This is a genomic window from Yimella lutea (genome assembly GCF_006715095.1).
Lineage (GTDB): Bacteria > Actinomycetota > Actinomycetes > Actinomycetales > Dermatophilaceae > Yimella > Yimella lutea.
The window spans coordinates 3,375,315-3,432,103 of the sequence record NZ_VFMO01000001.1 but is presented as its reverse complement, the minus strand read 5'-3'; the positions used below and the strand labels follow the sequence as shown (position 1 = coordinate 3,432,103).

55 protein-coding genes, 1 tRNA gene, 2 pseudogenes and 1 riboswitch (2 of these 59 cut by a window edge) are annotated in these 56,789 nt (G+C 67.0%); of the genes and pseudogenes, 36 read left to right on the top strand and 22 right to left on the bottom strand.

Annotated elements, in window-relative coordinates:
* A protein-coding gene (ispD, locus tag FB459_RS16490; RefSeq protein ID WP_425472366.1) for a 2-C-methyl-D-erythritol 4-phosphate cytidylyltransferase crosses the window boundary here: on the bottom strand, positions 1 to 746 show its 5' portion. It extends 418 nt beyond the left edge of the window; the window shows 746 of its 1,164 coding nt (coding positions 1-746); the start codon lies at positions 744 to 746; its stop codon lies beyond the left edge, outside the window.
* Between the two features lie 41 nt (positions 747 to 787).
* A complete protein-coding gene (locus tag FB459_RS16485) occupies positions 788 to 1,270 on the bottom strand; it encodes a CarD family transcriptional regulator (protein WP_115923962.1) in 483 nt (160 codons plus the stop codon).
* Positions 1,271 to 1,481: 211 nt separating this feature from the next.
* On the opposite strand from FB459_RS16485, the gene FB459_RS16480 reads away from it, so the two are divergent.
* The 9 genes from FB459_RS16480 (at position 1,482) to FB459_RS17610 (ending at position 8,871) form a co-directional block, all read left to right on the top strand.
* Positions 1,482 to 2,042: a hypothetical protein gene (locus FB459_RS16480; protein WP_141929258.1), complete on the top strand. Its 561-nt coding sequence runs from the start codon at positions 1,482 to 1,484 to the stop codon at positions 2,040 to 2,042.
* Positions 2,043 to 2,177: 135 nt separating this feature from the next.
* The gene (locus tag FB459_RS16475; protein WP_141929257.1) at positions 2,178 to 3,263 is read left to right on the top strand and encodes an S-(hydroxymethyl)mycothiol dehydrogenase; all 1,086 of its coding nucleotides are present in this window, start codon (positions 2,178 to 2,180) and stop codon (positions 3,261 to 3,263) included.
* An 8-nt stretch (positions 3,264 to 3,271) separates the two neighbouring features.
* Positions 3,272 to 3,928 carry an MBL fold metallo-hydrolase gene (locus FB459_RS16470; RefSeq protein ID WP_246092502.1) on the top strand — a complete coding sequence of 219 codons (657 nt, stop codon included), beginning with the start codon at positions 3,272 to 3,274 and terminating at the stop codon, positions 3,926 to 3,928.
* A 230-nt stretch (positions 3,929 to 4,158) separates the two neighbouring features.
* On the top strand, positions 4,159 to 5,598 hold the full coding sequence (cysS, locus tag FB459_RS16465; RefSeq protein ID WP_141929256.1) for a cysteine--tRNA ligase: 1,440 nt from the start codon (positions 4,159 to 4,161) through the stop codon (positions 5,596 to 5,598).
* A 3-nt stretch (positions 5,599 to 5,601) separates the two neighbouring features.
* Positions 5,602 to 6,558, top strand: a complete 957-nt coding sequence (gene rlmB, locus FB459_RS16460) for a 23S rRNA (guanosine(2251)-2'-O)-methyltransferase RlmB (protein WP_141929255.1) — start codon at positions 5,602 to 5,604, stop codon at positions 6,556 to 6,558.
* Between the two features lie 181 nt (positions 6,559 to 6,739).
* On the top strand, positions 6,740 to 7,180 hold the full coding sequence (locus FB459_RS17970) for a CD225/dispanin family protein (protein ID WP_246092501.1): 441 nt from the start codon (positions 6,740 to 6,742) through the stop codon (positions 7,178 to 7,180).
* 152 nt (positions 7,181 to 7,332) lie between these two features.
* Complete coding sequence (locus FB459_RS16450; protein WP_170221980.1) at positions 7,333 to 7,704, top strand: DUF2752 domain-containing protein; 372 nt, start codon at positions 7,333 to 7,335, stop codon at positions 7,702 to 7,704.
* A gap of 61 nt (positions 7,705 to 7,765) precedes the next feature.
* Positions 7,766 to 8,293: a CD225/dispanin family protein gene (locus FB459_RS16445; RefSeq protein ID WP_141929253.1), complete on the top strand. Its 528-nt coding sequence runs from the start codon at positions 7,766 to 7,768 to the stop codon at positions 8,291 to 8,293.
* Positions 8,294 to 8,319: 26 nt separating this feature from the next.
* A complete protein-coding gene (locus FB459_RS17610) occupies positions 8,320 to 8,871 on the top strand; it encodes an NINE protein (protein ID WP_211345218.1) in 552 nt (183 codons plus the stop codon).
* 170 nt (positions 8,872 to 9,041) lie between these two features.
* On the opposite strand, the gene FB459_RS16435 is transcribed toward FB459_RS17610, so the two are convergent.
* The gene (locus FB459_RS16435) at positions 9,042 to 10,280 is read right to left on the bottom strand and encodes a DUF4032 domain-containing protein (RefSeq protein WP_141929252.1); all 1,239 of its coding nucleotides are present in this window, start codon (positions 10,278 to 10,280) and stop codon (positions 9,042 to 9,044) included.
* Between the two features lie 90 nt (positions 10,281 to 10,370).
* Positions 10,371 to 10,931 (bottom strand): annotated as a pseudogene (locus FB459_RS16430) (ABC transporter ATP-binding protein); the annotation flags it as partial.
* 28 nt (positions 10,932 to 10,959) lie between these two features.
* Between FB459_RS16430 and FB459_RS16425 the strand changes: the two are divergent.
* The 7 genes from FB459_RS16425 to FB459_RS18085 all read left to right on the top strand — a co-directional run bounded on the left by FB459_RS16425 (position 10,960) and on the right by FB459_RS18085 (position 19,128).
* Complete coding sequence (locus tag FB459_RS16425) at positions 10,960 to 11,913, top strand: ABC transporter permease subunit (RefSeq protein WP_342771359.1); 954 nt, start codon at positions 10,960 to 10,962, stop codon at positions 11,911 to 11,913.
* Positions 11,913 to 12,845, top strand: a complete 933-nt coding sequence (locus tag FB459_RS16420) for a sugar ABC transporter permease (RefSeq protein ID WP_129624591.1) — start codon at positions 11,913 to 11,915, stop codon at positions 12,843 to 12,845. Before FB459_RS16425 ends, FB459_RS16420 begins: the two co-directional genes overlap by 1 nt.
* Positions 12,845 to 14,692 carry a glycoside hydrolase family 13 protein gene (locus FB459_RS16415; protein ID WP_129624590.1) on the top strand — a complete coding sequence of 616 codons (1,848 nt, stop codon included), beginning with the start codon at positions 12,845 to 12,847 and terminating at the stop codon, positions 14,690 to 14,692. The genes FB459_RS16420 and FB459_RS16415 overlap by 1 nt, the downstream gene beginning before the upstream one ends.
* Positions 14,676 to 15,683, top strand: coding sequence for a LacI family DNA-binding transcriptional regulator (locus FB459_RS16410; protein WP_129624589.1), 1,008 nt, complete (start codon positions 14,676 to 14,678; stop codon positions 15,681 to 15,683). The genes FB459_RS16415 and FB459_RS16410 overlap by 17 nt, the downstream gene beginning before the upstream one ends.
* Positions 15,684 to 15,737: 54 nt before the next feature.
* The gene (locus tag FB459_RS16405; RefSeq protein WP_129624588.1) at positions 15,738 to 16,172 is read left to right on the top strand and encodes a CBS domain-containing protein; all 435 of its coding nucleotides are present in this window, start codon (positions 15,738 to 15,740) and stop codon (positions 16,170 to 16,172) included.
* 93 nt (positions 16,173 to 16,265) lie between these two features.
* On the top strand, positions 16,266 to 18,056 hold the full coding sequence (locus tag FB459_RS16400; protein WP_141929249.1) for a serine/threonine-protein kinase: 1,791 nt from the start codon (positions 16,266 to 16,268) through the stop codon (positions 18,054 to 18,056).
* 157 nt (positions 18,057 to 18,213) lie between these two features.
* Positions 18,214 to 18,361, top strand: a riboswitch (cyclic di-AMP (ydaO/yuaA leader).
* 5 nt (positions 18,362 to 18,366) lie between these two features.
* Positions 18,367 to 19,128 carry a transglycosylase family protein gene (locus tag FB459_RS18085; RefSeq protein WP_129624586.1) on the top strand — a complete coding sequence of 254 codons (762 nt, stop codon included), beginning with the start codon at positions 18,367 to 18,369 and terminating at the stop codon, positions 19,126 to 19,128.
* 69 nt (positions 19,129 to 19,197) lie between these two features.
* Here the strand turns inward: FB459_RS18085 and FB459_RS16390 are convergent, their stop codons facing one another.
* A complete protein-coding gene (locus FB459_RS16390) occupies positions 19,198 to 20,655 on the bottom strand; it encodes a threonine/serine exporter family protein (protein ID WP_168990132.1) in 1,458 nt (485 codons plus the stop codon).
* A gap of 87 nt (positions 20,656 to 20,742) precedes the next feature.
* On the opposite strand from FB459_RS16390, the gene FB459_RS16385 reads away from it, so the two are divergent.
* Positions 20,743 to 21,144, top strand: coding sequence for a secondary thiamine-phosphate synthase enzyme YjbQ (locus FB459_RS16385; protein WP_141929248.1), 402 nt, complete (start codon positions 20,743 to 20,745; stop codon positions 21,142 to 21,144).
* A gap of 115 nt (positions 21,145 to 21,259) precedes the next feature.
* Positions 21,260 to 21,332, top strand: a tRNA-Thr gene (locus tag FB459_RS16380).
* A gap of 20 nt (positions 21,333 to 21,352) precedes the next feature.
* Here the strand turns inward: FB459_RS16380 and FB459_RS16375 are convergent.
* The 5 genes from FB459_RS16375 to FB459_RS16355 form a co-directional block, all read right to left on the bottom strand.
* The gene (locus FB459_RS16375) at positions 21,353 to 22,000 is read right to left on the bottom strand and encodes a prepilin peptidase (RefSeq protein ID WP_129624583.1); all 648 of its coding nucleotides are present in this window, start codon (positions 21,998 to 22,000) and stop codon (positions 21,353 to 21,355) included.
* Positions 22,001 to 22,061: 61 nt separating this feature from the next.
* Positions 22,062 to 22,658 carry a LysE/ArgO family amino acid transporter gene (locus tag FB459_RS16370; RefSeq protein WP_239701083.1) on the bottom strand — a complete coding sequence of 199 codons (597 nt, stop codon included), beginning with the start codon at positions 22,656 to 22,658 and terminating at the stop codon, positions 22,062 to 22,064.
* A 28-nt stretch (positions 22,659 to 22,686) separates the two neighbouring features.
* Positions 22,687 to 23,403 carry a DUF998 domain-containing protein gene (locus tag FB459_RS16365; protein ID WP_141929247.1) on the bottom strand — a complete coding sequence of 239 codons (717 nt, stop codon included), beginning with the start codon at positions 23,401 to 23,403 and terminating at the stop codon, positions 22,687 to 22,689.
* A 42-nt stretch (positions 23,404 to 23,445) separates the two neighbouring features.
* On the bottom strand, positions 23,446 to 24,786 hold the full coding sequence (gene allB / locus FB459_RS16360; RefSeq protein ID WP_141929246.1) for an allantoinase AllB: 1,341 nt from the start codon (positions 24,784 to 24,786) through the stop codon (positions 23,446 to 23,448).
* 21 nt (positions 24,787 to 24,807) lie between these two features.
* A complete protein-coding gene (locus tag FB459_RS16355) occupies positions 24,808 to 26,109 on the bottom strand; it encodes a DUF6986 family protein (protein ID WP_141929245.1) in 1,302 nt (433 codons plus the stop codon).
* A 51-nt stretch (positions 26,110 to 26,160) separates the two neighbouring features.
* Between FB459_RS16355 and FB459_RS16350 the strand changes: the two genes are divergently transcribed.
* Both FB459_RS16350 and FB459_RS16345 read left to right on the top strand, forming a co-directional pair.
* On the top strand, positions 26,161 to 26,940 hold the full coding sequence (locus FB459_RS16350; protein ID WP_141929244.1) for an IclR family transcriptional regulator: 780 nt from the start codon (positions 26,161 to 26,163) through the stop codon (positions 26,938 to 26,940).
* Between the two features lie 156 nt (positions 26,941 to 27,096).
* Entirely contained in the window at positions 27,097 to 28,557 is a 1,461-nt protein-coding gene (locus FB459_RS16345; protein WP_141929243.1) for a nucleobase:cation symporter-2 family protein, read from the top strand.
* 52 nt (positions 28,558 to 28,609) lie between these two features.
* On the opposite strand, the gene FB459_RS16340 is transcribed toward FB459_RS16345, so the two are convergent.
* Entirely contained in the window at positions 28,610 to 29,509 is a 900-nt protein-coding gene (locus FB459_RS16340) for a diacylglycerol/lipid kinase family protein (protein WP_170221978.1), read from the bottom strand.
* 156 nt (positions 29,510 to 29,665) lie between these two features.
* Here FB459_RS16340 and FB459_RS16335 point away from each other — a divergent pair, with 156 nt between their 5' ends.
* Together FB459_RS16335 and FB459_RS16330 are read left to right on the top strand one after the other, a co-directional pair.
* On the top strand, positions 29,666 to 30,385 hold the full coding sequence (locus tag FB459_RS16335) for a L,D-transpeptidase family protein (protein ID WP_141929241.1): 720 nt from the start codon (positions 29,666 to 29,668) through the stop codon (positions 30,383 to 30,385).
* Positions 30,386 to 30,509: 124 nt separating this feature from the next.
* Positions 30,510 to 31,226, top strand: coding sequence for a L,D-transpeptidase family protein (locus tag FB459_RS16330; RefSeq protein ID WP_239701091.1), 717 nt, complete (start codon positions 30,510 to 30,512; stop codon positions 31,224 to 31,226).
* Positions 31,227 to 31,282: 56 nt separating this feature from the next.
* On the opposite strand, the gene FB459_RS16325 is transcribed toward FB459_RS16330, so the two are convergent.
* On the bottom strand, positions 31,283 to 31,984 hold the full coding sequence (locus FB459_RS16325) for an SDR family oxidoreductase (protein ID WP_141929240.1): 702 nt from the start codon (positions 31,982 to 31,984) through the stop codon (positions 31,283 to 31,285).
* Complete coding sequence (locus FB459_RS16320) at positions 31,981 to 34,107, bottom strand: DUF6421 family protein (protein ID WP_141929239.1); 2,127 nt, start codon at positions 34,105 to 34,107, stop codon at positions 31,981 to 31,983. The genes FB459_RS16325 and FB459_RS16320 overlap by 4 nt, the downstream gene beginning before the upstream one ends.
* 119 nt (positions 34,108 to 34,226) lie before the next feature.
* On the opposite strand from FB459_RS16320, the gene FB459_RS16315 reads away from it, so the two are divergent.
* The 6 genes from FB459_RS16315 to FB459_RS16290 all read left to right on the top strand — a co-directional run bounded on the left by FB459_RS16315 (position 34,227) and on the right by FB459_RS16290 (position 39,755).
* On the top strand, positions 34,227 to 35,375 hold the full coding sequence (locus tag FB459_RS16315; RefSeq protein WP_141929238.1) for an acyl-CoA dehydrogenase family protein: 1,149 nt from the start codon (positions 34,227 to 34,229) through the stop codon (positions 35,373 to 35,375).
* Between the two features lie 26 nt (positions 35,376 to 35,401).
* Positions 35,402 to 36,166, top strand: a complete 765-nt coding sequence (locus tag FB459_RS16310) for an SDR family NAD(P)-dependent oxidoreductase (protein ID WP_141929237.1) — start codon at positions 35,402 to 35,404, stop codon at positions 36,164 to 36,166.
* A 317-nt stretch (positions 36,167 to 36,483) separates the two neighbouring features.
* A complete protein-coding gene (locus tag FB459_RS16305; protein ID WP_141929236.1) occupies positions 36,484 to 37,539 on the top strand; it encodes a threonine aldolase family protein in 1,056 nt (351 codons plus the stop codon).
* 111 nt (positions 37,540 to 37,650) lie between these two features.
* On the top strand, positions 37,651 to 38,403 hold the full coding sequence (locus tag FB459_RS16300; RefSeq protein WP_170221977.1) for a polysaccharide deacetylase family protein: 753 nt from the start codon (positions 37,651 to 37,653) through the stop codon (positions 38,401 to 38,403).
* 42 nt (positions 38,404 to 38,445) lie between these two features.
* Entirely contained in the window at positions 38,446 to 38,931 is a 486-nt protein-coding gene (locus tag FB459_RS16295) for a hypothetical protein (protein WP_141929234.1), read from the top strand.
* Positions 38,928 to 39,755: an HTTM domain-containing protein gene (locus FB459_RS16290; RefSeq protein WP_141929233.1), complete on the top strand. Its 828-nt coding sequence runs from the start codon at positions 38,928 to 38,930 to the stop codon at positions 39,753 to 39,755. Before FB459_RS16295 ends, FB459_RS16290 begins: the two co-directional genes overlap by 4 nt.
* Here FB459_RS16290 and FB459_RS16285 read toward each other — a convergent pair.
* The 4 genes from FB459_RS16285 to FB459_RS16270 form a co-directional block, all read right to left on the bottom strand.
* Positions 39,745 to 42,297 carry a multicopper oxidase domain-containing protein gene (locus FB459_RS16285; protein WP_246092500.1) on the bottom strand — a complete coding sequence of 851 codons (2,553 nt, stop codon included), beginning with the start codon at positions 42,295 to 42,297 and terminating at the stop codon, positions 39,745 to 39,747. The two genes, FB459_RS16290 and FB459_RS16285, sit on opposite strands and share 11 nt — an antisense overlap.
* Before the next feature lie 64 nt (positions 42,298 to 42,361).
* Entirely contained in the window at positions 42,362 to 42,802 is a 441-nt protein-coding gene (locus tag FB459_RS16280) for a hemerythrin domain-containing protein (RefSeq protein WP_129624565.1), read from the bottom strand.
* 63 nt (positions 42,803 to 42,865) lie between these two features.
* Complete coding sequence (locus tag FB459_RS16275; RefSeq protein WP_246092499.1) at positions 42,866 to 43,645, bottom strand: SGNH/GDSL hydrolase family protein; 780 nt, start codon at positions 43,643 to 43,645, stop codon at positions 42,866 to 42,868.
* Positions 43,642 to 44,316, bottom strand: a complete 675-nt coding sequence (locus FB459_RS16270; RefSeq protein WP_129624564.1) for a uracil-DNA glycosylase — start codon at positions 44,314 to 44,316, stop codon at positions 43,642 to 43,644. The genes FB459_RS16275 and FB459_RS16270 overlap by 4 nt, the downstream gene beginning before the upstream one ends.
* Positions 44,317 to 44,382: 66 nt before the next feature.
* Between FB459_RS16270 and htpX the strand changes: the two genes are divergently transcribed.
* From htpX to FB459_RS16245, 6 genes and pseudogenes are all read left to right on the top strand, one after another.
* Positions 44,383 to 45,246: a zinc metalloprotease HtpX gene (gene htpX, locus FB459_RS16265; protein ID WP_141929231.1), complete on the top strand. Its 864-nt coding sequence runs from the start codon at positions 44,383 to 44,385 to the stop codon at positions 45,244 to 45,246.
* Positions 45,247 to 45,410: 164 nt separating this feature from the next.
* Complete coding sequence (locus FB459_RS16260) at positions 45,411 to 47,654, top strand: bifunctional metallophosphatase/5'-nucleotidase (RefSeq protein ID WP_141929230.1); 2,244 nt, start codon at positions 45,411 to 45,413, stop codon at positions 47,652 to 47,654.
* 71 nt (positions 47,655 to 47,725) lie between these two features.
* Positions 47,726 to 48,238, top strand: a pseudogene (locus tag FB459_RS18290) (TrmH family RNA methyltransferase); the annotation flags it as partial.
* Positions 48,239 to 48,323: 85 nt separating this feature from the next.
* Positions 48,324 to 48,590 (top strand): TrmH family RNA methyltransferase, encoded by a 267-nt coding sequence (locus FB459_RS17960; protein WP_281279579.1) that lies wholly within the window; start codon positions 48,324 to 48,326, stop codon positions 48,588 to 48,590.
* Between the two features lie 34 nt (positions 48,591 to 48,624).
* Complete coding sequence (gene pepN / locus FB459_RS16250; RefSeq protein ID WP_141929229.1) at positions 48,625 to 51,108, top strand: aminopeptidase N; 2,484 nt, start codon at positions 48,625 to 48,627, stop codon at positions 51,106 to 51,108.
* Positions 51,105 to 51,860 carry a serine hydrolase gene (locus tag FB459_RS16245; RefSeq protein ID WP_141929228.1) on the top strand — a complete coding sequence of 252 codons (756 nt, stop codon included), beginning with the start codon at positions 51,105 to 51,107 and terminating at the stop codon, positions 51,858 to 51,860. The genes pepN and FB459_RS16245 overlap by 4 nt, the downstream gene beginning before the upstream one ends.
* Positions 51,861 to 51,912: 52 nt before the next feature.
* On the opposite strand, the gene FB459_RS16240 is transcribed toward FB459_RS16245, so the two are convergent.
* The 4 genes from FB459_RS16240 to FB459_RS16225 form a co-directional block, all read right to left on the bottom strand.
* Positions 51,913 to 52,365 (bottom strand): MaoC family dehydratase, encoded by a 453-nt coding sequence (locus FB459_RS16240; RefSeq protein ID WP_129624559.1) that lies wholly within the window; start codon positions 52,363 to 52,365, stop codon positions 51,913 to 51,915.
* Between the two features lie 3 nt (positions 52,366 to 52,368).
* Positions 52,369 to 53,124 (bottom strand): 3-oxoacyl-ACP reductase FabG, encoded by a 756-nt coding sequence (gene fabG / locus FB459_RS16235; RefSeq protein ID WP_211345217.1) that lies wholly within the window; start codon positions 53,122 to 53,124, stop codon positions 52,369 to 52,371.
* 60 nt (positions 53,125 to 53,184) lie between these two features.
* Positions 53,185 to 53,382, bottom strand: coding sequence for a hypothetical protein (locus tag FB459_RS16230; protein WP_141929226.1), 198 nt, complete (start codon positions 53,380 to 53,382; stop codon positions 53,185 to 53,187).
* A gap of 83 nt (positions 53,383 to 53,465) precedes the next feature.
* Complete coding sequence (locus FB459_RS16225) at positions 53,466 to 54,611, bottom strand: acyl-CoA dehydrogenase family protein (protein ID WP_141929225.1); 1,146 nt, start codon at positions 54,609 to 54,611, stop codon at positions 53,466 to 53,468.
* 146 nt (positions 54,612 to 54,757) lie between these two features.
* On the opposite strand from FB459_RS16225, the gene FB459_RS16220 reads away from it, so the two are divergent.
* A complete protein-coding gene (locus FB459_RS16220; RefSeq protein ID WP_129624556.1) occupies positions 54,758 to 55,339 on the top strand; it encodes a TetR/AcrR family transcriptional regulator in 582 nt (193 codons plus the stop codon).
* Between the two features lie 85 nt (positions 55,340 to 55,424).
* Here FB459_RS16220 and FB459_RS16215 read toward each other — a convergent pair whose 3' ends face one another.
* Positions 55,425 to 55,922, bottom strand: a complete 498-nt coding sequence (locus tag FB459_RS16215) for a YajQ family cyclic di-GMP-binding protein (RefSeq protein ID WP_129624555.1) — start codon at positions 55,920 to 55,922, stop codon at positions 55,425 to 55,427.
* A 132-nt stretch (positions 55,923 to 56,054) separates the two neighbouring features.
* On the opposite strand from FB459_RS16215, the gene FB459_RS16210 reads away from it, so the two are divergent.
* Positions 56,055 to 56,789: the beginning of an amino acid permease gene (locus FB459_RS16210; protein ID WP_275578163.1), read on the top strand. Its footprint extends 750 nt past the window's final position; 735 of the gene's 1,485 nt are visible here — the first part of the coding sequence; it begins with the start codon at positions 56,055 to 56,057; the stop codon falls past the right edge of the window.

Genomic DNA, 56,789 nt, shown 5'->3' with positions numbered 1-56,789 from the left:
GGTCGCTCGTCATCGGCGTAGCCGTGTACATCGACACCGATCCCGGTGCGGGGCAAGGGTGCAGGATGCTGCGGCGAATCGATGAGTTGCTCCTGTGGGTCGGTTGCGATCAGACGCCGGACTGCGTCGAGGTCGGCCGGAACGGTGACCTTGAGCGCGCGGGGATCGCCGTCGACGACCACCACGTGTCCGCCGTCCGACTCCACCAGGGCCGCGTCGTCGGTCGCCTGGCCACCCCGGGAGTGCGCCCGGACGAGCGCGGACCGGCGGAAACCCTGCGGCGTCTGAACGGCACGTAGTGACGAGCGATCCGGCGTACCGACCACCACACCGCCGGCGTCCACCTGCTTCACGGTGTCGACCACGGGTAGGCCGGGGACCACCGCGTGGGCACCGCCCAGCACGGCGTCGATCACGGCGTCGAACAACGCCGGGGGAGCAAAGGCGCGAGCGGCGTCGTGCACGAGGACGACTTCGGTCCTGTCGGAGAGCGCGGCCAGTCCGGCGGCTACCGAGTCGGTGCGTTCAGCGCCGCCGTCGACGAGCACGGCGCCCTCACACAACGGTTCGAACTCGCCCCGGTGCCCGCCCGGGACGACGACGACCACGTCGGACACCCGACCGACCTGACGTACCGAACGCAGCGCGTGGACGATCAGGGCATCACCGCCAATATCGACGAGAGCCTTGGGCATACCCGCGCCGAGGCGGGTGCCCATGCCGGCGGCGACGATGACGACGCCCACGGCAGGAGTGCCGCGGGCGTGGTCGCTGTTCGTGATGGAACTCAGGACGCGAGGACCTCGTCCAGCGTGGCCTCTGCGGTGTCCTCGTTGGTGTGCTCGGCGAGCGCGAGTTCGGAGACGAGGATCTGGCGCGCCTTGGCGAGCATCCGCTTCTCACCCGCGGACAGGCCGCGGTCCTGGTCGCGGCGCCACAGGTCACGCACGACCTCGGCCACCTTGATGACGTCGCCGGATGCCAGCTTCTCGAGGTTCGCCTTGTAGCGACGCGACCAGTTGGTCGGCTCCTCGGTGTGATCGGCACGCAACACCTCGAACACACGGTCGAGGCCTTCCTTGCCGACGACATCGCGGACACCCACGAGATCGCAGTTCTCCGCCGGAACCTCGATCGTCAGGTCGCCTTGGGCAACCTTCAGGACGAGGTACTGCTTTTCCACGCCCTTGATCGTTCGGACCTTGATTTCTTCGATGAGAGCCGCCCCGTGGTGCGGGTAAACGACCGTCTCGCCGACCTTGAAAACCATATGTTGTGTGCCCCTTTCGCGAAGTCAAGGATAACACGGGTGGCCGGGGTCACAGAAACCGTTTGTGCAGGTCAGAGGCCACAAACGGACGTGCACAGATCGCGGCCGAGGGGTTGACAGGAGTCGCCGCACGTGCTTCGCGTGGGCCCGTCATGGGCCGGTGCAGGGTGGGGCCCCGGGGCGGCGGGCAGACCGGTAGCATGCACATGTGATGCGACGTGTGACTTCCCGGCCGGCCGTCCGCCGCGGTGCTCGAGCGATGCTGGTGGCCGGCGTTGCCAGCACTGCCCTGAGCGGCTGCTACTACTTCAGCGAACCCACCACCGACATGGACTACGTCGCCTCCGACGGCAACAACGCCGAGGTCGGCACGGTCAACCTGTCGAACGTGCTCATAGTCACCAAGAGCAAGGGCGACAAGGGCTCGATGCAGGGTTTGGCTACTAACAACGGCAACACTGCCGCGCAGTTGACAGTCACTCCGGCCGGCGGACAGCCGACCAAGGTCTCCATCCCGCCGATGCAGTCCGTCCGCCTCGACGGCAAGCCCAGCGGCGACGGTAAGGCCACTGTGTCCCCGATCGACATCCCCGCCACCCCGGTTCCCCCGGGTGAGTCCACCACGGTCGTGTTCGCCACCGCCGACGGCGGCAGCAAGCGGGTCTCCGTGCCGGTCGTGCTCGATCAGCCACCGTACGGCAGCGAAGAGGTCACGCACCCGGGCAGCCGTCCGGACGACTCGGCCGAGAAGGGTGACGGCGGCGGACACTGAGTCCGCAACGACCGCACCACCCGACGACGAAAGGGCTCGACCGCGAGACGGTCGGGCCCTTCGACGTACCCGAGCTCATCTAGGCTGACGGGGAAGAAGTTCGAGCAGGTGTCGAAACCGTGAGGAAGTGCGCAAATGCCCCAGACCGTCAAAGGTGTCATCGCCCGCAGCAAGGGCGCACCGGTGGAAGTGGTCGACGTTGTCGTGCCTGATCCCGGCCCGGGTGAAGCGGTCGTCGCCATCGAGGCCTGCGGGGTCTGCCACACCGATCTGCACTACCGCGAGGGTGGCATCAACGACGAGTTCCCGTTCCTGCTCGGCCACGAGGCCGCCGGACGGGTGGAGGCCGTCGGCGAAGGGGTCACCGAGGTGAAGCCTGGCGACTTCGTGGTGCTGAACTGGCGCGCGGTCTGCGGTCAGTGCCGCGCCTGCGCGAAAGGCAAGCCGTGGTACTGCTTCGACACCGCCAACGCAAAGCAGAAAATGACCTTGACCGACGGCACAGAGCTCTCGCCCGCGCTGGGCATCGGTGCGTTCATCGAGAAGACCCTGGTCGCGGCCGGTCAGTGCACGAAGGTCGACCAGGACGCGTCCGCCGCTGCCGCCGGTCTGCTCGGCTGCGGCGTGATGGCCGGCTTCGGCGCGGCGGTCAACACCGGCCAGGTCGGCCGTGGAGACTCCGTCGCGGTCATTGGTTGTGGCGGCGTCGGCAACGCTGCGATCGCCGGAGCGAAGGTCGCCGGAGCGACGACGATCATCGCGGTCGATGTCGACGACCGAAAGCTCGAGCAGGCCGAGGTCTTCGGGGCAACGCACACCGTCAACTCCAAGAACGAGGACGCCGTCGAGCGCATCCGCGAACTCACCGGCGGCTTCGGCGCCGATGTCGTGGTCGAAGCGGTCGGCCGACCCGAAACCTACGAGCAGGCGTTCTTCGCCCGCGATCTCGCCGGCACGGTCGTTCTGGTCGGTGTCCCGACGCCGGACACGAAGATCGAACTGCCACTGATCGAGGTGTTCGGTCGCGGTGGCGCGCTGAAGTCGAGCTGGTACGGCGACTGCCTGCCCTCGCGCGACTTCCCGATGCTCATCGACCTGTACCGACAGGGACGCTTCGACCTCGACGCGTTCATCACCGAGCGGATCGGGTTGAACGACGTCGAGTCCGCGTTCGACAAGATGCACGGGGGCGACGTGCTGCGCTCCGTCGTCGAGATCTGAGGAGCGTCGTGGCAGCCGAAATCGTTGCGGGACACGGCGACACCACGATCGAGCGGGTGATCACGTCCGGCACCTTCAGTCTCGACGGGGGCACCTGGGACGTCGACAACAATGTCTGGATCATCGGTGACGACAAGGAGTGCGTGATCGTCGACGCGGCACACGATGCCGCCCCTATCCTGGACGCCGTCGGTGGGCGGACGGTGAAGGCCGTCCTGTGTACCCACGCGCACGACGACCACATCACCGCGGTGGGCGAGGTATTCGATGCGACGAAAGCGCCGAGTTACCTGCACCCGTCCGACCGGATGCTCTGGGACCGCGTGTACTCCGTCGGGCCCGACCACGAACTCTCGGACGGCGATCGCATCGAGGTCGGCGAGGTCACCATCGAGGTGATCCACACGCCCGGCCACAGCCCCGGCGCCGTGTGTCTCCGGATCCCGACGCTGGGCGTGGTGCTCACCGGAGACACGCTGTTCGACGGGGGACCGGGAGCGACGGGGCGCTCGTTCAGCAGCTACGACACCATCACCGACTCCATCCGGACGAAGCTCTTCGCCCTTCCGGCGGAGACGATCGTGCTGACCGGCCACGGCGACTCGACCACCATCGGCGAAGAAGCCGCCCGACAGGACGAGTGGGAGCGTCCCGAGGGGGCGTGACCTGATGTGAGTGTCATGACCTTCGTGGTCGGGATGCCCCGAACCTCACGACACTCGCGTGGTCAACCGGTGACGATCGCCCATCCGTCCGGCAGGCCCGTGGCATCCGCACGGCCCGGTCAACGCCTTCTCGGTCACCGGTCTCGCCTCGATGGCCGGCGGCCAACTCGGATGGGGCACGCAGTACCCGAGTGGTCTGCTGTACTTCACGGCGCCGATAAACTTGCCGGGTGACTCTGCAACTCTTCGACAGCGCAGCCGGTGAGCTGCGTCCCTTCGAGCCCCTTCGTGCGGGCACGGTGGGCATGTACATCTGCGGTCTCACCACTCAGGGGTCGCCGCACATCGGCCACGTGCGCTTCACGGTCGCGTTCGACATCCTACGCCGTTGGCTGGAGATCGGTCACGGGTACGAAGTCACCCTTGTCCGCAATGTGACCGACATCGATGACAAGATCCTGAACAAGTCGGCCGAGCACGACGTGCCGTGGCAGGAGTGGTCCTACGCGCATGAGCGCGAGACCAATGATGCACTCGACCTGCTCGGCGTGCGCCGTCCGTCGTACGAGCCCCGCGCCACGGGCCACGTCACCGACATGGTCGAACTGATGCAGATCCTGATCGAGAAGGGGCACGCGTACGCCGCTGAAGACGGCAGCGGAGACGTCTACTTCGACGTACGCAGCTGGCCCGAATACGGCTCGCTGACCCGCCAGAAGGTCGACGACATGGAGGCCGCAGCCGACGCCGACCCGCGCGGCAAGCGTGACCCGCGCGACTTCGCGCTCTGGAAGGGCCACAAGGCCGGCGAACCGGAGAGCGCCAGTTGGCCGACCCCCTACGGGCAGGGCCGACCGGGCTGGCACCTGGAGTGCTCGGCGATGGCTCGCCGCTGGCTCGGCGACGAGTTCGACATCCACGGCGGCGGCATCGACCTGCGCTTCCCGCACCACGAGAACGAGCAGGCACAGTCGCGCGCTGCAGGTCTGGGGTTCGCGCAGTACTGGCTGCACAACGGCTGGGTCACCCTCGGCGGGGAGAAGATGAGCAAGTCGCTCGGCAACACCCTGGCCGTGGGTGAGATCACCAAGAAGGTTCGTCCGTTGGTCCTGCGGTACTACCTCGGCGCGGTCAACTATCGGGCGACGATCGAGTACCACGACGGTTCTCTGGACGAGGCCGCTGCCGCGGTCGCACGGATCGAGGGTTTCCTCGAACGCGCGCTCGACCAGGCGCCGTCCGGCGACTTCGTGGCCGTTCCGGACGCGTTCGCGACTGCGATGGACGACGACCTCAATGTCTCCGGAGCGCTCGCGGTCGTCTTCGACGCGATCCGCGAGGGCAACACCGCGTTGGACGCGGGCGACCGGACCCGCGCCGAGGAACTCGCGCTCGAGGTCGTCGCCATGACCGAAGTGATCGGTGTCAATCCGTATGACGCACAATGGAATTCGTGCGGCGACGATCGCTCGAACGAAGCGCTTGACCACGTGATCGAGGTGCTGTTGGCCTCGCGCAAGCAGGCCCGTGCCGACCGTGACTTCGCCACCGCGGACCTCATCCGCGACCAGTTGTCCGCCGCCGGTGTGACGGTCGAGGACACCGCGGACGGCGCTCGCTGGTCACTCATGCCGGCGGCCGATCGCGCCGCCCAACGAACGAAGGACTGATCGATGGCAGGCAACTCCCAGCGCCGCGGAGCAATCCGCAAGGGCAGCTCGAAGAAGGGCATGCAGGTCGGCAGTGGCGGCCAGCGCCGTCGCGGCCTCGAGGGCAAGGGCCCGACCCCGAAGGCGGCCGAGCGTCCGAATCACAAGGCGTACAAGGCGGCCCAGAAGACCGGAGGTACCTCCCGTCCCGGATCGCGTGGTGGCAACCGTCGCGGTAAGGCGTCGTCCGAGGTCATCGCCGGACGCAACTCGGTGCTGGAGGCGCTACGCGCGCACATCCCGGTCACCACGATGTACGTCGCCGGCCGGATCGACTCCGACGACCGCGTCCGCGAGGCGCTGAAACTCGCCGCCGACCGGGCGATCCCGATCCTGGAGACCCCGCGCGGCGAGCTCGATCGACTGACCGACGATGCGGTGCATCAGGGCCTGGCGCTGCAGATCCCGCCGTACGAGTACGCGCACCCGAGCGACCTGATCGACCCGGAGGCGCCGGGTATCCCGCTGGTCGTCGCACTCGACGGCATCACCGACCCGCGCAACCTCGGCGCGATCATCCGCTCGGTGGCCGCGTTCGGCGGCCATGGTGTCATCGTTCCCGAACGCCGGTCGGTGGGTATGACGGCGGCGGCGTGGAAGACGTCCGCGGGTGCGGCGGCACGCGTTCCGGTCGCTATGGCGGGCAACCTGAACCGCGCTTTGGAGGAGTTCCGCAAGGCCGGGTTCTTCGTCATCGGTCTCGACATGGACGGCGACGTCGAACTGCCGCAGCTCGAACTGTCGACCGAGCCGCTGGTGGTCGTCGTCGGGTCCGAGGGCAAGGGGCTGTCGCGACTGGTGAGCGAGAACTGCGACCAGATCGTGTCGGTGCCGATGAGTTCGTCCGTCGAGTCGCTCAACGCCGGTATAGCCGCGTCGGTGACGCTCTACCAGATCGCCACTTCTCGAGCCGCACGCTGACCGATTCGCTGTCCGGATGGTGGACCGGATGGAACCGGACGCGATTTCGTGACGTCGCCTTCCACGGACGAAAACGAGCCGCTTCGGCTTCGCCGGTCGGCGTGCTCCGCCCCATAGGGTGGTGCGAAACGCCGGAACACCGGCCGAAAAAGCAACGTGCTGCGTTGCAGGGAGGGAAGACATGACCAACTACGGTCCGAACGATCCGAACCAGCCGTACGACCCGAACAACAAGGGTAGCGACGACACTTACGGCCAGCACAGCGGCCAGTACGGTCAGCAGAACGACGGCCAGTACGGCCAGCAGGGTGGCCAGTACGGTGCCGGTGCACCGGGCTACAACCCGATGCCCGGTGACGGCGGAGCCGTCGGCACCCCGCCGCCGAACAACCTCGCGATGGCGATCATCACGACGGTCCTGTGCTGTCTTCCGCTCGGCATCGTGGCGATCATCCAGGCCACGAAGGTGAACTCGTTGTGGGCGCAGGGCGACCACGCGGGCGCCCGCGAGGCCTCGGAGAAGGCCAAGAAGTTCTCCATCTGGAGCGCGATCGCCGGAATCGTCTTCGGCATCATCTACGCAATCTTGATGTTCACCATCCTGAAAGACAGCAACGCTTGATGACGGACGTGAAGGCGCCCGGACCCGCAGCGGTGCGGGCGCCTTCCGCTGTCTGCTCGCCGGCTCCGCGGCAAGGTTGGTTCCTGCAGCACACCGATCCCATCCCCGGGTGGCGGCCGATGCACGGCCGGCTACGCAGGATGATCGCGCCTGTGACGTTCGGGTTCGCGGCCGTCGGCGTCGGCGTGCTGTTGCACGCGGTCGATCCGCGTGAGCCCGGCAACTATCCGACCTGTCCCTTCCTGTGGCTGACCGGCCTGTACTGCCCAGGATGCGGAGCGATGCGGGCGTCCGCCTCGGTGGTCGACGGCGATGTGTCGGGCGCATTCGGTTTCAACCCGCTCGTGGTGATCGCCTTGGTCGGTCTCGTGGTGATGTTCGCCCTGTGGACACGCCGCCAGTGGCAGGGCAGACCCAAACTCTCGATCACACGGCCCTGGGTGACCACCGCGCTGACGGTGGTCACCGTGGTCTTCTGGGTGGCCCGGAACGTCCCGGGCTGGACCTGGTTGTCGCCGGCCTGAGCGCGGCGGCCCCATCTAGAATCAGTTGTCAACACCAGCACTTCCGGGGGGACCTCCAGCAATGAGCAGTTACGACCCGTACGACCCGAACAACACCGCCGGCCGGGACGGCGCACAGTCGTCCGATGCGTACGGGCAGCAGGGCTTCGACCAGCAGCAGTATGGCCAGCAGGAGGGCCAGCAGCCGCAATACGGCCAGTACGGCCAGCCGCAGCACGGGTACGACCAGCAGTACGGGCAGCAATACGGCCAGCAGTACGGCCAGCAGTACGGTCAGCCGCAGTACCCGAACCAGTACGGCAGTCCGTACGGTTATCAGTCCCCGGTCGGACCGCCGCCGGACAACTATCTGGTCTGGGCGATCCTGTCGACCGTGCTGTGTTGCCTTCCGCTCGGCATCGCATCGATCGTGTTCTCCACCCAGGTGAACTCGAAGTGGTCCATGGGTGACGCAGCCGGCGCACACGAGTCGGCCCGCAAGGCGAAGAACTTCGCGATCGCGTCCGCCGCCGTTTCATTGGTTCTCGTCGCGCTGTACGTCGTGCTCGTCGTCGCCATCGGCGTCGGGTCGTCCTCCTCCAGCAGCTGATCGTCCTTCACCGAAAGTTGGCACTCATGTCGCATCAGGATCCTTACGCGAACAACGACCCGAACGCGGGCAAGCAGTACGACCAGCAGGGTTACGGGCAGCAGCCCGGCCAGTTCGGTGGGCAGCAGTACGGCCAGCAGTACGGCCAGCAGGACCGCCAGCAGTTCGAGCAGCAGTACGGCTCGGCTCCGGCCGCGCATTCCGGTGGTCCGCAGGGTGACAGCTTCTTCGTCAACCTCATGGGCAGCGAGCAGGGTCCGATGAGCTACGGGCAGTTGCAGGCGATGGCCGCGAGTGGCCAGCTCAAGCCGGAAACGCTGGTGCGTGCAGCGAGTGGGGGTCACGCCTTCCAGGCCAAGCAGGTGCCGGGGGTCTTCTCCGACAAGGAGTGGATCATGGCGCTGATCCTGTCGATCGTCATCGGCAGCCTGGGCGTCGACCGCTTCTACCTGGGCTATACCGGGCTCGGCGTGCTGAAGCTGATCACCCTCGGTGGTTGTGGCATCTGGGCACTGATCGACATCATCCTGATCGCGATGCGCAAGCTTCCCGACGCCGACGGTCGCCAGCTCAGCTGATTTTTTTGCCGGCTCCTTCGGCGTGCCTGCGCCGTCCCGCCGGCGTGAGCCTTGCGCTCTGGTCGGGTGGGTGCCACCTCCGGCAGTGCGGGTGTCGCAGCTGCGACGTGTTGGTTGCCGATACGGGAGTTCGTGCTCCCGCTGGGGCAACCAACTCCCGGCGGCGCACGTCACTCCGCCCGGACGGGGAGTTCCTGGGTGTCCACGCCGACGACGGACGCCTCGTCCGGCTTGTTCGGCAGGACGTGGTCGACGTAGTCGCGCGCGGCGTTTTCGATCGAGATGTCCTGCTGGGCGCGTTCTGCCATGTACCAGCGGTGCTCGAGGATCTCGTGGAAGATCTCGGCCGGTTCGAGCTTCTTGCGCATCGCCGGCGGAACGGTGCGGGTGATGGGTTCGTAGATGCGGCTGAGCCAGTCGTGGGCGACCAGTTGCTCGTCGTCGTTCTGACGGTCCTGGCTGGCGGTGAACGCGTCCAGGTCGTTGAGCAGTCGGCGGGCCTGGTTGTCCTCGACGGCCAGGCCGGTCAGTCGCAGCAGACGGCGCGCGTGGTGGCCGGCGTCGACGATCTTCGGCTGGATCGACACATGCGTGCCGTCGAAGTCGGTGGTGATGTCGAGTTCGCCGATGTCGAAGCCGAGGTCGTTGAGGTGGCGGATGTGCTCCTCGACCTTCCATCGCTGGCCCATCTCGAAGCTCTCGTCCTCGGTGAGCGCGGCCCAGAGGTCGTCGTACCGCGACAGAATCAGATCCGACACCGAAAGCGGGTCGACCTCCATCGGCACGAAGCCACCGGCCTGCAGATCCATCAGCTCGCCGGCGATGTTGACCCGGGCGATGTCGAGGTCGTGGTCGCGTTGTCCCTTCGACAGTTTCTCGCGCAGCTCGCCGGTCTCGGCGTCCACCAGGTAGGCCGCGAACTCCCCGGCGTTGCGCTTGAAGAGCGTGTTCGACAACGACACGTCGCCCCACCAGAAACCGACCAGGTGCAGCCGCACCAGCAGCACCGCGAGGGCGTCGATCAGGCGGTCGGCGGTGTCGGGCCGCAGTGACTGGCTCAGCATCGCTCGGTAGGGCAGCGAGAACTGCAAATGCCGGGTCAGCAGACAGGCGTCCAGCGGGTTGCCCTTGTCGTCGGTGCGACCGGCCACCACGCCGACGGCCTCGACGCACGGCTGGTCGAGACGGCGCAGCGCGCGCAGCATCTCGTACTCGCGCCGGGCGATGTCTTCCTTGATCTCCTTGATCGCGATGATCCGGCCCTCGATCCGCACGAAGCGGACGACGTGTCGGGAGATGCCGCGGGGGAGGGCGGCCAGAATGTTCTCCGGCCACTCCTCGAGCGGGGTCGACCACGGCAGGTCGAGCAACGCCGGCCACGGCCGTCCAGCCCTGATGTCGAGTGCCACCGGCTCATCGTGGCACTGACACAGTGATCCATCAACGACCGAGCCCCGGCGGGCGTGTGCTCACCGGGGCTGCGTCGTTGTTCGATCGGATCAGTCGCCGAGGCGCTGACCGTTCTCGATGTCGAACAGGTGCACGTGTTCGGGCTTGGGCACGAAGTGCACGGTCTCACCCTTCATGGGCACGTTGCGGCCGTCGACACGGGCGACGAGCGGCTTGTCCGCAGCGGTTGGCTTGCTGCCGGCCAAGTGGCCGTAGATGTAGGCGTCCGCGCCGAGTTCTTCGACGACATCCACCTCGACCGCCAGTCCCTCTCCGCTGCCGGACAGGACGAGGTCCTCGGGGCGCACGCCGACGGTGATCTTGTTGCCGTTGGCGCCACCGACGGTGTCGCGGGCCACCGGGTGGACCGCGTTGCCGAACTTCACACCTGCGTCGGTGATGTCCATGTCGATGAGGTTCATCGAGGGGGAGCCGATGAAGCCGGCGACGAACACGTTGTTCGGGTGGTCGTACATGCGGCGCGGGGTGTCGACCTGCTGCAACAGACCGTCCTTGAGCACTGCGACGCGGTCGCCCATCGTCATGGCCTCGACCTGGTCGTGGGTGACGTAGACGGTGGTGACGCCGAGGCGGCGCTGCAGTGAGGCCAACAAGCGCAAGGACCTGCAGCAGTTCGCGGTGCCCACCGAGACCGGCGGCATCAAGGCCAACGGCATCAGTCAGGCGTTCGAGGGCCGACCGACGTTGGTCTGGGACAAGAAGTCCGACACCTTGAAGGACTCCAAGACCGGCACGGTTTACGTCGCCAAGGACGCACGTTGGGTGCCGCAGAGCGGCCAGGGTTCGCCGCTGGCCGTGGGTTGGAAGGAGAACGTCGGCTTCGACAACTTCAAGTCGCTGTTCGCCAACGAGGCGCTGCGTGGCAAGTTCCTCAGCGTCTTCGCCTGGAACATCGCCTTCCCGCTGCTGTCGGTACTGACCACCTTCGTCCTGGGCATGCTGCTCGCGCTGCTGCTCAACGACTCCCGGATCAAGGGACGCGGCATCTACCGCTCGCTGCTGATCCTCCCTTACGCCATCCCGGTGTTTGTCTCGGCGCTGGTCTGGGCCTCGATGTTCAACCAGGAGTTCGGTCTGATCAACGACCTCACCGGCCTCAACGTCGACTGGTTCGGTGACCCATGGGCCGCGCGTGCAGCGATCCTGCTGACCAACCTGTGGCTGGGTTTCCCGTACATGTTCGTCGTGTGTACCGGTGCGCTGCAGTCGATTCCGGGTGACGTGCTCGAAGCCGCGAAGATCGACGGAGCCAGCCCGATCCGCACCCTGCGCTCGGTGATCATGCCGCTGCTGCTGGTCGCCGTCGGACCGCTGCTGATCGCGTCCTTTGCGTTCAACTTCAATAACTTCGGACTGATCTATCTACTGACCGCCGGTGGCCCGTTCACCGACGGCAACTCGACGGCCGGTTCGACCGACCTGTTGATCACGATGTCCTACCGCCTCGCGATCGACGGGGCGAACCCCAACTTCGGTCTGGCGTCCGCGGTCGCCGTGATCATCTTCATCATCGTCGGTCTGCTGAGCTTCCCCGGCTTCATGAAGACCAAGGCCCTGGAAGAGGTCAACTGATGAGCGCTACTCCTGCTCCCGACCCCATGGTCGTCGCAGCCGCCACCGGTGACGACGACCCGACCAACACCCCCACCAAGCCGCGCCGCGGCTCCGGTGGTGTGTGGTGGCGGCACGCGCTCGCACTGCTGGCGCTCGCCTTCGCGATGTTCCCGATCCTGTTCGTGGTCTCGGCGGCGTTGAACCCGGCCGGATCGCTGTCGACGACCAGCCTGTTCCCGACCGGCTTCTCGTTCGACAACGTCCGGACGCTGTTCAGCGACGACGCGCGCCCGTTCCTCACCTGGTACAAGAACTCTCTGTTCATCGCGCTTGTCGGCGGCGTGCTGTCGGTGTTCATCGGCGCCGCATCCGCGTACGCGTTCTCGCGGCTGCGCTTCAAGGGGCGCAGGGTCGGTCTGATGGCCCTGTTGCTGCTGCAGATGTTCCCGGCGCTGCTGGCCTTCGTGGGTCTGTACATCACCTTCAGCAAGATCGGTGAGGTGCTGCCTGCATTCGGCCTGAACACGACGCTCGGTCTGATCCTGGTCTACATGGGTGGCGCGATGGGCTCGAATGTCTGGCTGCTCAAGGGCTACTTCGACACCGTGCCGAAGGAGTTGGACGAGGCCGCGATGGTCGACGGCGCATCGCACGCGCGCATCTTCTTCACGATGACGCTGCGCCTGGTGACACCGATCCTGGTGACCGTCTTCATGCTGTCGTTCGTCGGCTTGTTCGGTGAGTTCATGCTCGCGTCGATCTTCCTGACCGAGAAGGACGCCCAGACGCTCGGCGTCGGACTGTGGGGCATGACGAAGGGCAACGAGCGCAACGCCCTGTTCGGCCAGTTCGCGGCCGGATCGGTGCTGAGCTCGATCCCGATCATGGTGCTCTACCTGGTGTTCCAGCGTCAGCTGGTCGGCGGCCTCACGCAAGGCTCGGTGAAGTAATGCCGACGCCGGACCTCCTGGCCCGGCCGCACCACGACGGTTCTGCGCTGTACGTCGACCGCGCGGCGCCCGCTCCCGGTGAGCGGGTGACCGTGCGGGTCCGCGTGCCCCACGGCCACGACATCGACCAGATGCACGTGCGCCAAGTGACCGACGGCGAACCCGAGTTCTCGGCCGCCCGAATCACCTCCCGCACCGCGACCGACACCTGGTGGAGCGCGGACGTCGTCTGTCACAACCCGGTGACCTCATACCGCTTCATCATGAGCGGTCCGACGGACGGTTACCTCTGGCTGAACGCCGCCGGCCTGTCCCGGCGTGACGTCCCGGACGTCTTCGACTTCCGCCTGACCACCTTCGGCCTGGCCCCGGATTGGGCTCGGCACGGTGTCGTCTACCAGGTGTTCCCCGACCGCTTTGCGAAGGCGGGCGATCGCCCCGCGCCCGAGTGGGCCGAGCCGGCCGACTGGAGCGACCCGGTCGACACACGGCGGGGACATATCGGTGCCCAGTGGTACGGCGGCGACCTCGCCGGCGTCGAGCTGCACCTCGATCACCTCGAGCGGCTCGGTGTCACCACGCTCTACCTGACCCCGGTCTTCCCCGCGCGTTCCAACCACCGGTACGACGCCGCGACGTTCGATGCCGTCGACCCGGTGCTCGGCGGCGACGAGGCCTTCGCGTCGCTGGTGCGTGCCGCGCATGCTCGCGGATTGCGCGTGCTGGGTGACATCACCACGAACCACACCGGCGTCACGCATGACTGGTTCATCGCGGCGTCCGCGGATCCGGCTGCCCCCCAACGAGATCACTACTTCTTCGACGAGCAGGGTGACTACGAGAAGTGGCTCGGCGTATCGAGCCTTCCCAAGCTCAACCACGCGTCGCCGACGCTGCGCGAGGAACTCTTCGACCGTCCTGAGGCACCGGTTCGCCGCTGGCTCGCAGGGGACTCGGGGCTGGACGGTTGGCGGGTCGACGTCGCGAACATGACCGGACGGTTGCGTGACCACGACGTCAACCACGAGGTTGCTGCCCACATGCGCGCGACCGTCGTCGATGCCAAGCCCGATGCGTATCTCGTCGGCGAGCACGCCCACGATCACTACCTGGACGCGTCCGGCGAGGGTTGGCACGGAGTCATGAACTACTCCGGGTTCACCCGTCCGGTATGGACCTGGTTGCGCGACAAGGACTTTGCTCCGTCGTTCCTCGGGAACCCGTTGATGGTGCCGCGGCTCGGAGGTCCCGACGTCGTCGACACCATGACCGAGTTCAACGCGATGGTGCCCTGGTCGACCCGGCGGGCGAACTTCAACCTGGTCGGGTCGCACGACACCACCAGGGTGCGGACTCTGGTCGGCGCCGACACGCGCCAGGTCGGTGTGGCGCTGACGCTGGTGATGGCGATGCCGGGCATCCCGATGATCACGTACGGCGACGAGATCGGCATGGAGGGCGCCTTCGCCGAAGACGGCCGCCGTCCGATGCCGTGGAACGAATCCGATTGGGATTCACAGATTTTCGACGATGCCCAGCAGCTGGTCGCCGCCCGGAGGGACTCGGCGGCTCTGCGCGACGGCGGTCTGCGGTGGGTGCGCGTCGAGGACGACACGATCACGTTCCTGCGTGAGGTCGCGGGGGAGTCGGTGCTGGTGCACGTCGCCCGTGACGCCGGTACGAGCCTCGAGCTGGACGAAAAAGACCTTCCCGGTATCGGTGGCGGGCGACTGCTCGCCGGGCGCGGGATCAGTGCCGACGGATCGGGGATCCGGGTGGAGACGAACGGCCCGGGCTTCGCGCTGTGGCTCTGGAAGGACGGGGGCCGTCATGGCGAAGCTCTCTGACATCGCCGCACATGCAGGCGTGAGTGAGGCGACCGTCAGTCGCGTTCTCAACGACAAGGGCAATGTGTCCGACTCGACCCGGGATGTCGTGCTCACCTCGATCGACGTTCTTGGCTACGAACGGCCGAGCAACCTGCGGCGGCACGCCGTCGGCATGGTCGGGATCATCGTCCCCGAACTCACCAACCCGGTGTTCGCGATGATCGCGCAGACCCTCCAGGGGCGCTTCTCCGCCCACGGCTACACCAGCGTCCTGTGTACGCAGGCGCCCGGCGGTGCCCAGGAGGAGGAGTACGTCCAAATGCTGCAGGAGCGCGGTGTTGCCGGGGTGGTGTTCGTCAGCGGTCGCCACGCCGACACGACGGCGGACATCTCGCACTACGCGCGACTGTGCGAGCGCGGTCTGCCGATGGTGATGGTCAACGGGCACCGGGACGAGATCGACGCGCCGTCGCTGTCGACCAACGAAGCGAGCTCGGTTCGGATGGCGCTGCATCACCTGCGCCAGCTCGGGCACACCCGGATCGGTCTGGCGACCGGCCAGTCGCGCTACCTGCCGAGTCTGCGCAAGGTGGAGGAGTTCCAGCGACAGGCGGGGAACGACGGCGGTCTGGCGATCGAACAGACCTGGTTCTCGGTGGAAGGCGGCGAGCTCGCCGGGCGGCGTCTGCTCGAACGCGGTGTCACCGCGATCATCTGCGGATCCGACATGATGGCGCTCGGAGCGATCAAAGCGGCTGAGCTGCAGGGGTTTTCGGTGCCAGCCGATGTTTCGGTGGTGGGTTACGACGGGTCCCTGCTCACCCAGCACACCTCCCCGCCACTGACCACGATCCGACAGGACATCAGCGGCCTGAGCGGTGCGATCGTGCACGCGCTCTCTGAGGAGATCGCCGGTCATCGGCACCCGCGTGGCGAGATGCTCTTCGATCCCGAGCTCGTCGCTCGCGGGTCGACGGCTCCTGCGCGACCGGTCGCGACCACGGCCTGAGACGTCCGCGTCCGCTGAGGCCGAAACCGGTGTGACGAGGGTTACATTCGGCTCATGCGTATTTCGGATGTGCTGCGAGGCAAAGGAACTGACGTCGTCACCATTCCCGGCTCGGCCTCGGTGGCCGATCTCGTAGCGCTGTTGCGCGACAAGGGCATCGGAGCGGTGGTGGTGGTCGACGAGGCCGACTCCGAGAGGATCGCCGGCATCGTCAGTGAACGCGACGTCGTGCGCCGTCTCGCCGACCGCGCCGACGGGCTGATGGAACTCCCGGTCAGTGAGGTCATGACTGCCGACGTGCACACCTGCGGTCAGGGCGACGAACTGAACGAGGTCGCGGTGAAGATGACCGATCGACGTATCCGTCATCTTCCGGTCGTCGAAGAGGGGCGCCTGACCTCGATCGTCAGCATCGGTGACGTCGTCAAGGCGCGCCTGGGTGAGTTGCAGGCCGAGCGGGACGCACTCGAGGGTTACATCAGTTCCTGACCCGGCCCGGGGAAACTCCTGTCGCCCGGTGTCCGTTGCCCCCGTGGGGCGTGCCTGTCCACCCCCATGAGACGCACGACCTACGGTGGAGCCATGACGCCTGCACGACCCGAGTCCACGACGAGCGGCCACCGCTTGCCCGGTGGCCGGCCGCGCAGACCCGCTCAGGTCGACGGTGACGAGACCACCGAGTTCACCCCGGCGTCGGACGCGGGACTGCGCGATCCCGTTGTTGCGGAAGGGGCGCCAGGGGGGCGCCGGATCGGACCGTACCGACTGCTCGGACGCCTGGGGGAGGGCGGCATGGGCGTCGTGTTCCGGGCCCTCGCCCCGAACGGCGACGAGGTCGCGATCAAGGTGCTGCGAGCCCACGTCGCCTATGACGAGAAGGCCCGCGAGCGACTGCGGCGCGAGGTCAGCTCCCTGTCGCGCGTGCGGGCACCCGGTGTCGCGGGAGTCATCGATGCGGACGCCGACGGGGACCAGCCCTATCTGGTCACCCAGTACGTTCCGGGCCCACCGCTCGATGAGGTCGTGGACGGACGCGGTCCGCTCGGTGCCGAGCAGTTGGCCCGACTGGGTCGGGGTCTCGCCGAGGCTCTGGATGCGATTCACTCCGCGGGCGTCGTGCACCGCGATCTGAAGCCCGGCAACGTGTTGATGGTCGGTGACGAACCGGTCCTCATCGATTTCGGCATCGCCCACATCGGCGACGACTCGCGACTGACGCAGACCGGGCTGGTCATGGGAACGCCCGGTTACCTGTCGCCGGAGATCATCGACGGCGCCGCCGTCGGCCCGGCCACCGACTGGTGGGGTTGGGCGGCAACGCTGGCCTACGCCGCGTCCGGCAGGGCACCGTTCGGCAAGGGTCCGATGCCGGTCATTCTCGACCGGGTCGCCCGCGGCCAGGCCGATCTGACGAACGTGGACCCGCGCATCCGGCCGCTGCTGGAAGCCGCGCTGTCGCCCGACCCGTACCAGCGTCCGTCGGCAGGGGAGATCCTGCGCGAACTCGACGTCTTCGCCCGAGGTGGGATGACCGGTGAGATCGTCCAACGTCATTCGCGGCGCCCGGCAACGTCACCTCGTGGTCAACAGTCGGCGGCAAAACCGTTGCATCACAAGGAAGCTCCGGTTCGCACCCAGCACCCCCGCACCGAGTGGATCCAGCCGCAGCAACGCCTCGACGCGCCGCCGGTGGCGTGGGGCGCAGTGCCGACCGAGCAGCAATCCGCTCCTGCGCGCGACCCGCGGATCGGCCAGCCGGCCCGTACCTGGACACTCCTGGCGCTGATGCTCGCGACGGTGGGACTGTCGATGGTGCTGCCGATCGTCGCGTGGTTCGCGATCTTGGCGTGGGTGTTCGCCGCCCGCTGGAACGACAAGTCGATCACCTCGATGGTGCTGCGTCGGTACGCTGCCGGACCTCGCCGCAGCGACACCGCCGTCGCCATGGCGCTGTCGCCCTGGCACGCGCTCGTCTCGGCGTTCTCCACCCTGCTGGTCGCGATCATCCCGGTGTTCCTGGGCGCGGTGACTACGGTCGCCGTCGCGTTCGTCAGTGACCTGGTGGGCCTCACGACCTCGGCGTACGGGCGTCCACCGGCCATCGCAGCCGGCACATTGGTGGCGATCTGTTCGGCGTGGTGGGGCGTCGGTGGTACGGCCACCCGCCGCGGCTCGCGCAGTCTGGTGCGCACCGTCGCCCGCACCAAGGAAGTCACTCTCGCAGTCGTGATCGCGTCGGTCGCCCTTCTCATGGGGTGTGCGTTGTTCGCTTCCGCAAACCTGGACGTGCCCATGCACTGGTGGCCCTACAACGACGTCACCCAGGTGCCGGGATCGGGCATCATCCCCTCCATTCCGCCGAACTGGCCCTGACGGAAACCCGCCTGGACCATCGACTCACAAGGGGTTGGCGGGGACACCCACCCCGGGTATCCTGATCCGGCACTTCTTGACCGGCGCTTGACCTTCGGCCGGCTCGAACAATTCCAGATCGGTCCATTTGTCCTTTGGATGCCGGGGCGCTCAACCTCATCCGGCACGGCCCGTCACCCGGGCATGAGGGCGGGGGAACCACTTACGATCCGCACCGGATCTCGGGGTGAAGTCGGCGTCGCCGACGGGGCAACCTGACCGCCCTAACCCGACAGCTCACCCCGCAGGCGTCGTCAGGAAAGGGAACCCCTTGAGCTACACCCCCAAGCACGCTGCCGCCAAGCAGCCCAGCACCACCGGTCGCCGCGCGGCCGGCGTCCTCATGCTGTCCGCCGCGACCGTCGGCACGTCGGCGTTCGTCGGCACCGGGGCGGCGCAGGCCGCTGCGACCACCACCGCCGTGAAGTCGGCACTCGGCTGGAACGTCTGGGACCGCGTCGCGCAGTGCGAGTCCGGCGGCAACTGGCGGATCAACACCGGCAACGGCTACTACGGCGGTCTGCAGTTCTCCTACACCACCTGGCGCGGCTTCGGCGGCACCGCCTACGCGTCGTACGCGCACCTGGCGACCCGCGAGCAGCAGATCAGGATCGCTCAGAACACCCTGCGCGTGCAGGGCCCTGGCGCCTGGCCGGTGTGCTCCCGCCGTGCCGGTCTGACCCGTACCAACGGAATGGTGCTCGGTGCCTCCACCCCGACGACCACCGCCACCACGACGACGACCACCACGTCGCGCACCGCGTCCCGCAAGCTGGTCGTCGACGGCGCGTTCGGTCCGAACACCACCCGCGCGGTCCAGAAATGGGTAGGCACCGTGCAGGACGGCTCGTTCGGTCCCTACACCCGCCGTGCGCTGCAGGCAAAGATCGGCGCCCACCAGGACGGTTGGATCGGTTCCAACAGCGTCCGCCTCCTACAGGTGAAGATCGGCGCCCCGCGCAACGGTGCGAGCTACCTCGACGCAACCACGGTTCGCTACCTGCAGACCTACCTGAACCGTCACGTGCTCTGATCCCGAATCACCGACGAACCCCCGGCAGACACCGTCCGCCGGGGGTTCGTGCGTCCCGCGGGGGTCTGTTCAGCTGAGCGTGTCGAGCACCTTCACGCGGCGCTTGGTCAACACGTCGTCCGGCCGGCTGAGGCGCCCTGGCAACGAGCCCAAGGTGATTCCCGACGCGATCGCGAGACCGATCATCACGGCACCGAACAGCGTGGCCGCGCCCTGCATCATGTCGGAGCGGATGTTCACCAGCTCGAAGATGCCCCGGTACACAGTCAGACCCGGAAGCAGCGGGACGATCGCCGCTGTCGCGATGGCCAGTGACGGCACCCGCAGGCGCCAGCCCATCAGCGTCGCGAGCGCTCCGATGAGCAGGGAGGCGAAGCCCGCCGACCACTGCACGGACGCGTTCGCCTCGGTGAGCAGGTAATAGGCGACCCACGCCAACGCGCCGACGGCGGTCGACAGCAGTACCGTGCGCCCGCCCGAGTACGAACCGATCGCGAAGGAGCACGTGATCGCGGCTGCACACAGGACACCGATGGCCGGGTTGGTCGAGAAGGTCAGCGTCGAACTGATCGCGATGTCGATACCGATCTGTTGCGCGAGGGCGAGCACGGACAGCACGCCCGCCACGATGCCGCCACTGAGGATCAGCACCTCGAACGTCTTGGCGGCCGCCGTGAGGTAGTAGCCGTCGATGGTGTCCTGGGCCGCGCCGACGGCAGACAGGCCAGCGAGCAGCACGACGACTCCTGACGCGACGACCACGGACGGGCGCAGGTTGCTGAACATCTCCACTTGCAGGTTGTTCGCCATGAAATACAGGACGACCGCGACCATCGTCGGAATGGCGGCGCCGACGGCCTGGCAGAAGAACGCGGCAACACCTCGGCGTCCGAGGAACCGCACCGTCCGGTCGACGACAGCCGTGGTGAGCGCCGACAGCACGACCAGCAGCAGGTCGCCGCTGAGCAGGGCGGCAATCGCGGCACCGAGCATGGCCGAAGCGAGCGTGACGATGAACCGCGAATACGGATGTTCGGTCGAAGTGATCTCATCGAGCCGATCGTGCGCGTCGGTGATCTCCAGCGTTCCGTCCTCGGCGTCGCGCACGAGGCGTTGCAGACGTTCCAGCCGGGTGAAGTCCTGTTGCAGTACCGGCACGATCCGCATCACGGTGATCGGATCGCGCAGCACACCGCGGTGATGCGACACGATCAGCGAGGTGTAGGTGATGTCGACATGCAGTGAGCGGACGTCGTAGGCACGGGTCAGGCGAAGTACCGCGTTCGTGGTGTCGGCGGCGCTGGACCCCGTCGACAGCAGTGCTTCGCCGACGCGCAGCCCGAGATCGATGACGAGTCGGGTGTGACTGTCGGTGGGTCCACTCTCCTGGCCGCGCAGGCCGATCGGGACAGTCGGCTGCCCGCCGGCGATCGCCCGTCGCGCCCGTCGTCCGAGGTCCTTGGGATCGACCGCCGTCGGCAGGCGGCGGCGAGGATCGGGTACTTCACGGCGGGGTCGTTCGGTCACGATTCCCACTGTGCCAGTTGACCGGTCAACTCATTGTAGGTGGCTCGCCGAGGCGCCGGCGATGCGTTCCGAGCCTACGGTGGAGGCATGCTTTCCCAAGAGATCTCCGTACACAGTGGCAGTGCCGAAGTGGTGCTCGACCTGACCGGCGCATGCGAGTCATTCGTCGCCGAGACCGGCGGGGACGGACTGCTGCACGTCTTCGTCCCACACGCCACCGCGGGCATCGCGATCCTCGAGACCGGAGCCGGTTCGGACGATGATCTACTCGCCGCGTTGCGTGACCTGCTCCCGGCAGACGACCGGTGGATGCACCGGCACGGCAGTCGCGGTCACGGTCGCTCACACGTGATGCCCGCGCTCATCCCGCCCTACGCCACGGTGCCCGTGATCGACGGACGACTGATGCTCGGCACCTGGCAGAGCATCTGCCTGGTCGATCTGAACGTCGACAACCCCGACCGCAAGGTGCGGCTGTCGTTGGTGTGACGTTCAGGGCTTGCGCCAGTGGGCCTCCACATGTGTCGGCGCTACGCGGGTGGGACGCGGAAAACGAGGGTCCGACAACGGGTACGATCGTCTCTGGTCTGCCGCATGCAGACGTGCCGGTGTAGCTCAGTTGGTAGAGCGCCTCACTTGTAATGAGGATGTCGCGGGTTCGACTCCTGTCTCCGGCTCCGAATCCGAATCTCGGCTCTCACAAGGTGACCACGCCGAGGATGGCGGGCAGGGCGCCGAGCAGCAATGGCGGCCCGAAGGCGATGTAGGTCTTGCGCGTTGCTCGACGAGTGACGAGCAATGCGAGCGCCCAGAGCCCGCCGGCGAGGAAACCGAAGAACAGCCACGTGGCCACGGCGGTGACGCCGAGCCATCCGAGGGTGAAGCTCAGCAGAAGGGCGAGTTTCACGTCGCCGAGTCCCAGCCCGGACGGTGCGGCGAGCGCGAGCACCAGGAACCCGAGTGCCACGGCCACTCCGCACGCTCCGGCACGCAGCACTCGCGACCAGTCATCGAGCCCGGCGGAGGCGATGACGAGCAGACCGGAGAGAACGGGCAGCGGCCACAGGGTGAGCTTGTCCGGCAACCGGTGGACGTCGGAGTCGATCGCCGCCAGCAGCACCCCGAGTGCGGCAAGCACGACGTACGCGGGCACCGCCCACCACGACAGCATCGACACGTGGTGACCGATCCAACCCATGACCACCGGTGTCACGAGGAGGACCCACCCGAACGAAGGCAGCGCTCTCGGGTCGTCGTCGCGGCGCCAGCGTCCGGCGAGGAGTTGTTTGCGGTACCCGACGCCGAGCACCAGCCCGAGGCCGGCGAAGGCGAACGCGGTCAACATGGCCTACACCTTGGCATGGCGAACCGGGTCGGGCGGATCCACGCGGGGGACTGTGGAGTACTCAGGAACGCACGAGCAGCACCGCGATCAGCAGCATCATGCAGCCGATGATCACGTCGAGCACTCGCCACACCGACGGCTTCGACATCCCCGGCGCGACCGCTCGCGCACCGAACCCCAGCGCGCTGAACCACACGATCGAACCGGTGACGGCACCGGCTGCGAACCACCAACGTCCGTCAGCACCATGCTGATTGGCGATGTTCCCGAGCATCAGCACGGTGTCGAGGTACACGTGCGGATTCAGGTAGGTCAGCGCCAACGTGGTTGCGATGACACCGGAGCGCTTCACCGGACCGGACAGTTCCAACGCCTGTGGCTTCAGCGCAGAACGGAAGGACGTGATCGCGAACCACACCAGGTAGGCCGCGCCGAGCCACTTCATGATGTTGAGCGCAGTCGGGTGATCCGCGATCAGCGCACCGACACCGGCGACTCCGAGAATGATCAGCAGCGCGTCGCTGAGTGCGCAGATCGCCACGACGATCGCGACGTGCTGTCGGTGGATGCCTTGACGGAGCACGTACGCGTTCTGCGCGCCGATGGCGACGATGAGGCCGAGACCGGTCAGCACGCCGGTGACGTACGAGTCGAGCACGGACGCACGCTACGCCGCACAGGCAGCGTCAGTGCGCCGGGACCGTACGCCGAGACGTTCCGGACACGCCGGGCACGCGATCGGTGAACAGGATCAGCCACCACAGCACCAGCGCCGTGAGCGAGATGCGCTGTGCGATGCCGAGCGCGAGGTGGAACACGCCCAGGGCCTCGAGTGTCGTCCAACCGAGTGTGACCAGATGGATCAGGCCGAGTGCGGTCGACGCGCTGCCGAGCGGGGTCAGATCGGCGTTGCGCGCACGCACCACGATCGTCCACAGCACCGAGCCGGCGGCGACGACGCCCGCGACCGAACTGCTGACGGTGTGGATCTTGTGCGCGATCGGCACCAATCCGAGGGATTCCTCGATCGCGCAGACCGTGTCCGAGGTCGGGGTACAACTGAGCGGCAGGAGCGCGTCGATGATCGTGACGAACCCGAAGATGCCGAGCAGGACGAAAGGCATCGACAACCGCCGGTCGAACCGGCTGCTGCGCAGAATGAGGACGGAGGCGATGACCAGAGCGGTGCCCGCGGTCGCGTCCAGAGCTTGGTAGAACAATGCGAAGGGTTCGTTCGCCGCCGCGAGTTCGCTGACGTAGGAACGGATTTCGTCGTGGCCCGGGTTCAGGAACGGGGCGAGTATCCAACCCGAGTAGGCGATCGCAGCGATGGTGGCCAGCACGAAGGCGCGCCGCACCCCCCGGTCCTCACGCACGGTCGCCCCTCCCTCGTCCAGTGCCATCGGGACAGTCTGGCGAACGTCCCGATGGCACACCGTGAGGGGTCAGCCCTCGCCGAGCCGCAGGAACTGCCCGTCCGCCGAATCGGTCGTCGCCGCCACGCCACGCAGCCAGGTGGTGTGGGTGCGTCCGCTGAGCTCGAGTCCGTCGTAGGCCGAGATCTTGTTCCGGTGTTCGAGCTCGTTGACGTCGACGGTCCATCGTTCGTCGGGCGCGTACGCGATCAGGTCGGCGCTGTGGCCGAGGGCGATCGCCCCCTTGCCCTGCATCCGGACGATCTCGGCCGGCCTCTCGCACATCCACCGGACGACGTCGGTGAGCTCGAAGCCGCGCGCCCGCGCCGCCGTCCAGACCGCGGTGAACGCGACCTGGATGGAGGAGACCCCGCCCCAGGCGGTCGCGAAGTCGCCGATCTCCATCTGCTTCAACTCTGCGGTGGACGGGGAGTGGTCGGAGACGATGCAGTCGATCGTGCCGTCGCGCAGTGCGTCCCAGAGGCGGTCCTGGTTGTCCAGACTGCGGATCGGCGGGCAGCACTTGTGCGCCGTCGAACCCTCACGGATCGTGTCGGCGTCGAAGGACAGGTAGTGCGGGCAGGTCTCGACCGTGAGCGGCAGACCTTCCTGCTTGGCCTCGCGAATGAGCGGCAGCGCCTCGGCCGAACTGAGGTGCAGGATGTGTGCCCGCGCACCGGAGCGGCGGACAGCGTCGATGACGACGCGGATCGCTTCCACCTCGGACGCGTCCGGTCGCGAGGCGAGGAAGTCGGAGTAGGCGCGGCCGGGCACGACCGGCGCGGATTCGAGCGTCGTCGGGTCCTCGGCATGGATGATCATCAGTGAGCCCAGGCGCGCGATCTCGTCGAGGTACTCGTTCAGCTGGTCGGCGTCCAACGGTGGGAACTCCGGCACACCGGAGTCGGCCAGGAAGCACTTGAACCCGAACACGCCGGCGCGGTGCAGCGGCTCCAGGTCGGCCTTGTTGCCCGGTATCGCACCGCCCCAGAAGCCCATGTCGACGAAGCAGTTCGCTTGTGCGGCTTCCTTCTTCGTCTCCAAGGCCTCGACGGACACGGTCGAGGGGAGGCTGTTGAGCGGCATGTCGACCAGCGTCGTGTAGCCACCCTTCAGTGCTGCCCGGGTGGCGGTCTCGAAGCCTTCCCAGTCCGAGCGGCCGGGGTCGTTGATGTGGACGTGGGTGTCGATCATGCCCGGCAGCAGCACCTGCTCGTCCGGCAGCGTGATCTCGTCGATGGCCGAGAGTTCCTCGAGCCCGGCGATCTCGGCGACGACTCCTTCGCGCACGCCGACGGCCACCGCCTGCAGCTCGCCGTCGACGAGCGCGCGCCGAGCACGAATGACAAGGTCGAATTCGTTGTTGCTCATCAGGATTCCTTCGTCGACAGTTCAGCGGGTGAGTTCGAGCAGCTGGTCGAGGGTGAGGCCGCTGGCCTCGCGCACCTCGTGCTCGTCGATCGCACCGCAGTGCACGCCGCGCAGCAGCGCCATGGCGAGCATCCGGGCGGTCGCGGGCTCGTCCATCACGTCACCGGCGGTCTTGGCCATGTACGCCGACAGGCGTTTGCACGCGTCCGGCATCGCCCGGCGGAAGAACAGGTAGTTGGCCAGGTAACGCGTCGGCAGGTGGCCGGGGTGCATGTCCCAGCCCTGATAGATGCCGCGGACGAGCGAACGCTCCACCAGGTCGTAGTGCAATTTCCAGGTGGCGTGCGCCTGGTCGGCGTCGCCGAAGGCCACGACATTCGTCGATCCGTCGGACATCCGGACGCCGGTCTGCGCGGTGCTGACCTGCATCACGTTCTTCGCATGGTCGGCGGCAGGGTGGTCGGCCGACTGGTACGCGGCGGCGATGCCGAGACCCGCGCTGTAGTCGAAGGTGCCGTAGTGCAATGAGGTGACGCGCCCTTCGCCGGCGCGGATCATGGGTGCGAGGGGCGCGGCTCCCGAGCCGGCCATGATGGCCTGTGCGGTCTCGACCTGGATCTCGAAGGTGATCGTGCCGCGGGGCAGGTCCACTTCGTCCTCGATGCGGTCACAGGCTTCCACCATCGCCTCGACCTGCTCAACCGAGGTGACCTTGGGCAGAGTCAGCGTCAGTCCGTCGGACGCGCGGTCGGCCATCGCAGCGATGAAGGCAGCCAGCGTTCGCACCCCTCGGGCGCGGGTCGGGGCTTCGAAGCACTTGAACCGGATGCCCCACAGCAGCGGACGATCGGGTCGGCCGAGGCTGGTGCGCAGGGCGGCGATCGCGGCGCCCAGGTGTTCGTCCTCGACGTCGTCGGATCGGCGGCCGTAGCCGTCCTCGAAGTCGACCCGGAAGTCCTCGATCGGGTTGCTGCGCAGCTTCTCTCGGATCCGGTCGTAGACCGGGGCCACCTCGTCCCCGGACACACCCACGGTGGCAGCCAGGGCCGCTGCGTCGGGCGCGAAGCGGTCGAGCAGGTCGATCGCCTGCCCGCCCCATTGCGCAATCGTGTCTGCGGTGAACACGTCGCCGGGCACGTAGACGGTATGGATCGGCTGCCTGGTCGTTGCGTCCCCGGGGTAGTTCGTGGCAAGGTCTTCGTCGACCCGCTGGAGGCGTCGATCGAGGGCTGCGGTCAAATCTGGAACGAACTCAGGCACTTCCACGAACAACTCCTTGCCGCGATGGGTGGCAGATTCTGCTTCGTGGAGGATATGTTCCATTTTGCGGAATATCCATGGCTGACCTCTATATCTCACGAGAAGGTGGCATCGATGTCCACGAAGGTGACTCCGAAGTCGAAGACGGGTGGCGTGCAATCGGTCGAGCGCGCTCTGGAGATCGTCGAGCTGGTCGGGGCGGCGGGTGGTTCGATGGCGCTGGTCGAACTCGCCGAGGCGTCCGGACTGCCGATGCCGACGATTCACCGCCTCGTGCGAACCCTCGTCGGCCGCTCCTACCTGCGGCAGCTACCGAACCGGCGTTACGCCCTCGGCGCTCGATTGATCCCGCTCGGCAACTCCGCGCTGGAGGTGTTCGGCGCCGGGTGCGCACCCCATCTGCGCAGCATCGTCGAGGCTCTCGGTGAGACCGTCAGCCTGGCGACCCTCGACGGAGACATGCTGGTGTATGTCGGCCAGGTGCCCTCGCCGCGCGCCATGCGGATGTTCACCGAGCTCGGCAAGCACGTCCACCCGCACTGTAGGGCAGGAGGCAAGGCGCTGCTGGCCGGAATGCCGGACGACGACGTGCGAGAACTGTTGTCGCGCACCGGAATGCCCGCGCACACCCCGAACACCATGACGGACCCCGACACGCTCATCGCCGAACTCGCCGAGATCCGTCGTACCGGCCGGGCGTTCGAGATCGAGGAGATGGAGATCGGCGTTCAGTGCGTCGCCGTCCCGGTGCCCTCGGACGAGGTGCAGCTGGCGCTGTCGATGTCGGCGCCGTCGGCCCGGATGAGCGACGAGGTGCGCGAGCGCGCCGTCCGGCTGATGCGTACGGCGGCCGTCGAGGTCGCGCACGACCTGGCGCGTCAAGCGTCCGCGTGAGGATCATCGGCACATCTCGCGGGTATATCCCGACCCGCATCGTGGAAGCCTCTTGACGTTCACCCGGGCACCCTCCATTGTTCAACATACGAAATGTGAGTTCCGTCATACGGAACCGGGCAGCGGCGGTCACGCCGGGTGAAGGGAAGTACGCGCATGAGTGAAGCCGTGGCGACGGACGGGCGTCATCCCGTCGACACGCCGATGGCCCCGGGGCCGTCGCTGTTGTTCGGTCTGCAACACGTCCTGTCGATGTACGCCGGCGTCGTCGCCGTGCCGATCATCATCGGCGGAGCGCTGAAGCTTCCGCCGGGCGACCAGTTCTACCTCGTGTCCGCCGCGCTGTTCATGGCCGGTGTCGCGACGTTGGTGCAGACGATCGGCTTCTGGAAGTTCGGTGCACGTCAGCCGATCGTCCAGGGCACCTCGTTCGTCGCGGTCTCGAGCATGCTTGCGATCGCCGGCAAGAACCAGGGGCACGAGGGTCTGCAGATCATCTACGGCGCGCTGATCATCTCCGGCCTCGTCGGCCTGGTGCTCGCCCCGGTCTTCACCCAACTGCTGCGCTTCTTCCCCGAAGTGGTCACCGGGACCGTGATCACGATGATCGGTCTGTCGCTCATCCCGGTGGGTGTCGGTTGGGCTGCCGGCGGTGTCGGCAGCGAGAGCTTCGGCCAGCCGAAGAACTACGCACTCGCATTCATCACGCTGTTGATCGTCGTGCTGATCTACCGCTTCCTGCCCGGCTTCTTCGGCCGCATCGCGATCATCCTCGGCCTGACGCTCGGCACGCTCGTCGCCATCCCCATGGGCATGGCGGACTTCTCCACCATCGGCGACGCGAAGACCTTTCAGGTGCCGATGCCCTTCCACTTCGGGACGCCGCAGTTCGAGACGAGCGCGATCATCTCCCTGGTCATCTGCATGCTCGTGATCATGGTCGAGGCGACCGCCGACATCCTCGCCCTCGGTGAGATCACCGGAAAGCCGGCCGACCGCGAGACCGTCGCGAACGGTCTGCGTGCCGACACCGGCTCGACCGCCCTGGCCGCCGTCTTCAACGGCTTCTCGCTCAGCGCCTTCGCGCAGAACGTCGGTCTGGTCGCGATCACCGGCATCCGCAGCCGCTACGTCGTCGCCTACGGCGGTGGAATCCTGATCCTGCTCGGCCTGCTGCCCAAGCTCGGCGCAGCGATCGCGGCGGTTCCCATGCCGGTGCTCGGTGGTGCTGGTCTGGTGCTGTTCGGCACCGTGGCCGCGTCCGGTATCCGCACGCTGAAGGAGGTCGACTTCAGCGGTAACGCCAACATCGTGATCGTGGCGACCTCGCTCGCCTTCGGCATGCTGCCGATCGTGCAGCGTGGAGCGTACGAGCACTTCCCGAGCTGGTTCCGCACGATCTTCGACTCGGGCATCACGTCAGCAGCGATCTGCGCGATCCTGATGAACATCCTGTTCAACATCATCGGACGCAAGGAGCAGGAGGAGGGCCCTGTCTTCTCCTACGGCCCGGGGATCGGCACGATCACCGACGAGGACGAGGCGCGCCTGTACCGCTCGCACGGGCACAACGAGAAGCCGCTCACCAAAGACAACGGCATCAACTCGGGTCACTGACCCGGCTGTGGCGAAGGTCTGCACGGACACGGTCCGTGCAGACCTTCGCCGTTCAGTGGAACAAGCGCAGCGCGCCCGCACGCACCTCGACCGTCACCGGGGTTCGGGTGTGCGGGTCACCGTCGGCGAACAGCACCAATGGCCGGCCGGCGGCGTCCGTCGCGGTCAGTTCGATCCTCGTCGCCCGCCACCGGTCGACATACGGCAACCGGACATGTTGGCCGCCGCGTTCCAGCAGCGCGGACGCCGCCAGCTGATCGAACCGACGTCCACGCGAGACAAGGACGTCGAGCAGGCCGTCGGTGAGATCGCCGCCGGGCGTTGCGGCCAGGCCGCCTCCGTGGCGTCCGGAATTTCCGATGTGCACGTTCCAGCCCTCGAACGATTCCTCTCGCGCGCCGTCCGGACCGTCGGTTCGCACTGCGAATCGAAAAGGCTTGACGGTCAGCGCAGTTCGAACGCCGGCCGCGGTGTACACGACCGGCCCGCGGATCCGTCGTAACCGGTTCGCGCGCTCGTTGGTGAGTGCGTCGAAACCTGCGGTCGCGGTGCCTACGAACACTCGCTCACCGGCGATCCCCACGTCGATCCGGTGCTCGGTGGCCGAGGCAAGGGACCGGGTCACCGCCAGAGTGTCGCGCGGCAGTCCGAGACCGCGGACGAAGTCGTTTCCGCGTCCGGCCGGAAGCGGAGTGAGCAGTGCCCCGGACTGAACGCAACCCTGGGCCACGAAGGAGATCATCCCGTCGCCTCCCAAGGGGAGGACGATGTCGTCCGCAGCCGTTTGAGCCGCGACCTCGGTCGCGTGCTGGGCGCTTGTGGTCCGAACCAAGGTCGGTTCGAAGCCGAGGTCGCGCAGCGTGACCACGACCGTCTCGGCAGAGGCTGCGGCGGTCCCGGCGCCCGCTGCAGGGTTCACCAGCACAGTCGCGCGGCCGGACAGCTCGGTCATCGTGCCGGCCGTGGAATCGCAGGGGTGCTCACGGCGCACGAGCGTAGGGGAGTTCTCCCCATCGACGCATGCGGAAAACAGGCACACCATGAAGCCATCCCGAAAGGGAGGTGGCCTCGGGGGAGGCCGCACAGCACGAATCGAAGGGGAATCATCATGGGAGCACAGATCAGCCGACGCACGGCCGTCCTCGGCATCGGGGGCGTCCTGGGGGCGGCTGCGACGGCACAGGTCGCGCAGTCGTCGGGGGCGTTCGCAGCACCGAGCGCCACGGGGTCGTATCGACCGATGCAGTACGGATCGACCGGGAACGACGTGCGCGCGGTGCAGACCTCGCTCGCAGCGGCAGGTTTCTGGTGCGGTTCGGCCGACGGAAGTTACGGCGCGCTGACCCAGCAGGCCGTCATGGCTCTGCAGAAGGCGTATGGAGCCCGCCGCACCGGACGGGTCGACTACTGGACGTGGACGAAGGTGCATCTGCGCCGGCGCACCTACAGCCGGTATCGCCACGACGGCATCGAGATCGACAAGACGCGTCAGCTGCTGCTGGTCGTCCGCGGCGCAGCGGTGCACTCGGTGTTCAACACCAGCACCGGCAACGGCGAATGGTTCTCCTACCAAGGGCGGTGGGTCCGCGCGACGACACCGTCGGGAACCTTCTCGATCTTCCGTGGCGGAAGCAACGGGTGGGACTACGGCGCCCTCGGCGGACTCTACCGGCCGCGCTACTTCAACGGCGGGATCGCGATCCACGGCTCGCCCAGCATTCCCGGGTACGCCGCGTCGCACGGCTGCTGCCGGCTCACCACGCGAGCCCAGGACCATCTGCTCGCCACCGGACGGTTGGCCATCGGGACGAAGGTGCGGGTGTACTGATCGACACTTGGTCACGATCTCGCCACAAGTTGGCGCGGGGCGGTGTGCACGGGGCAAGATGGGTCGTGACACCGCCTTGCGCCGCGTGTCCATCCGACAAATTCCACTTCTGCAAGGGACAGCCGTGACCATCGACCTGAGCCGACGCTCCCTCATTCTCGGAGCCGGAGGCGGCCTCCTCGCGGGCGGCGCCTCGCTGGCGACGACCGAATCCGCAGAAGCGTCGACCATCATCATGAAGATCGGGTCGACTGGTGCTCGTGTCCTTCACTACCAGCGAGTGCTGACGGCCTCGGGCTATTGGCTCGGCACCCCCGACGGTAGCTTCGGACTCCTGACCCAGCAGGCGACGTACGCGCTGCAGAAGGCCCACGGACGAGCCCGCACCGGTTACGTCGATCAGGCCCTGTGGGACAGCGGTCTGCCGAAAGTACGTGCAACCAGCCGGCTCAAGCTGGACGGCATCGAGGTCGACCTCGCCAAGCAGTTGTTGATGGTCGTTCGGGGTGGGGTCGTCCAGGTCGCCCTCAACACCAGCACCGGCAACGGCGAACGCTTCCGGTACTACAACGGTTGGGCAACGGCGATCACCCCCAAGGGCACCTTCCGTGTCTTCCGTAAGTCGACGACGGAGACCAGCACCAACAGCTGGGTCACCGGGCCCCTCGGGTCCATGTACAAGCCGCGCTTCTTCACCTCCAGTGGCGTTGCGATCCACGGCTCCACCAGTATTCCGCCGTACCCGGCATCGCACGGCTGCTGCCGTTTGAGCACCGCCGCTCAGGACCACCTGCTGGGCTCGGGGTACCTCGGCATCGGCACCGACGTCCGTATCTATTGACCTTCCTGACCACGCAGGGCGAACCCGGATCGGGTTCGCCCTGCGTGGTTTCGGCGTCAGGTCGTGAGGTCGAGGATGCGGCCGTTGAGTGTCCTGGCCGGTTCGTCCCACAACGCCAACAGGGCATCGGCCACGTCACTCGTCGGCGTGAAGCCCGCGAACCTCGCGTCCGGCTTCGCCTCCCGCATCTGCGCGGTGAGCAACGCCATCACCCGAACCGCGACGGCCGCGGCGCAAGAACCGTCGAACGAGTCGGCCACCGCGCCGGTCCATGCCTCCGCGGCTGCCTTTGCGGCAACGTAGGCCGCGTTCTTCGCCGTCGGATTCGCGACACCGGTCGAGGAGATGATCGCCAGACGTCCGTCCGGTGAATCGAGCAGCGCGTCGTGCAGGGCACGGGAGGCGTGCTGGAGTGTGCGAATCAGGTTGTCGTTCAGGAAATCCCAGTCCGTGAGGTCAGCATCGACGATGCCTCTGCCGCCCTTCCATCCGCCCACGAGGTGCAGCAGGCCGTCGATACGGCCATACTCGGTCACGAGCTCGTGACCCCACGCGAGCGTTGCCGGTTCGTCGATCAGATCGATGGCGGTTGGCACGAAACGTGCCCCGAGTTCCTCGCGGATCTTCATGAGCGAGCCGCTCTCACGGCCGGCACCGATCACCGTGGCACCGGCGTCGATCAACCGGCGGCTGGTTTCCCGACCCAGCGCACCGGACGCACCGGTCACGACGACGACCGCGCCCTTCGGCAGGCTCATGCGACGACCGGTGTGCTCGAGGCATCGGTTGCCGCGGTGATGCCGCGGGTCGACTCGATGACACCCGACAGCTTCTTGCGCAGCGCCTCGTAGAACACGTTGAGCGGGAACTCGTCGGGCTGCACCAGGTCGACCAAGGCCTTCACCGGACCGTCAAGCGGAAGTTCCTGGGCTCCCTTCGCCCAGGCGGACGCCGGGTGCGGCGCCACGTATCGGGTCACGAACTCGTACGACGCGAGCCAATGGCCCACGCGGGAACGATCGATCCCGCTGCGGTACAACGTCTCCACCTCCTCACAGAGCGCGACGACGACGTCGGGGACACGACGCCAGTCGAAGGAGAGCTTGTTGTCGGTCCAGCGCAGGGCGTCGTGCTTGTGCAGGTAGGCGAACATCAGCTGTCCGCCGAGGCCGTCGTAGTTGCGCACCCTGTCGCCGGTGATCGGGAAGCGGAACAGCCGGTCGAACAGGATGGCCAACTGCACCGACTTGGCGTACGGCTGCCCCTCGGCCTCGAGCTTGACGGCCTCACGGAAGGTCGCCAGGTCGCAGCGCAGTTCCTCAAGCGCGTACATCCAGAACGGCATCCGCTGCTTGATCATGAACGGATCGAACGGAAGATCACCGTGGCTGTGCGTGCGGTCGTGGATGAGGTCCCACATCGCGAACGTCGACTGCGCGAGTTCCTGGGAGGCGAGCAGGCGCTCGCCGTCCGGTGGCAACTGCAGGTGCAGCAGGTCGGACGCCGCTTCGACGACGCGGCGGAAGCGGGCACCCTCGCGGTCGCAGAAGATCGCGCCCCAGTGGAACTTCGGTACCTCGCGGACCGCGACCGTCTCGGGGAAGAGGACCGCGCAGTTGGTGTCGTATCCGGGGGTGAAGTCGAGGAAGTTCACCGGTACGAACGCCGAGTTCACGTACTCGCGCTCCACATCGGCCAGCCACTCCGGCCACGGGACGGTCACCAGGAGCGCCTCGAAGACCCGGTTCGGGTTGCCGTTCTGCGTGTACATCGGGAACAGCACGAGGTGCTCGATGCCGTCGAGGCGGTGCTGATCCGGGCGGAACAGTACGAGCGAATCCAGGAAGTCCGGTACTCCGAACCCGCCGTCGACCCACCTGCGGAAGTCGGCCGGAAGTGCCGCAAGGTACTCGTGCTCGTGCCGGAACAGCGTTGCGAGAGAGTTGATCTCGGTGACGATCTTCTCGACCAGTTCGCGGGCTCGCTCATGCGAGTGTGCCGTGCCGTCGATCGAACCGTCCTTGCTCTGCATCTCACGCAGTTCGAGCACGGCAGCTTTCAGGCGCTTCCATTCGGGCAGGTTCGCGGTCTGCGACCCGTTCACTTCCCGCGGGGCCGCCCGTCGTCCGGCGGACGCCCAGGTGGCGATGTTCGTCCAGAAGCGGGAGTGGTCCAGTTCTTCGATGGAGTCGTCACCGACGAGGTCGGAGTCTGCGAGGGCGACGACGCGTCCGGCACCGAACGGCGTTGCCACTGCGAGCGGACGACCGGCGGGGTGCGCGGTCGCGCTCGACGAGGCGAGCACCTGCGCCTGGGGGCAGTCACTGATGTCGATGACGCCGGCACGGTAGAAGCAGAGCTCGTCGACACCGGCGAGGACTCCCTGGCCGTGGCCGCTCGGAATCTCACCCAACACCCAGGTGGCATTGCGGTGGTGGCGGCGTCCGCCGTCGGCCGACTCGTGAACCAGCGTGCTTTCGACGCGAAGTCCGAATCGGGCGAGGAGCTCGTTGAGGTTGTTGCCGTAGGTGTCCTGTTCACACTCGGCGAACACGATGAGTCCGCCACCCGCCTCCACGTACTGGACGACGGCATCGATCTCATCCGGTTCGAGCACCGGTGGGAGGTCGCCCATCACGCGCTCTGCACGCGCCTCGGCCGGATGGTCGATGACCAACACGTCGGCGTCCGACAAGGCGTCCGGGGTGAACCTGGAGGTGAGTCCGGCGACCTCGAAGCCGCGTGCCTCCAACGCGCTCACCGCGATCGACAGGCTGGCGTCGGCCGGATTGGCGGGGTTCATCGTCGCCGCGACGGAGCGGTCGAGCGACCACGCACTGCTATGGGCCTGGTCGATCAGGACCTTTGGGAAAACACGCATTGAGGTCACCTCCATACAAAACTTTCGGTCTGATCCAGCCTAGACCGTAAATATTGCAGTCGTCGAGGCGGCAGGTGGTCCCCGTCACACCGTGTGCGGTGGTCAGTAGCCTTGCCGTCATGCCCGTTGAACGCCTGCTGCCGACCGATGAGGCGACAGATCTGCTCGACCTCACCCGCGAACTCGCCGATGGGGAGGTCCTGCCACGTGCATCAGGGGACGAGGCGACGGCCACCCCGCCGCGGGACGTGTTCCGTGTGCTCGGCCGCGCCGGGCTGTTGTCGTTGCCCTACCCGGAGGAGTTCGGCGGCGCCGACCAGCCGTACGAGGTCTACCTGCAGGTGGTCGAGGAGATCGCACAGCGTTGGATGGCGGTGGCTGTCGGCGTCAGCGTGCACTGCCTCACCGCGTACCCGGTGGCCGAGTTCGGCACTCGCGAACAACAGGAGGCCCTCCTGCCGGGGATGCTCGGCGGGGAACAACTTGGCGCCTACGGCCTGTCGGAGCGGGAGTTCGGCTCCGACATCGCGCACATGCGCACACGTGCCGTCCAGGAGGGTGAGGACTGGCGGATCAAGGGAACCAAGGCGTGGATCTCCCATGCTGCTCACGCCGACTACTACACGACGTTCGCACGCACGGACGACACCGCGGGCAAGGGTCTGTCCTGCTTCGTCGTGCCCGCCGATGCCGACGGACTGAGCTTCGGTGCACCGGAGAAGAAGATGGGTCTGCACGGTGACCCGGTGGCGGAGGTCGTCTACGACGACGTGCCGGTCGGTGCTGACGCGCTGATCGGTGAGCGTGGTCAGGGGATGGCAATCGCGCTCAGCGCACTGGATGCCGGTCGTCTCGGAATCGCCGCGGCAGCAACGGGATTGGCACAGTCGGCGCTCGACCACTCCGTGGCGTACGCGAAGGAGCGTCAGCAGTTCGGCCGCGCGATCGCCGACAACCAGGGGTTGGCGTTCATGCTGGCCGACATGGACGCCGCGGTCGGTGCGGCCCGCGCGACCTACCTGCACGCCGCGCGCCTGAAGGACGCCGGCCGCCCGTTCGGCAAGGCGGCCGCGGTGGCGAAGCTGGTCGCCACGGACGCCGCCATGAAGGTGACGACCGACGCCGTCCAGGTGCTCGGCGGCGCCGGCTACACCCAGGACTTCCCGGTTGAGCGGTTCTTCCGTGAGGCCAAGGTGACCCAGATCTTCGAGGGCACCAACCAGATCCAGCGCCTGGTGATCTCGCGTCACCTGCTCGCTTCCCTGTGAATTCGATTTCGAGACAAGGACTTCCCATGAAGATCACCGACACGACCGTTGCCTTGATCACCGGTGGTGGCTCCGGCCTCGGCGAAGCGACCGCGCGCCGTCTGAACGCCGAGGGCGCCGCTGTGGTCCTGGCCGACCTGGCGTCGTCAAAGGCGCAGAGCCTGGCCGACGAGTTGGGCGACCGTGTCCGTTTCGTCGCGGCCGATGTGCGTGACGAGGCCCAGGTGCAAACCGCGGTTGACGCAGCCAGGGAACTCGGTGATTTGCGCATCGTGGTCAACTGCGCCGGCGTCGCGACCCCGGGGCGCATCGTGGGCAAGCGCGGCGCGCACGATCTGGAGCAGTTCCGTACCGTTGTCGAGATCAACCTGATCGGCACGTTCAACGTGCTCCGGCTGGCTGCGGCGGCGATGACCGAGAACGAGCCGGTCGAGGGTGACCGTGGAGTGGTTGTCATGACCGCGTCTGTCGCTGCATTCGACGGTCAGGTCGGACAGGCTGCGTACGCCAGCTCCAAGGGCGGCGTCGTCGGTCTCACGCTGACGGCAGCACGAGACCTGGCGGACAGGGGAATCCGAGTCATGACGATCGCCCCGGGCACCTTCGAGACCCCGATGATGGCCGGCCTCCCGAACGACGTGAAGAGCGTCCTCGAGGCTCAGGTGCCACACCCCTCGCGGCTCGGCCGCCCGGAGGAGTACGCGCAGCTCGTCGACTCCATCGTCGCCAACCCGATGCTCAACGGCGAGGTCATCCGCCTCGACGGCGCACTCCGCATGCCCCCCCGCTGACATTCCGTTCGACTGAGAGGCCGTGTCACTCACCGGGTGTCGGCGCGTACGCCTTCGTTCCTCAGGCGTTCGGCTCAACCAGCGATGGCGGCTGGTCTTTTCGCTGGTTGAGCCAGGCGTCCGACGCAGGAGGATGCCTGCGTCGAAACCTCTGGCGCGTGCGAAGTGGCTGGTACGGCCGCCGTCGGCGGAGTGCTTCGTCGAGATGGCCCGGCGTGTACGCGCTGGTTCCTCAGGCGTGCGTTTCAGCGGAGACCGTGAACAGCGGGACCACGGGGGGCCAGAGCCGCACGAGGGAGGCTGAGAGGATTGTGGGCGTGACTGAACTCGATGTGCTGCACGACCCGACCGACCGCGGATTCGCCAGTGACAACTACTCCGGCATCCACCCCGAGGTGCTCGCCGCGATCGTCCGGGCGAACCGTGGACACCAGACCGCGTACGGCGACGACGTCTACACCGCCCGTCTGCAGGAGACCTTCAAAGGGCACTTCGGCGACAAGGCCGAGGCCTACCCGGTCTTCAACGGAACGGGAGCGAATGTCGTGGCGTTGCAGGCGGTCACGCAGCGGTGGGAGTCGGTGATCTGCACCGCGACAGCGCACATCCACGTCGACGAGTGCGCAGCGCCCGAGCGGATGGGCGGACTGAAGCTGATGACCGTGCCGACCCCGGACGGCAAGCTCACCCCCGAACTCATCGACACGGTCGGGGTGCGCAAGGACGACGAGCATCACGCGCAGCCGAAGGTCGTCTCGATCACCCAGTCCACCGAACTCGGCACGGTCTACACGGTCGAGGAGATCGCCCACATCGCCGAGCGCGTCCACGCGAACGGCTGGGTGCTGCATGTCGACGGTTCTCGCCTGTCGAACGCGGCAGCGAGCCTCGCGGTCACCTTCAAGGAGATGATCACCGACACCGGCGTCGACATCGTGTCGTTCGGCGGTACCAAGAACGGACTCATGGTCGGCGAAGCGGTGCTCGTGCTCAACCCCGAGGTCGTCACCGGGATGAAGTACCTGCGCAAGCAGTCGATGCAGTTGGCGTCCAAGATGCGCTTCGTCAGTACTCAACTCGAGGCGCTGCTGACCGACGAGTTGTACCTGCGCAACGCCGGCCACGCCAACGCGATGGCCACCCGGCTGGCTGAAGCGGTACGCGACATCGACGGCGTCATCCTGCCCCGCCCAGTGCAGGCGAACGCGGTCTTCGCGATCCTGCCGAAGTCGGTGTCGCAGAAGCTGATGGAAGACTTCCACTTCTACTTCTGGGACGAGGGTGTCGGGGAAGTGCGGTGGATGTGTTCCTGGGACACCACCGAGCAGGACATTGACGAGTTCGCCGCTGCCATCCGCGCAGCGATGTCCTGACCGGCCGCCCCACCGACCTCCAGCGACGGGCCGCCGCCGGCATTCGCGTGGCGCGATCGTCGCAGCGTCGCCATAATCGTGAACATGGGGGAAACGAGGGGTTCTTTTTCGGTGAGCCGACGGCGGGCGCTACTCATGTCCGGTGGGGTTGCTGCGGCCAGTTTGTCCACCGGCGCGAGCGCAGCCTTCGCCATCGACGAACACGAGCGCACGAACCGTGAGCCGTCGTACCGGCTGTCGCCGCCGTCGCCGCGCACCGGCGAATTCCGGGCGGACGTCGTCTGGCGCAGCTCGAACCCCGGCATCGCGCTCACCTTCGACGACGGTCCCGACCCGCGCTACACACCCGCGATTCTGGACAACCTCGCCGAGAAGAGTTGCAGAGCAACGTTTTTCGTCCTGGTCGATCACGTGAACAAACATCCGGAACTGACCCGTCGCATTGCGCGGGAAGGTCACGAGCTCGCCGTGCACGGCGCCGACCATCGCGACATGGCTCAGTTGACCCCCGATGAACTGGCCGGCTCCATGCAGCGCACCAAGCAGGCGATCACCGAACTCACCGGGTACACGCCGGTGCTCATGCGTCCGCCGTACGGTCGGTTCGACGCGCCGGTGCTGCACGCGGCGACGATGCAGCGGCTGCGGATGGTCCTGTGGTCCGACTACCTGCCCGGACGCCAGTCGGCAGCCGCAGCCGAACGACTCGAAGCCGAACTGTCCGACGGTGCGATCGTGCTCTGCCACGACGGACGCGGCACGGCGACCCAGGAGGTTGTTCTGGCCCTGGAGGACTTCGTACCGAAGTGTGTCGCAAGGGGATTGGCGCTGCGGACGGTCAGTGACCTGCTCGCCGATGCCTGACCTGTCGGTGTCGTCGCGCCCGCTGCTGGCATGCTGACGGACGTGCCCGAGCAGACCGATTCGCCGACCCGAACGGTCGGGTTGTGGGCTCGCGTCGCCGCATTGCTCGTACTGGTGGTCGCCCTCGTCCTTGGCTCCGCAGTCGGCAACGACCGGTGGTGGCCGATCGGCCCGATGGTGATGTTCGCGTTCGGGGTGAACCCGGACGGGCAGGTGCGCTCACTCGGCATCGAGGCCGACACCGTCGACGGACGCAGGGTCGTCGTGCCGTTGGGTGCCGGCGGAATCGGCTTGGAACGAGCCGAGATCGAGGGTCAGGAGACCCGCATCCTCGCCGAGCCCAAGCGCCTGCAGGCCGTCGCGGTCGCGGCGTCCCGGTCGTTGTCGAACCCGCCGGGGTACCGGGTGATCTACCTCGTCGACACGGTCCAACAACTGCGTGGCGGCGCGGCCCACGGCAAGCCGCAGCGGGTGGTGCTGGCCACCTGGCAGGTCGTCGACCCCCACGACCCGAAGGATCTCTCGTGAACTGGGCCTTCCCGCAGGTGCCCACCGAGCGCATCATCTGGATGCGGCGGCTGGTGTATCTCGTGGTGCTGCTCGACATCTTCTGGCTGACGGCGTTCCCGATCGGCCACGGGAACATCCCCGCCGACCTCTACCAGCCGCTGCCCATCCGCGATCTGTTGCACCTGCCGCAACCGAACGCGGTGTATGTCCGCGTACTGCAGATCGTGATCGCGGTCGGGGCCGTCCTCGGCCTGCTCGGGATCAAACCCAAGATCGCCGGATGGGTCGTCGCCTTCGGGATGCTCGACTGGCTCAGCAATGCCTACTCCTACGCCAAGATCAACCACGACCACCTCGCGTTGCTGGTCGCCCTGTTCGTGCTCCCGCTCGCCGCCGGGCGGATCACCGACGCGCGAGATGCGTTGCAGCGCAACGGGTGGACGGTCCGGATGATCCAGATCTCGGTCGCAGCGACCTATTTCCTCGCGGCCGTCGCGAAAGTGAAGGAAGCAGGCTGGGGTTGGGCGAGTTCGGCGGTACTCGTCTGGGCGATCACCCGGCGCGGGTCATTCATCGCCGAGCCGCTCACCAGCGTCCCCCAGGTCACCTATGTCTTCCAGTGGATCTCGCTGATCGCCGAGTTCCTCGCGCCGCTGATGCTCGTGCTGCGCGGTCGTCCGCTGTACGCGTACGTCGGATTCTGGTTCGTCTTCCACGCCAGCACGTTCGCGCTGCTGAGCATCCACTTCATCCCGACGGTGGTCTGCCTGTTCGCCTTCCTGCCCTTGGAACGGCTGCGCCTCGGGCGTCGTTCGGCGCCGGTGGCTGCTGCTACCGGCTGACCCGCAGGATGCCGTGAGCACCGCGTTCGGCGTCCACCATCACGTGTGACACGAATGGGTAGTTGCCGGCCTCCGGCAGCGTGAGTTCGACGAACCCTCCCTGCGCCGCCGCCAGCGCGAGCGACTGCGCACCGCCCGGCCCGCCGTTCAGCAGGTCGTTGCCCTCGAAGTACACCCGGTCGTACTGGCCGCCGACCACATGGAAGGACGTGCCCCGGTTCGGACCCGCATTCAGCACCCAGATCCGGACCCGTTCGCCCACCTTCGCGGTCAACGGCCGGTGGTCGTACTGGCCGGCAATTCCGTTGAAGGTCGCCAGATCCAGCTTCTCGGCGGAGACCGCATCACCGTCGACCTCGGCGACCTTCGATCGGCCGTCGCCATTCACGTACGCCTCCGATTGCACGAGCACGTACTCCCGATCGACCGTCGGCAGGTTCGGCGGGTCGATGATCACCGCACCGTGCATGCCGGCTGCGATGTGCATCGACATGGGCATGGTCGAGCAGTGATACATCCAGATGCCGGCGCGCGTCGCGGTGAACCGGTACACCAGCGACTGACCAGGCGCGATCGTCCGCATGGGCCGGTCCGGTGCCAGCGAGCCCGCGTGGAAGTCGATGGAGTGACCCATCGACCCCTGGTTGACCAAGGTGATCTCGAAGGTGTCACCGATCCTGCCGCGCAGCGTCGGGCCGGGGACGGTGCCGCCGAACGTCCAGCGCTTCTGTTTGATGCCGGGTGCGACCTCCATCTCCTGTTCGACGATCGGCAATCGCAGCCTGTGCACCTTCGTGCTCGGCGCGGGAGGAAGGGAAGCGTCCACGACGGACCTCGGGGCCCGGTCGTCCGGGCGCAACGGTTGCTCCGCATTTGCCGGGACAGGTGAATTGGCCTGAACCGCAGGCTTTCCGGTGACGACGACGTCGAACACCATCCCCATCCGTCGGTGCCCGAGGACGCTGCACCAACCCTGGGTGCTCGCACCGACGACACCGACGTCCAGCGTCTGGCTCTGACCCGGACGCAGCCGGTCGGTGGCCTTGCCGTTCGTGAACGTCAGGTCGTGCGAGTTCTTGGTGTCCCGATTGGTCAGCACGACGACCAGGCGGTCGCCTGCCGGCACCTGCACCGCTTTCGGCATGAAATGCATGTCGTGCGCGGTCACCTGCACCGTGGTCGTCCGGCCGGTCGCAACCACGGACGACGGCGACAGGGCTTGGTCGGGCGTGCCGCCGAGGATCACCGGGTTGAGTGCGATGCCTGCGACGACGGCCACCGCAAGTGCGAGTGCGGCGGACAGCGCCTGGACGATACGCGAGCCGGACAGCGCGGCCGGCGGCTCGGTCGGGGCACCGGTCGCGAGCGCGATCCTGGTGCGGACCATCGACCGAATCGCCCTGAACATCAACGGGATGAATGCAGCGAGGGCAAGCAGGACGACGACCGACAGCACGACACGGACGGCGCTGGGGACCGGCAGCACGCACAGCAGCAACCCACCGTTGATCAGCACCAGCCGCGCGGTCGACCACTTCTCGAACACCGAACGTCCGGCGGCCAGGACGCGAGGTCCGCCGCCGACGACGCTCGGGATCAGGTACGACAGCGCACCGGTGACCAGCTGCAGCGCGAACCCGACGACCACCATCGAGGCGACCCGGCCGTAGGACGCGGAGATCTCGACGAGTGGGTCACGCGCCACCCGCACCAGCAGAGTGACGGCAGCGGCGACGAGCCAGAGCACCCCGGCACCGGTCGACCACGCGGCGAACTCCCGCCGCTGCTTGGCGCCGCGGAAGGCGCGGACCAGCGGTACCGCCCAGGCAACGACGCAGAGCACGTAGCCGAACAGCCCGGCGAGCAGCGTGGGCCGGTTGTCGAGCAACGCGCCGGTGACCGTGGTCGCCAGGAAGATCGCGAAGAAGGGGAGAGCGCGGATCGAGTAGGCCTCCGCTTTCTCATCGATCCGGGTACGCAGGATGGTTGGCCCCAGGGTGACGAGCGTGCCCAGTACGGTGAACCCGAGCCAGCCGAGCACCATCGTCATGGAGTGCGCGACCAGCAGTTCGGCGTGAGTCTGTTCCTCGGGTCCACGGGCCAGCAGCACACCGAGTGTCGCCCCGACCGGGACGCACGCGGCGGCGAGCAGGTAGTAGCGGATCGTGATCCGGAAGCGGCCGGGCAGCGCGGCGCGCAACCGACGTCCGAGCTGCACGGCGTGCCAGCAGACGGCGCCGACGACCAGGCACGCCCCGGCGACGACCAGCCACCACCAGAGGGTGGGGACGCCGATCGTGATCGAGCTGACACCCGCGAAGAGCATGGCCAGGCGCAGCGTCTGGTGCTTGCGCGGATCGATGGACTCCGGCGACTTCAGCAAGGCCTGCGTGAAGTGCGTGCTCCACACCATCGCCGAGTGGGTGACCGCGCCAAGCATCACCAGATGCACCATGAGCCAACGGGATTCGGGGATGAAGCGGTGGTTGACGGCAACGACGAACGCGAGGATCAGCCAGACCACCGACGGGCGATCGCGCATCGCCCAGCGGCCGCGCGACCCCGCGCTGGGGCGTCCTGATGTGACAGACCGTGACGTCATCTCGTCACACCGCGGCCGGCGGCGTCAGCGCGTCGACCTCGTCCCACTCCGGGCCGGCGAACGCGATCGCCGCGGCCGGGAAGAGACCGTTCTCCTCCCGATTGATGTGTTCTCGCAGAGCGATCTCGAACGCGTGCATCTCGTCGTGGGCGCCGGCGCGGATGCGCTTGAGTTGCGCGTCCAGGCTGTCGTGTTCGGCACACAGGTGCTCGATGTGCTCGGTGAAGTCCTCGTCGCGGGCCAGCACGGTGAAGACGCCGGCCTCCTCGGCTTCGGTGTGCGGGAACAGCAGTCCGGCGAGCAGGTCGGCCGAGCGCTCGATGCCGTGGCGGTCGGCGGCTTCGACGGCCCGGCGCAACTCGCCGTTCGCGTTGATGATGGCCACATGTTCATCCATGAACCGGCCGATGATCGTGATCGACTCACACCCGCAATACGTACACATCGTGCTCTCGACGGTACGCCTGCTTCGCCGGTCGACCCAGGGACCAAGGTCCCCGCCGGGGACTCAGTCGAGCGGCGTGATCGTCGGGCGTTTGGGCTGAACCTCGTCGCCGGAGCTGCGCCCCTGCAGGCGCCGCTGCACCCATGGCGCCGCGTACTCCTTGGCCCAGGCGGCGTGACCCGCGATCGACTCGCGACGGCCGAGTGGGGGAGCGGGGTCGAGCGGGACCGCCCAGTCACGTTCACCGGTGTGTTGGCCGAGTGCCCAATACGCCTGTGCGGCAATGCGTTCGTGGCCCAGGCTGGACAGGTGGATGCGGTCGATGCCCCACATGCGGGCGTCGCGTAGGGAACGAAGCCCCCACTGGTCGATCACGTACGCGCCCTGTCGTTGTGCGATGCCCCAGATGTTCGCGTTGTGCGATCCCATGCGTCCGGCCAGACGGCGCAGCACCGCCGCGCCCTTCGGATTGGCCATCGTGCACATCAGGACGTCGGCTCCGGTCGATCGGATGCGTTCGACGGCTGCTTCGAGTTCGTCGGCGATGCGGTCGAGGTCGGCCTTCGGACGCAGGATGTCGTTGCCACCGCCCACGATCGACACGAGGTCGGGTTCGAGTGCAAGCGCCGCCTCCAACTGCGGACCCGCGACGTCGGCGAGCAACCGGCCACGCACGGCGAGGTTGGCGTACCCGAACGGTCGCCCCTTGGGGCGGGCATCGGATGCCAACTGCGCGGCGAGCCGATCGGCCCAACCGACGTAGGCGCCGGGGTCGTCCGGGTGCTCATCGACCATGCCCTCGGTGAAGCTGTCGCCGATCGCGACGTAGCGCTGCCAACTCACGGGAGACTCCAATCGATCGGTTCGGCGCCCTGGCGCTGCAGCAGCTCGTTGCACCGGCTGAACGGTTTCGACCCGAAGAATCCCGATCGGGCCGACAGCGGGGACGGGTGGGCGCTCTCGACGTACGGCACCTCACCCAGATGCGGTGCGAGGTTGCGGGCGTCGCGGCCCCACAGGATCGCGACCAGCGGTCCGCCGCGCTCCACCAGTCCGCTGATCGCGGCGGCGGTCACGGTCTCCCAACCCTTGCCGCGGTGACTCGCGGGCGTGCCCGGTCGCACGGTCAGCACCCGGTTGAGCAGCAGCACCCCGCGCTCGCTCCACGGCGACAGGTCACCGGTCGAGGGCCTGGGCACCCCGAGATCGGACCCCAGCTCGGTGTAGATGTTCATCAGGCTGCGCGGGATCGGGTGGACGTCCGGCGCCACCGAGAACGACAAGCCGACGGCGTGCCCGGGGGTCGGATACGGGTCCTGGCCGACGATCAGTACGCGCACCTCGTCCATCGGCCCGGAGAAAGCACGCAGCACGTTCTCCGACGCCGGAAGGTATCCGCGGCCGGCGGCGAGTTCGGCACGCAGGAACTCCCCGCACGCAGTCAGCGCGTCCGCCGCCGGGGTGAGGCTGGGCACCCAGCTGGGGTGGACGAGTTCGGCCAACGGCTTGGGCATGAGCACAAACCTACGACGGTGAACGCGGTATGGAACACGCGAACCGTCCGCGACGTTCATCCAGATGTGCACAAGCATTACAACGGCCTGAAGACGGCCCTGCTCTTCGGCGCCATCTGGGCGCTGCTGCTGGGTGTCGGATCGCTCATCGGTGGCGGCAAGTTCATCTGGGTGTTCGCGCTGATCGGCGTGGCGACGACGTTCTACGGCTACTGGAACAGCGACAAGCTGGCCCTGCGCGCGATGCAGGCCTACCCGGTGAGCGAGATCCAGGCGCCGCAGATGTACCGCATCGTCCGCGAACTCTCCAACGCCGCAGGCAAGCCGATGCCGCGGTTGTACATCTCTCCCACGCAGGCACCGAACGCGTTCGCGACCGGCCGCAACCCCAAGAATGCAGCGGTCTGCTGCACCGAGGGCATCCTGGAACTGCTGGACGAGCGCGAACTGCGAGCGGTGCTCGGGCATGAACTGATGCACGTCTACAACCGCGACATCCTGACCTCGTCCATCGCGGCGGCGCTCGCCGGAATCGTCACCTCCGTGGCACAGATGATGATGTTCGCGGGCGCGCTGGGTGGCAGCGACGAGAACCGTCCGAACCCCATCGCGATGCTGCTGATGGCCTTCCTCGCGCCGTTCGCGGCGATGATCATCCAGTTCTCGATCAGCCGCACTCGCGAGTACGACGCGGACGAGGACGGCTCCCGACTCACCGGCGACCCGCTCGCGCTTGCGTCCGCGCTCGCGAAGCTGGAACACGGAGTTGCCCGCGCCCCGTTGGCCCCGACCCCGAAGGTCGTCAACGCCAGCCACATGATGATCGCGAACCCGTTCCGGGCGCAGGACGTGTCCCGACTGATGTCGACCCACCCCTCGACCGCCGACCGCATCGCCCGACTGCAGGCGATGGCGCAGCGAGGTCTGTGAGTCGCACGTTCGGGGTGAACTCTCGAAGGACGTTCGTATAACGCTGTGTCACAACAGTCGACGTGGCGGGCGGTGAGGTGCAGACTGGCCCTCGAGCCGAAGTCGGTCCGTGCTGGAGATGGCCGTGCAGCGGCGCATCCCCGAACCGTCAGGGAGCTCCTTCCATGCAGTCAGCCCGCCTGCTCGGTGCTGCCGCGACCGTCGCGCTCGCCGCGTCGTTCGCCGCATCGCCCTCGGCCCTCGCCGCGACGAACGTCGGCGACGGCCCGATCAGCCCGAATCTCACCAAGATCAGCCTGCTCAACACCAACGACTTCCACGGTCACTTCACCAAGGACTTCGCCTGCACCGTCACCACAGCGCAGAACGAACTCGGGGCGACGTTCCTGTCGGCCGGTGACAACGTCGGCGGTACGCCGTTCGCGTCCGCTTCGCAGAACGACGTGCCGGCGATCGACTACCTGAACGCGCTCGACCTGAAGGCGTCGGCCGTCGGAAACCACGAGTTCGACAAGGGCTTCGCCGACCTCACCGGACGCGTCCAGGCGCGTGCGAACTGGACCTACCTCGGAGCGAACGTCTACCGCGCGGGCACCACCACCCCGGCGCTGCCGGCGTACAAGGTGATCGATGTGAACGGCGTGAAGGTGGGCGTCGTCGGCGCGGTCACCTCCGACGTCCCGTCGCTGGTCGCCGGCGACGGCATCAGCGGTCTCACCTTCGGCGACCCGGTCGCTGCCGTGAACCGCACCGCAGCACAGCTCAAGGACGGTGACGCCTCCAACGGTGAGGCGGACGTCGTCGTCGCCGAGTACCACGAGGGCGCCGCCGGGGGCGGGGACGCCACCCTCGCCTCGCAGACTGCGCGGGGTGGAATCTTCGCCAAGATCGTGAACGGGACCGCTGCGAGCGTGGACGCGATCTTCACCGGTCACACCCACCAGATCTACGCCTGGGACGCACCCGCTCCCGGTGGCGGCACGCGCCCGGTCATCCAGACCGACTACTACGCCTCCCACCTCGGTGTGCTGCAACTCGGTTTTGACCCGACCACCAAGAAGGTCACCCAGTACTCCGTGACCAACCGCGAGGTCACCGCGCCCACTGCGGCCTGTGAGGCCGACGCTCGTTACCGGTCCGCCGCCACGATCGTCGACAACGCCAATGCGCGCGCCGATGTCATCGGCAAGCAGCCGGTCGGCAAGATCACCGCCGACATCACCACGGCCCTCAAGCCGGACGGCAGCCGCGACGACCGCTTGCGCGAGTCGACCCTGTCGAACCTCATTGCCCAGTCGTACGTCGACTCGATCAACAAGCCGGGTCGCCCCGGCGGTGTCGAGATCGGTGTGATGAACCCCGGCGGCGTGCGTGCCGACCTGAAGTACGGCACCGACGGCACGGTCACCTATGCCGATGTCGCGGCGATCATGCCGTTCAACAACACGGTGCAGACCATCGAGGTCACCGGCGCGCAGTTCAAGCAGGTGCTGGAGCAGCAGTGGCAGCCCGAGGGCAGTTCGCGTGCGTTCCTCAAGCTCGGACTGAGCAAGAACGCCACCTACACCTACGACCCGAGCGCGGCCGCCGGTTCGCGGATCACCTCGGTCACTGTCGACGGGCAGCCCCTCGACATGGGCAAGACCTACACGGTCGCGTCCAACTCCTTCCTGGTCGGCGGTGGTGACAACTTCACCGCGTTCGAGGCGGCAGACGCGACGCGTAAGGACTCCGGCCTGATCGACCAGTCGCTGTTCGTCGAATGGTTCAAGGACCACAACCCCGCAAGCCCCTCGTTCGCCAAGAACGGTGTGGCCGTCGAAAACCAGCCGAAGGCGGTCACCCAGGGTGAAGAGGTCACGTTCACGGTGTCCGGGCTCGACATGACCAGCGCGGGTGCCCCGACCACGACCGAGGTCGAGGTCTTCCTGGGCACCCAGTCGCTCGGCACTTTCCCGGTGCAGAAGGTGCTGACCACGGCGCCCCCGTTCCCCACGCGTAACGAGACCGCGACGATCACTGTCAAGATCCCGGCCGACGCGATGACCGGAGCACAGCAGCTCTTCGTCAAGGCCGCGCAGACCGGCACGACCGTCACCATGCCGGTCACCGTGGTGGCCGCGGACCAGCCGAGCCCGACGTCGACCCCGACGGCTTCGCCCACCGGCACCGAGTCGCCGACGGCTTCGCCCACCGGCACCGAGTCGCCGACGGCTTCGCCCACCGGCACCCCGACCAGCACGCCGACCAGCACGCCGACCAGCACCGTGACCGGCCCGCCCGTCGTGACCGACGGTGACCAGAGCGGCGGATCGTCATCGAGCAACGGCGGTCTGTTCGCCGGTGCCGGTGCGCTGTTCGCGATGCTCCTCGCCGGAGCCTGGGTGCTCGGACGTCGCCTGAGCTGACTACGCCCGTAGTCCAGGGAACCGGTCGTAACAGCGACCGCTTCCCGAGGACGTCGAAAACGGACGCCGTCGTGGCTCGACCACGGCGGCGTCCGTGCGTCCACAGCGGTTGTGGATACCGTGACCGGGTGAGCGCGCCGACCCGGATCCACACCCGAAATGCGACCTTCCAGCAGTGGCAGGCGTTGCTGACCAACCGCACCAAGCGGCATCGTCAGGCCCAGTTCCTGGTACATGGGGTGCGGCCGATCACGCTCGCGATCGATGGCGGCTGGGAGCTGCTCGCGCTCATCCGCCCGAACGACGGGCACCGATCGAAGTGGGCGGCGCGGGTGTGGGACGAGGCGTCCTGTCAGCGGGTCGAGATGCCCGCCGACATGGTGCGCGAACTTGGCGACCGTGCCGACACCGCACCGGAACTCGTCGCGGTGGTCGCAATGCCGCCGGACGATCTCGACCGACTCCGCGCACCCGATCCGCTGCTCGTCGTGTTCGACCGGCCGACGCAACCAGGCAACATCGGCACCCTGCAACGGTCTATGGACGCCTTCGGTGCGACCGGTCTGATCGTCACCGGGCACGCCACCGACCCGTACGACCCGAAGGCAGTGCGTGCGTCCACGGGTTCGTGCTTCAACATCCCCGACCGTCCGGCTCGATTCGGCCGACGTGGTTCTGAACTGGATTGCCGGACAGTCCGATTCATGGCGAGTGCTGGCCACGGACGAGGGCGGCGAGCAGGATCTGCGCGCGGTCGACCTCACCGGACCGACACTGCTGGTCGTGGGCAACGAGACCCGCGGCATCAGCCACGCTTGGCGCGAGGCGTGCGATCAGGTGGTCAGCATCCCGATGGTCGGAGGCACGAGTTCGTTGAACGCAGCAGTTGCCGGTTCGATCGTGCTGCACGAGGCTCTGAGACAGCGGCAGGCCTGAGAACGAGCATCGGGTCGCCTGGCAGAGTGGGCGTATGGCCATCCTGTTGCAGACCGAAGCGGTCGAACGCGCCCGGCTGATCGCCGGCATCTCCTACACCGTTGACCTCGACCTCACGCTCGGTGACACCGAGTTCGGGTCTCGCACCGTCGTCCGCTTCTCATGCAGCGAACCAGGCGCGTCCACGTTCATCGATCTCAAGGCAGTGTCGGTCGAGTCGATCACGCTGAACGGCAACGATATTCACCCATCCGCGATCTCGGACGGCCGGCTCACCCTCACCCAGCTGCAGCATGCCAACGAACTCTCGGTCACCGCTCGCATGGCCTATACCCGCGACGGTCAGGGTCTGCACCGTGCGGTCGACCCGGCGGACGAGAAGGCGTACGTGTACGGGATGTCGTTCCTGGACGCGGCACCGCAGATCTTTCCCTGCTTCGACCAACCCGACCTGAAGGCCGCCTACGACCTGACGGTCACCGCGCCGCAGGACTGGGTGGTCGCCGGTAACAGCGCCGCGAAGCAGACATCCCCTGGTCGCTGGGAGTTCGAGACGTCCAAGCCTTTGGCGACGTACTTCTTCACGATCTGCGCCGGACCCTACGAGACGGTGCGTGATGAGCACCGCGGCATTCCGCTCGCGTTGCACGCCCGAGCCTCGCTCGGGCAGGACCTGCGTCGTCATGCCCCGCAGATGCTGGATGTGACCAAGCAGGGGCTGGACTACTTCGAGGACCTCTTCGGCATCGACTACCCGTGGGGCGAGTACCACCAGTTCTTCGTGCCCGAGTTCAATGCCGGCGCGATGGAGAACCCCGGCTGCGTGACCTTCCGCGACCAGTACATCTTCCGCGGTTCTGTCGGTCGCGCCGAGATCATGCAACGCAGCAACACGATCCTGCACGAGATGGCACACATGTGGTTCGGCGACCTGGTGAGCATGAAGTGGTGGGACGATCTGTGGCTCAACGAGTCGTTCGCCGAGTACATGGCGCACCGAGCATGCTCCGCAGCAACGGAATTCGACGACGCCTGGGTCGATTTCGGGATCAGTCGCAAGAACTGGGGCTACGCCGCCGACCGTGCGCCGTCTACCCATCCCATCGCCGGCAACGCTGCCGACGACACCGACTCCGCGCTCACCAATTTCGACGGCATCTCCTACGCGAAGGGGTGCTCTGCATTGCGTCAGCTCGCGCTGTATGTCGGTGACGACGCATTCGTCGGGGGAGTGCGCGACTACCTGCGTGATCACTCCTACGGCAACGCGACGCTGGCCGACTTCCTGGACGCGATCAGCGCGCACACCGATGTCGATCTGGACGCGTGGTCCAAGGGTTGGCTCGAGACCGCCGGCACGGACGAGATCGCCGTCGTGGTCGACGGTGACCCGATCGGTGTGGTGGAGGCGGTGCGCACGACGCCCGAAGCGCACCCGGCGGACCGACCGCACATGCTCGACATCGCAGGTTTCTGCGGCGGTAAGGAGGTATGGCGCACACCGGTTTTCACCCTCGGTGCCACGTCAGGAGAGGAGACGCCGTTGACCGGGCTGGAGCGTCCGAAGCTGTTGGTGCCGAACGCCTCCGACCTCACCTGGACGATCCCGGTGTTCGACGACAACACCCTGGCCGCGATGCCGGACGAACTGCCGAAGGTCGAAGACCCGCAGGTGAGGCAGGTCGTCTGGGCCGGCCTGCTCAACGGCATGGCCCTGTCCACCGTCGACCCACAGACCGTGCTGGCGGTGTTCGAGGCGTCGTTCCCGACCGAGGAGAACGAGTCGTTGCGGCACTGGACGGCTCGTCTCGTGCGGCGCAGGCTCGGATACTTCCTGCCGGACGCAGAGAGGCAGGAGGCGACCGAGCGCATCGCGGTTGCAGCGACCGTCGCGCTGGGTGCGGCCGACGCGGAGCGCGTGGTCACTCCTGGTCGTCTGCTGGCAGCGACCTCGAGTGACGAGGGTCTGCTGCGCCGGTGGGTGGCTGCAGAGGACCTACCCGACGCATTCGCGGGCGACCTGGACGTGAGGTGGACCGCACTGACCCGTCTCGCCCAACTCGGCCGCGCGGACGATGCGGCGATCGACGAGTTCGCGGCGCAGGACCGCACGATGGCCGGTGAACAGAATGCGTTGCGGGCCAAGGCTGTTCGCCCGACTCCCGAGGCGAAGGAATGGGCATGGACCCAGTTGGAGTCCAACGCCGCATTGTCGAACTACGAGGCACTCGCGATCGCAGAGACCATCTTCGTCGCGCCGTCGTCAGAACTGGTTCGTCCTCACGTCGAGCGCTACTTCCGCGTGCTGCCGAAGTTGGCCGACCGCCTCGGCGAGTTCGCCTCGCAGAAGATCGCGGCTGCCGCTTTCCCGGTCGGGGTTACCGAGCAGGCGACGTCGGACGCCGCGCAGGAAGCGTTGCGATCCGGGCGCATGACTGCAAACGTCCGACGAGCCATCGTCGACGGCACCGCCGAACTCGACGAGGCACTCGCCTCGCTGCAGCGGTTCGGTCGATGACGTCGAGGACCGAACACACGCTGCTCGTCGTCGACACGGACGGTCGCGAACTGCACCGCGTCGGTGACGTGGATGCGGTGCGTCCGATCGCGTCCGTCGGCAAGCTGCTGCTGCTCGCGCACGTCGCCGCCGAACTGGATGCCGAGCGGTTGGACGGGGCTGAACTGCTCGCCAAGGAATCCGTACTGCGAGTGGAGGACTCAGGCTTGTGGCAGCACCTCGATGCTGCCGCCCTGTCGGTACTGGACTGTTGCCGACTGGTCGCGGTGGTCAGCGACAACCTCGCCACGAACGTCCTGCTGGAGCGGGCGGGGCTCGACCGGGTGCGTGAGTTCGCCACCGGCCTCGACGTCACCCCGTACGAACTGCTCGACTTCATCCGTGACGAGCGTGGGCCGGACACGGCGCCGACCTTCGCCCTCGGCTCGGCTGCGTCGCTGGTCCGGTTCATGGGGTTGGTGCACCACGGTGTGGTGTCGGCGAGGGTGCGTGACTGGATGAAGCTGAACGTCGACCTCAGTCTTTCGGCCGGTGTGCTCGCGCTCGATCCGCTCGCCCACATCGACGACGAACCCGGTCTGCTGAACAAGACGGGTTCGGACGACGGAGTGCGGGTGGACCTCGGCTCGATCACCTCGAACGGACGCACCGTGCACTACTGCGCGATGGCTCACTGGCAGCCGGGGGAGCCGTTCACCCGGCGGATCGCCGGGGAGATGCGCTCGCTGGCGCAGCAGACGCTGCTCGCCTGAAGGACGAACGGCGGCCCCGCCGAAGCGGGACCGCCGTCGTGTTCGGCGAACGTCAGGGAACGATCACCGACAGCGTCTCCGCGACGCAGGCCGGCTTGTCCTGGCCCTCGATCTCGATGACGCACTTGGTCGTCACGGTGAAGCCCAGGGACGACGGTTCGACCGACACGATCTCGAAGCCGCCGCGCACCTTCGAACCCACCGGAACGGGGTTGGGGAAGCGCACCTTGTTCGAGCCGTAGTTGACGCCCATCTTCACGCCTTCGACCGTGTAGACCTCCCACGAGAGCATCGGCAACAGCGACAGCGTCATGTACCCGTGGACGATGGTGCCACCGAACGGTCCCGACTTCGCCTTCTCGACGTCGACGTGGATCCACTGGTGGTCACCGGTGGCCTCAGCGAACTGGTTGACCGCGTCTTGGGTGACTTCATGCCACTCGCTGTAGCCGAGGTGTTCGCCCACAGCGGCCTGGAGGTCTTCGATTCCGTTGAAAACACGCATGATTCAGTCCTTCGGTCCACCGGCGACGTACAGTACCTGGCCGCTGACGAAGCCCGCGTCCTCACGGCAGAAGAACGATGCCGCAGCAGCGATGTCGTCCGGACGGCCCACGCGCGCCACCGGGATCTGGGTGGCCGCGGCCTTCTGGAACTCATCGAAGTCCATGCCGACGCGCTCGGCCGTGGCCGCGGTCATATCGGTCACGATGAATCCCGGGGCGATGGCGTTGGCGGTGATGCCGAACTTGCCGAGTTCGATCGCGAGCGTCTTGGTGAAGCCCTGAAGACCGGCCTTGGCCGCGGCGTAGTTGGCCTGGCCGCGGTTGCCCAGTGCCGAGGTCGACGAGAGGTTCACCACGCGTCCGAACTTCGCCTCGGTCATGTACTTCTGGGTCGCGCGGGTCATCAGGAAGCTGCCGCGAAGGTGCACGTTCATGACGGTGTCCCAGTCGTCCGCGCTCATCTTGAACAGCAGGTTGTCGCGCAGCACGCCGGCGTTGTTGATCAGCCCGGTCGGCGCACCGAGTTCGGACGCGATGCGCTCGACGGCGGCGTTGACGGCCTCCTCGTTCGAGACATCGCAACCGACGGCGAGGGCCTCGCCGCCCGATTCCTTGATCTTGTCGACGACGTTCTGGCAGGCGGCCTCGTCGAGGTCGACCACGGCGACCTTGAAGCCGTCCGAGGCCAGGCGCTCGGCCACGGCTGCGCCGATTCCTCGGGCTGCTCCGGTCACGATCGCGGTGCGTGCTTCAGTCACTGCTGTTCCCTTCGTCGGATGCGCTCCTGGGTGGAGCCGAAAACATGTGATCAGTGTCTCTCATCGGGGCGTGACAAAGACGAAAGGTGCCGCGAACCGAGACGGTTCGCGGCACAGGCCGAGCAGGCCGGTGAGGCCGAGCAGACCCCGGAAAAGCAGCTGCATGACGACGAGGTTGGTCTTGTCGCTGTCGTCGACCTCTGCGGGTGTGCCGGTCCGCGTTTGCTCGGTGGTAGCAAACGAAGGTGGCCACCCCATCGGGTGGCCACCTTCGTAATGGTGGGCTCGCTCCTCAGAGACGCTGTCCAGCATCTTGGGTCACGCTCCGCTCCGGCTGGCGCTCAGAGGCCGAGGTCGCGCCCGATGAGCTCCTTCATGATCTCGTTCGAGCCGGCCCAGATCTTCGTCACGCGGGCGTCGCGCCAGGCGCGGGCCACGCGGTACTCGTTCATGAAGCCGTATCCACCGTGCAACTGGACGCACTCGTCCAGCACCTTGTTCTGCACCTCGGCGGAGAACCACTTGGCCTTCGCCGCGTCGATCGGGGTCAGCTTGCCCTCCGCATGGGCGGCGATGCAGTCGTCGACGTACGCCTCGGTCACCTCGATCTGGGTGACCAGCTCGGCGATCTTGAACTTGTTGTGCTGGAAGGAACCGATCGACTGTCCGAACGCCTTGCGCTCCTTGGTGTACTCGATCGTCTCCAGCAGAATCTGCTTGGCGTGCGCGGTGTTCGACACGGCAGCTCCGACGCGTTCCTGCGGCAGGCGCTGCATCATCGAGATGAAGCCCATGCCCTCCTCGCCGATGCGGTTGGCGTCGGGCACGCGGACGTTCTCGAAGAACAGCTCGGACGTGTCGGACTCGACCTGGCCGACCTTGTCCAGCTTGTTGCCCTTGGTGAAGCCGGGCATGTCGGCCTCGAGCATGAACAGCGTGATGCCCTTCGAACCCCTGCTCGGGTCGGTGCGGACGGCGACGATCGCGATGTCGCACTGGTGGCCGTTGGTGATGAAGGTCTTGGAGCCGTTGATGATCCAGTCGTTGCCGTCGCGAACACCGGTGGTCTTCAGTGCGGCAAGGTCGGAACCGCCGGAGGGCTCGGTCATGCCGATCGCGCAGATCAGGTCGCCGGCAGCCATTGCCGGCAACCACTTCTGCTTCTGCTCCTGCGTGCCCAGGTCGACCAGGTAGGGCGGGCAGACATCGGAGTGGATGCCGAAGCAGCTGGAGACGGCGGCATTGAAGGCGGCGATCTCCTCGGCGGCGACCGCATTGAATCGGTAGTCGTCCGCGCCGGCCCCGCCGAACTCCTCGGGGATGTCGAGGCCGAGCAGGCCCTGGCGGCCGGCTTCCTTCCAGATGTCCCGTGGAATCACCTTCTGCTCGAGCATCTCCTCGGCACGCGGCTTGAGGGTGCGGTCGACGAATTCGCGGACGGAGGCGCGGAAGGCCTCGTGGTCCTCGGTGTAGACGTTGCGGGGCATGGCGTACTTCCTTATACACAGGCGGCTCGGGAGCGCTGACTAAGCGCTTGCTTAGCGTCTCATTCCGGTGAATCCTCGTCAATGAGTGGGGCGCACCCTGTGCGGCGAGCGCGTAGGGTTTGGCCGGCGACAAGGAGCTGCAGCGGATGACTGTCGACACGACGACAACGCGTGACCGGTTACTCGATGCTGCTCGGATCTCTTTTGCCCGCAAGGGATTTCACGGGACGACAACGCGTGACATCGCGTCCGCCGCCGGCTTGTCGCCGGCCGGCGTCTACGTACACCACCGCAGCAAAGAGGCGATGCTGTTCGAGATCAGTCGGGCCGGGCACGAACGGATCACCGATCGTGTGGAGGCGGCAGCGGGTGCCGACGGCGACGCCCGGACGCGGCTGCGCGCGATCGTCCACGAACTCGTCCTCACCCACGCGATCGATCACGAGACGGCCCGCGTCGTGAACTACGAACTCGAAGCACTCACGCCCGAGCACCGCGAGGTCATCGAGCGTCTGCGCGGACGCATCCAGCACAGTCTGCGCCGCACCGTCCAGGACGGAGTCGACGCCGGTGTGTTCAGCATCGACCAGGTGGGTATGACCGCCAACGCGATCAGCGGGATGTGCGTGGACGTCGCGCGTTGGTACGAGGCGGACGCGCGGTGGACGCCGGAGCGCATCGCCGACCATTTCGCCGACATCGCACTGCGGATGGTCAGTTCGTCCTGACCGAAGTCAGCGCAGAAACAAGGAGGGTTTTGCTCCGCGAGAAGGAGACTTTCCCTTCTCGCGGAGCAACTGTCTCCTCGCTGAGTCAGCGGTAGTTCGTGTATTGCAGCGCGACGTCCAGGTCGGACGCCTTGAGCAGGCGCTGCACTTCCTGCAGGTCATCGCGTGACTTGCTGCTGACCTTGAGTTCGTCGCCCTCGATGCGTGCCTTGACCGACTTCGGGCCTTCGTCACGGATGATCTTGCTGATCTTCTTCGCGTTCTCCTGCGACAGGCCCTCCTTGAGAGTGCCCTCGAGTCGGTAGATCTTGCCGAACAGCTTCGGCTCGCCGTCGTTGCTGAGCTCGATCGACTTCAGTGACACGCCCCGCTTGACCAGCTTGGTCTGAAACACGTCGAGCACGGCCAGGCAGCGCTCGGTCGCGTTCGCCTCGATCAGGATCTTCTCGCCCGACCACTCGAGTTTGGCGTCGACGTTCTTGAAGTCGTACCGCGTCGAGATCTCCTTGGCGGCCTGGGTCAGAGCGTTGCTGACCTCCTGCTTGTCGACCTTGCTGACGATGTCGAACGATGAGTCGGCCATGGCGGGCTCCTTCGGGTCGGGGCAGTCGTGATCGGCACCGAGCGTACGCGGACGCCTGGTGGTCGTGCAGGCCCGTCGGCCGCCTCGATCCGATACCGTGCTGCGGGCCACCACAACCGAGAGGCTCCGCTCTTGTCAGACAAGACCACGGCCGTCAACGAGCAGGAAAGCAAGCACGGTCACACCGACGACCTGCATCGCGGACTCAAGGCGCGTCACCTGAACATGATCGCCATCGGCGGTGCGATCGGCACCGGTCTGTTTCTCGCGTCCGGTGGCACGATCAGCGAAGCCGGCCCGGGTGGCGCGCTGCTGGCGTACGCCCTCATCGGACTCATGGTCTTCATGCTGATGCAGAGTCTGGGGGAGATGTCGACCTTCCTGCCGGTGGCCGACTCGTTCCAAGCGTACGGCACCCGCTTCGTCTCGCCGTCCTTCGGCTTCGCGCAGGGCTGGAACTACTGGTTCAACTGGGCGATCACCGTCGCGGCCGAACTCGTCGCCGCCGCACTGGTGATGAAGTACTGGCTGCCGGACGTGCCCTCGTGGGTGTGGTCGGCCGTCTTCTTGGCGATTCTGTTCGGACTCAACGCTTTTCACGTGAAGGCGTTCGGCGAGAGCGAGTTCATCTTCTCCGCGATCAAGGTCATCACTGTGATCGTGTTCCTCGGTATCGGCCTGCTGATGATCCTCGGTGTCATGGGTGGCGACTCGCCCGGATTCTCCAACTGGACGCGTGGTGAGGCGCCTTTCGTCGGCGGTATCGGCGGCATCCTCGCGATCTTCATGATCGCCGGCTTCTCGTTCCAGGGCACCGAGATGGTGGCTGTCGCCTCCGGTGAGGCGGAGAACCCCGAGAAGACGATC

Excerpts from the sequence above, each read along its gene's own strand:
- FB459_RS16405 (WP_129624588.1), top strand. The coding sequence starts at position 15,738 with ATGCGTATTTCGGATGTGCTGCGAGGCAAAGGAACTGACGTCGTCACC.
- FB459_RS16320 (WP_141929239.1), bottom strand. The coding sequence starts at position 34,107 with ATGCGTGTTTTCCCAAAGGTCCTGATCGACCAGGCCCATAGCAGTGCG.
- FB459_RS16315 (WP_141929238.1), top strand. The coding sequence starts at position 34,227 with ATGCCCGTTGAACGCCTGCTGCCGACCGATGAGGCGACAGATCTGCTC.
- FB459_RS16410 (WP_129624589.1), top strand. The coding sequence starts at position 14,676 with ATGGCGAAGCTCTCTGACATCGCCGCACATGCAGGCGTGAGTGAGGCG.
- FB459_RS16245 (WP_141929228.1), top strand. The coding sequence starts at position 51,105 with ATGACGTCGAGGACCGAACACACGCTGCTCGTCGTCGACACGGACGGT.
- pepN (WP_141929229.1), top strand. The coding sequence starts at position 48,625 with ATGGCCATCCTGTTGCAGACCGAAGCGGTCGAACGCGCCCGGCTGATC.
- FB459_RS17970 (WP_246092501.1), top strand. The coding sequence starts at position 6,740 with ATGACCAACTACGGTCCGAACGATCCGAACCAGCCGTACGACCCGAAC.
- FB459_RS16325 (WP_141929240.1), bottom strand. The coding sequence starts at position 31,984 with ATGAGCCTGCCGAAGGGCGCGGTCGTCGTCGTGACCGGTGCGTCCGGT.
- FB459_RS16355 (WP_141929245.1), bottom strand. The coding sequence starts at position 26,109 with ATGGAACATATCCTCCACGAAGCAGAATCTGCCACCCATCGCGGCAAG.
- FB459_RS16310 (WP_141929237.1), top strand. The coding sequence starts at position 35,402 with ATGAAGATCACCGACACGACCGTTGCCTTGATCACCGGTGGTGGCTCC.
- rlmB (WP_141929255.1), top strand. The coding sequence starts at position 5,602 with ATGGCAGGCAACTCCCAGCGCCGCGGAGCAATCCGCAAGGGCAGCTCG.
- FB459_RS16475 (WP_141929257.1), top strand. The coding sequence starts at position 2,178 with ATGCCCCAGACCGTCAAAGGTGTCATCGCCCGCAGCAAGGGCGCACCG.
- FB459_RS16375 (WP_129624583.1), bottom strand. The coding sequence starts at position 22,000 with ATGTTGACCGCGTTCGCCTTCGCCGGCCTCGGGCTGGTGCTCGGCGTC.
- FB459_RS16240 (WP_129624559.1), bottom strand. The coding sequence starts at position 52,365 with ATGCGTGTTTTCAACGGAATCGAAGACCTCCAGGCCGCTGTGGGCGAA.
- FB459_RS16225 (WP_141929225.1), bottom strand. The coding sequence starts at position 54,611 with ATGCCCCGCAACGTCTACACCGAGGACCACGAGGCCTTCCGCGCCTCC.
- FB459_RS16485 (WP_115923962.1), bottom strand. The coding sequence starts at position 1,270 with ATGGTTTTCAAGGTCGGCGAGACGGTCGTTTACCCGCACCACGGGGCG.
- FB459_RS16345 (WP_141929243.1), top strand. The coding sequence starts at position 27,097 with ATGAGTGAAGCCGTGGCGACGGACGGGCGTCATCCCGTCGACACGCCG.
- FB459_RS16340 (WP_170221978.1), bottom strand. The coding sequence starts at position 29,509 with ATGACCGAGCTGTCCGGCCGCGCGACTGTGCTGGTGAACCCTGCAGCG.
- FB459_RS16220 (WP_129624556.1), top strand. The coding sequence starts at position 54,758 with ATGACTGTCGACACGACGACAACGCGTGACCGGTTACTCGATGCTGCT.
- FB459_RS16285 (WP_246092500.1), bottom strand. The coding sequence starts at position 42,297 with ATGCGCGATCGCCCGTCGGTGGTCTGGCTGATCCTCGCGTTCGTCGTT.
- FB459_RS16445 (WP_141929253.1), top strand. The coding sequence starts at position 7,766 with ATGAGCAGTTACGACCCGTACGACCCGAACAACACCGCCGGCCGGGAC.
- FB459_RS16365 (WP_141929247.1), bottom strand. The coding sequence starts at position 23,403 with ATGGCACTGGACGAGGGAGGGGCGACCGTGCGTGAGGACCGGGGGGTG.
- FB459_RS16350 (WP_141929244.1), top strand. The coding sequence starts at position 26,161 with ATGTCCACGAAGGTGACTCCGAAGTCGAAGACGGGTGGCGTGCAATCG.
- FB459_RS16215 (WP_129624555.1), bottom strand. The coding sequence starts at position 55,922 with ATGGCCGACTCATCGTTCGACATCGTCAGCAAGGTCGACAAGCAGGAG.
- FB459_RS16385 (WP_141929248.1), top strand. The coding sequence starts at position 20,743 with ATGCTTTCCCAAGAGATCTCCGTACACAGTGGCAGTGCCGAAGTGGTG.
- FB459_RS16400 (WP_141929249.1), top strand. The coding sequence starts at position 16,266 with ATGACGCCTGCACGACCCGAGTCCACGACGAGCGGCCACCGCTTGCCC.
- FB459_RS16480 (WP_141929258.1), top strand. The coding sequence starts at position 1,482 with ATGCGACGTGTGACTTCCCGGCCGGCCGTCCGCCGCGGTGCTCGAGCG.
- FB459_RS16415 (WP_129624590.1), top strand. The coding sequence starts at position 12,845 with ATGCCGACGCCGGACCTCCTGGCCCGGCCGCACCACGACGGTTCTGCG.
- FB459_RS16420 (WP_129624591.1), top strand. The coding sequence starts at position 11,913 with ATGAGCGCTACTCCTGCTCCCGACCCCATGGTCGTCGCAGCCGCCACC.
- FB459_RS17610 (WP_211345218.1), top strand. The coding sequence starts at position 8,320 with ATGTCGCATCAGGATCCTTACGCGAACAACGACCCGAACGCGGGCAAG.
- FB459_RS16280 (WP_129624565.1), bottom strand. The coding sequence starts at position 42,802 with ATGTGTACGTATTGCGGGTGTGAGTCGATCACGATCATCGGCCGGTTC.
- FB459_RS16260 (WP_141929230.1), top strand. The coding sequence starts at position 45,411 with ATGCAGTCAGCCCGCCTGCTCGGTGCTGCCGCGACCGTCGCGCTCGCC.
- allB (WP_141929246.1), bottom strand. The coding sequence starts at position 24,786 with ATGAGCAACAACGAATTCGACCTTGTCATTCGTGCTCGGCGCGCGCTC.
- FB459_RS16335 (WP_141929241.1), top strand. The coding sequence starts at position 29,666 with ATGGGAGCACAGATCAGCCGACGCACGGCCGTCCTCGGCATCGGGGGC.
- FB459_RS16230 (WP_141929226.1), bottom strand. The coding sequence starts at position 53,382 with ATGGGGTGGCCACCTTCGTTTGCTACCACCGAGCAAACGCGGACCGGC.
- FB459_RS16270 (WP_129624564.1), bottom strand. The coding sequence starts at position 44,316 with ATGCCCAAGCCGTTGGCCGAACTCGTCCACCCCAGCTGGGTGCCCAGC.